Genomic DNA, 56,839 nt, shown 5'->3' on the forward strand with positions numbered 1-56,839 from the left:
ATATTCTGGAATGGGATTTGATCGGGGACGATGCCCAGCTCAATGCCGGCCTGGTCGCAGGCCTCGACGACATGCTCGGGCACGGCGCGCAGCCAGGGACCGAGTCCCAGTCCCAAAGCGAATACCTTCTTGGCCTGCAGCCGGCGCATGTAGGCGCGGGAAGCTTCGGCGCTGGCGGCGAATGGCATGCCGGTGGTCAGCAGCAGCTCGCCGCCATCCAAGTAGGCGGTGGGATCCTCCAGCTCGGAGACATGCACCCCGCTGACCGGCAGGGCCCGGAAGGTTCCGGCAGTAGCGGGGAGGAATTCGGCACCCAATTCCGTGCCGAGCTGCAAAAGGGTAATCATTGGGTAAATTATCCAAGAAAGATGCCAAGTTTGGATGCAATGGCCAATGACGCGTGTCACGCGGATTTCTAGGCTTGAGCCATGACTGAAACCCTTGCCGCCATCGACGCGCCAGCCCTGCCCCAGACCCGCCATCTTGCCACCAGCATTCCCGGCCCCCGCTCAGCTGTGCTCCACGAGCAGCGGGTGCAGCAGGTCAGCAGCGGCTTTGGCATCACCCTGCCGGTCTTCGTCAACCGGGCCGATGGCGGGATCATCGAAGACGTCGATGGCAATCGCCTGATCGACTTCGCTTCGGGAATTGCCGTGACGTCACTGGGTGCTTCCAACCGCCGTGTGGCCGAACGAGTGGCCAAGCAGCTGGAGGACTTCACCCATACCTGCTTCATGGTCACGGAATACGAATCCTTCACCCAGGTGTGCAGCTGGTTGAACCAGCACACCCCCGGCGACTTCGAGAAGCGCACGGCGCTGTTCTCCACCGGGGCCGAGGCCGTGGAGAACGCGGTTAAGATTGCCCGTGCCGCCACCGGGCGGGCCAACGTGCTGGTCTTCGACGAGGCCTACCATGGCCGTTCGCTGCTGACCATGGGCATGACCGCCAAGGTCAATCCGTACAAGCTGAACTTCGGCCCGATGCCCGAGCATATTGTGCGCGCCGCTTCGGCGAACCCGTTGCGTCCCGCCGCCGGCGCGGCCACCGTCGAGGCGGTCTTGGCCTCGGTCGAGCGGACCTTGGTGGAGCACGGCCCGCAGACCTTCGCCGCGATGGTCATCGAGCCGATCCAGGGCGAAGGAGGTTTCGTGGTTCCGATGGCCGGATTCATCCCGGGCCTGCGCAAGCTGGCTGACAAGCACGGCATTGTGCTGGTCATCGACGAGATCCAGGCCGGCATGGGGCGCACCGGAAAGCTCTTTGCCTCGGAGCACGAGGGCGTGGCAGGCGATCTGATCCTCACGGCCAAGGCGCTGGCCAACGGAGTGCCGCTGTCTGCGGTGACCGGCCGCAAGGAGCTGATGAATGCCCCGCACGCCGGAGGCCTGGGCGGCACCTATGCCGGAAACCCGCTGGCCTGCGAAGCGGCGCTGGCAGTCTTCGAGCAGTTCGAGGACGGGGCGCTGCTGGAAAATGCCCAGCTCATTGAGCGGGTGGCACGCGAAATCCTTGAACCGCTGGTGCGGCAGACCTCGGTGGTGGCCGAAGTGCGCGGCCGCGGAGCTATGCTGGCTATCGAGTTCGCCGACGCGGGCAGCTTGGCGCCGCGCCCTGATGTGGCCGCCGCAGTGTCCAAGGCCTGCCATGGCGCCGGGGTGCTGACCTTGACCTGCGGCACGCACGGCAACGTGCTGCGCCTGCTGCCGCCGCTGGTGATCGGCGAAGAACTGCTGCGCGATGGATTGGGGGTGCTTGCCCAGCAGATCCGCAGCGCTGCCAGCTGATCTCCTCACTTCTCCTCCCTGGAATCCCAGCGCAAGCCGCAGTCCTTTCCCGGACCGCGGCTTGCGCCCTTTTATGCCCGCATTCTGCCTGGCCCTGTCGTTGGATCTTGACGTGACCCAGCAGACAAAATAGCATAATGGAAAACTGAAGTTTCATATTAGACAACTTGGGCTGTGGTCCTCGTGCGTCTGGGGAGGAAGTTGCGATGAAGGAAATCCGCATCGAGGAAAATGGCCGGCTGGGACCGATCAATGCCGCGGAGATTCCCCGCTATGCAGGAGGCGGCACCTACGCCCGGCTGCCGCGCCTGGACCAGGTGGAGCAGGCCGACATCAAGATCGTTGGCGTGCCTTTCGATACCGGTGTGTCCTACCGGCCCGGCGCCCGCTTCGGAGCCAACCACGTGCGCGAATCCTCGCGCCTGATCCGCCCCTACAACCCCGCCACCGACACCTCGCCCTTTGCGCAGAGCCAGGTGGCAGACGCCGGGGACATGGCGGTCAACCCGTTCAACATCAACGAGGCCATCGAGACCATCGAGCACAACGCGCTGGAGCTGACCAGCGACGGCTCTACCCTGGTCACCGTGGGCGGCGACCATACCATCGCGCTGCCGCTGCTGCGCGCCGCCTCCCAGCGCGCCGGAGCACCGGTGGCGATGCTGCACTTCGACGCGCACCTGGATACCTGGGACACCTACTTCGGCGCCGAATACACCCACGGCACCCCGTTCCGCCGTGCCGTCGAGGAAGGCATCCTGGATACCGAGGCGATCTGCCACGTGGGCACCCGCGGCCCGCTGTACGGCAAGAAGGACCTGGAAGACGACAAGCGCTTCGGCTTCGGCATCGTGACCAGCTCGGATGTCTACTACCAGGGCGTGCGCGAAATCGTGGACAAGCTGCGGGACCGCATCGGCAACCGCCCGCTGTACATCTCGGTGGACATCGACGTGCTGGACCCGGCGCACGCCCCGGGCACCGGCACCCCGGAAGCCGGCGGCATCACCAGCCGCGAGCTGCTTGAAATCCTGCGCGGGCTGCGCGGGCTGAACATCGTCGGCGCCGACATCGTGGAAGTGGCCCCCGCCTACGACCATGCGGAACTGACCGGCGTGGCCGCCAGCCACGTCACCTACGACCTGATCAGCCTGATCAGCGACTTCCGCGCCAGCAAGGGAATGAATGCCTCATGAGCGAGCAACCGCAACGCAACGGCGGCGACCTGGTCATCGAGACCCTCACCGCACTCGGCGCCAAGACCGTGTTCGGGATCCCCGGGCAGCACGCCCTGGGACTGTTCGACGCGCTCTCGCGCTCCAGCCTGGAATTCATCTCCTCGCGCGTCGAGAACAACTCCGCCTTCGCCGCCGACGGCTACTCCCGGGCCACCGGGGAAGTGGGCGTGCTGTTCCTCTCCACCGGCCCCGGGGCGCTGACTTCCCTGGCCGGGCTGCAGGAAGCCTACGCCACCGGTGTGCCGATGGTCGTGGTCGCCAGCCAGATCCCGCTGGACGGGCTGGGCGCCCGCCGCAAGGGCATGCTGCACCAGCTCGATGACCAGAAGGCCTCGGCCGCCAATGTCACCAAGTTCCAGCAGACCGTGCACCATGCCTCCGGCATCCCCTCAGCCATCCAGGACGCCTGGGCCCGGGCCATCACCGTGCCCATGGGGCCGGTCTGGGTCGAGGTGCCGCAGGACGTGCTGCTCGCGCCGGTGATGGTGCCGCCGGTGCAGGACGCCCTGGCCGAAGCCTACGAGCATCCGCCGCGCGAAGAGCTGATCGGCGAAGCCATGCGCTGGCTGGCCGAGGCGAAGCGCCCGGCCATCATCGCCGGCGGCGGCGTGCGCCGGGCCGGGGCGCAGGCCGAGCTGCTGGCCGTGGCGGAGAAGCTGCAGGCCCCGGTGCTGTGCAGCCCCGGCGGCAACGGCGCCTTCCCCTGGGAGCACGAGCTCTCCTTGCAGTCGTGGGTCGAGGACCGCTACGTCTCGGAGGTCATGGAAGACGCCGACGTGCTGGTGGTCATCGGGTCATCCCTGGGCGAGGTCACGAGCAACTACTTCACCCTGGAACCGCGCGGCAAGATGATCCAGATCGACGCCGAGCCGCGCGTGCTCGAATCCAACACCCCCGCCCTGGGCATCCGCGCCGATGCCCGCGAGGCCCTGAAATTCCTCGATGGGGAAATGCGCAAGACCGGCTTCACCGCCCAGGCCTCGTGGCATGGGAACACCCCGCAGCAGGTGGTGGCCGAGACCCTGGAGAAGGTGCAGGCCCGCCTGGATGCCCAGGACCTGGGCAAGGAGCGGAAGTTCATGGCCGATATCCGGGCCGCCGTCCCGGCAGGGATGCAGACCTTCTGGGACATGACCATTGCCGCCTACTGGGGGTGGAGCTGCTGGGACGCCAAGGACGGCGAATTCCATTCCGCGCAGGGCGCCGGCGGCCTCGGCTTCGGTTTCCCCGCCGCGATCGGCGGAGCCATCGGCTCGAAGCAGCGCGTGCTGGCGGTCAGCGGAGACGGCTCATCGATGTACTCCATCGCCGAGCTGGCCACCGCCAAGCAGCACCATGCACCGGTCACCTGGCTGATCGTCGATGATGGCGGCTACGGCATCCTGCGCGAGTACATGGAGGGAGCCTTCGGCAAGGCCACAGCCACCGAGCTGGCGCGGCCCGACTTCGTGGCGCTGGCCCAGTCCTTCGGCATCCCCGCCCGGGCGGTGGAACCGGAAGGCATCGGTGCCGCGCTCGCCGAGGCGCTGGAGGCGGACGGGCCGAACGTCATTGTGGTCCGCACCCTGCTGAAGATGTTCGCGCCCACGCACCTGTAAAGGCATCCGGACACGTCGACGGCCTCGGATCCGCTGCTCTCACGAGCGGTGGGTCCGGGGCCGTGGTGATTAATAGATGGTGAAACGGTGCAGGTCAGTGGGTGAAGTGGAATACCACGCCGAAAAGCACTGTCGAGATGCCCAGGCAAATGCCGATGAGCAGTGGCTCCCAGTCCAGGGACTGGGCTGCCAACATCACTGCGAAGGTAGCGAAAAGCAGAATTGCTCCGATGCCTCCCAGGATCACCCCTCCGCCACCATGGTGCCGCACGGCGGAGTGTGCGGTCCGGTTAATTAGTGGTGCCATGCCGCCATGGTACGTCCGAAACCGGCCAAAGCCGAGGGGTGGGGCCAATAACTTCGATATTGTCTGCTTTGTTGGCTCAGCGGCCGGTGCGCAGCTGGTGGATTTGCTCGGCAGCGGAGGCCAGTGAGGGATAGTCGGCACCTGGCCCCTGGGCGATGAATCCGGGGCAGTGGTGGTCGGCCAGCCCCGGTTGCCCGTAGGACAGGCCGCGGAACGTGCCCTTGGCCATGCGCACCAGATGCGCGCCGGCGGCCACATCCCACACCTTGGTATCGAAACCGATCACGGCATCGCACCAGCCTGCGGCCACATGGGCCAGAGACAACGCGGCGCAGACCTTGCGCCGCACCGTGGCGAAGTCCTGGATCCACTGGCCCAGAAGCTTCAGCGACAGATCTCCGTCCTTGAGCATGGATTCCGCTCCCGGGTAATCGGTCATCAGGTTGGCGCGGGACTGCTCGGGACGGGCACCGGGCTCAAGGACTTGTCCATTGAGGAATGCGGTATCCGAATTGGCACTGAATTCATCGCCGGAGATCGGATCGAGGATTGCGGCGGCAACCAGTTGGCCATCGATGGCGGCGGCGATCGAGATGCAGAAGAATGCCACGCCGTGGACGAAATTGCTGGTGCCGTCAATCGGATCAACGATCCACTGCACCTTGCCGGGAGCCTGCTGGCCGTGCTCGCCGGAGATCCGCTCTTCGCCGAGCACCCAGGAACCGGGGCAGGCCGAGAGCAGCGCGTCGGTGATGATCCGCTGGCTGCGCCGGTCGATGTCGGTGACCAGATCATGCGTGTTGGTTTTGTGTTCGGCGTGCACGGTGCCGCGGAAGGAAGCGCGCAGCAGTTCGGCGGACTGGCGAGCTGCTTCAAGCGCTGCAAGGCGCAGTTCTTCGGCGTTGTTGGTGCGGGCTTGGACTCGCTGATCATTCACGAAGTCCAGCTTACCGCCGGCACGCAACGCCAAAACGTTGACTAAAGCAACTAATTAAACTTACTGTGGTGGAAACACAATAGATAGGCAGCCGATAGACCGTGGACAAGTCTCCAGACAGCCATTCGGATTCAGAGCTCAAGAGCCTGCTCGACGAGCTGGCGCGCAGTTCCAGGATCCTACGCGTGTTCTCGCATATGGACCAGACGGATCCCGAGGTTTCCAACGCCTCCCATCATGTGCTCAAGACGCTGAAATCCCGTGAACCCACGCATGCTGCCGACCTTGCCCAGGTCCTCGGCATCGGCACTGCGGCAATGAGCCGGCACCTGGCGGAACTGGAGCAGTCGGGCCTGGTTGACAGGCGGCCCAGCCAAATCGATGCCCGCCGCCATGTGCTTTGGGTGACCGAGGCGGGGTGCGAGCGGCTTGAATTCCGCGACCGATTGCGCCTGGAGCGCATGCGCCAGGTCCTTCCCGACTGGGACAGCTCCCGCATGGCCAGTGTTGCCCACGCTTTGGGCGAGTTGAACGATACGATGATCCGCGGTATCCAATCCCAGCGCACCGATCAGTTCGGCACCGAGCAAAGCACCACCGGAAACAACGCAGAAAATACCGACCTTGGATAAGAGCATGCCGGAAAAAGACCGTCCTACCGACCTCACCGAGGTGGCCGCGGACCAGCCGCAGATGGACCAGCGCGAGGTGCTCAAATCCATCGCTGGAGTCTTGGCATCCTTCTTCGCCGCGATGCTCGCGGCGACCATCGTGTCCATTGCCCTGCCGACCATCATGGATGTCCTGGGCGGCTCGCAAACCGACTTCAACTGGGTCTTGAGCACCACGCTCCTGGCCAATGCCGCCACCACCCCCATCTGGGGCAAGATGGCAGATCTCTTCGACAAGAAGAAGCTGCTGCAAGCGGGCATCCTGGTGTTCGTGCTCGGCTCGCTGCTGGCCGGGCTTGCCTGGTCGATCCCAGTGCTGCTGTTCGCCAGGGTCATCCAGGGCATCGGCATGGGCGGGCTGACGGCCATGGGCATGGCGGTCATCGGCACGGTCATTCCGCCACGCGAGCGCGGACGCTATTCGGGATACTTCGGCGCGGTCATGGCTGTCTCCACCGCGGCAGGCCCGCTGCTGGGTGGATTCATCGTGGACTCGCCGCTTGGCTGGCGCTGGTGCTTCTTCTTCGGCATTCCGATCAGTTTGCTCTCGATGATCCTGATCCACCGGACCCTGCACCTGAAGCACGTGAAGCGTCCGGTGCACATCGACTGGGTGGGCGCCATCCTGCTGACCACCTCCGTCTCCATCCTGCTGATCTGGGTGTCCTATGTGGGCAAGGATGATTACTTCGGTTGGAATTCGTGGCAGACCTACACCATGGTCTCGACGGTCATCTTGCTGGCCCTCGCACTGCTGCTCGTGGAATCGCGGGTTCCCGAACCGATCATTCCATTGAAGATCATTTGCACCCGGACCACGTCGCTGGCGATCCTCGCCTCAATCTCTATCGGCGTGGGAATGTTCGGCACCGGCGCCTTCATCGGCCAGTACTTCCAGATCGCCCGCGAAGCCACGCCCACCATGGCCGGGCTGATGACCTTGCCGATGATCGCCGGCAACTACTTCGGATCGGTCTTCTCGGGACAGATGATCACCCGCTTCGGCCGGTGGAAAATCTACCTGCTGATCGGCTCAATCCTCAATATCGCCGGCCTCGGCCTGCTGGGAACGATGCACCACGATACCGAATACTGGATCTTGGCCTGCGGCATGTTCCTGAACGGCGTGGGCATGGGGTTCATGCTGCAGAACCTGGTGCTCTCGGTGCAGAACACGGTGAAAGTCACCGATATCGGTGCGGCGAGCTCTTCGGTGGCGTTCTTCCGTTCAGTTGGCGGCTCGGCAGGCGTCGCAGTGCTCGGCGCACTGCTCTCACGCAATGTGGCTGACTTCGTCAACGACTCCTTGGCGGCCAAGGGGCAGCTTTCCGCGGCGCCGGCCACCGAGGATTCGCTGAATCTTTCTGGGATGCCCGATGCGTTGCGGCTGGTGGTCGAAGCCGCCTATGGCGAGGCGACAGGAATCGTCTTCACCGTTTCGGCAGCCGTGGCAGTTATCGCCTTCGTATGCATCGTGCTCATCAAGGAAGTGCCGCTGCGCAAGACGATCTAGCGGGCGTGGCGTTGTCGCGGAGGCGAATCAGGATAAGCTTCAAACCATGAGTAGCATGCAACCGATCCAGCAGAAGGCGTCCCTGACCGAGCAGGTGTCCACGATGATCCGCGCTGCCATCGTTGCCGGCGAGATGGCTCCGGGGGAGCACTACTCAGCCATCGGCATATCGGAAAAGCTGGGCGTCTCTCGGACTCCGGTGCGCGAGGCCCTGCAGCTGCTGGAAAAAGAGGGCATCGTGACCGTGGCGAAAAACCGCGGGGTGCGGGTCAACCAGATTTCCCTGGACGAGATTGTCGAAGTCTTCCAGCTGCGGCTGGCCATTGAGCCTGCTGCTGCCTCACGTGGCGTGCGGAATGCGACGGAGGATGACATCAAGCAGCTGAAGTCGCTGCACCAGCGCATGCTCGAGATCGGTGAAACCGGTGATGGCCGGGCAACGCTGGAAGCGGACAAGGAATTCCACCTCTACCTGCTGGGGCTCGCCGGAAACGCGAAGCTCGACAACGTGGTGGGGGAATTGCGCAACCTGGTCCTGGCCCACGGGCAGACTACCGTGCCCTTCGCCCGGTCCAGCCAGGACTTGGCCGGTGACCGTGAGGAAATCATGGCAGCGATTCTTGCCAAGGATCCGGATGCCGCCGCAACGGCGGTTCGCGATCACGTCATGCGCACCGCGCAGATGCTGATTAAGTCCGTCTGCTCGCGGACCGAGGGACTGGACGCGCAACCGTTCTTGGAGCGGTTGGACGCTTTGATTTCCTAGCATCAAGCCTGAGCGTTCGGCACCAGCTGGAGCCCAATGGGCCGCTAGAAGGCAATGAATTATCTGAAAACCTTGCCAAGGTGATCTGCGCGACATAGAGTTGCATGCAACATGTAACTTATAATTTTTGTGGATTGAAGGTGTGGAAGCGAATGAGCCAACCGCTCGAAGGGATCAAGGTCATCGACCTCTCGCGCATCCTGGCCGGACCGCTGTGCTCCATGACCCTGGCGGACTTCGGAGCCGACGTCCTCAAGGTGGAAAGCGCTGCCGGGGATGAGACCCGCAGCTGGAAGCCGCCGGTCAACGCCCAGGGCATCAGCACCTACTACTGGTCGGTGAACCGCAATAAGCAGGCAGTAGTCGCCGACTTTGCGGACACGGCACAGCTGCACGCCCTGCGCGAATTGATCCGCGAGGCAGACGTGCTGGTGGAGAATTTCCGTCCCGGTGTCTTGGCAAAATTCGGCTTGGACTACGAGAGCTTGCGCGAACTGAATCCGGCACTGGTCTATTGCTCCATCTCGGGATTCGGCGAAAAGCAGGGTGCGGCACTGCCCGGCTTCGACCTGCTGGTGCAGGCAGTGGGCGGGCTGATGAGCATCACCGGCGAACCGTCGGGGCCGCCGAGCAAGGTGGGCGTGGCCCTGGTGGATGTCCTGGCCGCGCAGAATGCGGTGGCCGGGATCCTGCTGGCCTTGCGCGAACGCGATTCCAGCGGCATCGGCCAGCGGGTGAGCATCAACCTGCTCGGCTCGCTGCTGGCCGGGCTGACCAACCAGTCCAGCAGCACGCTGGCCACCGGAAAATCCCCGGCACGCATGGGCAACGCGCACCCGAGCATCGCCCCCTATGAAACCTTCGCAGCCAGCGATGGCGTCGTGGCGATCGCGGTAGGCAACGACCGCCAGTTCGCCGCCCTGGCCCAGCACCTGGGCCAGCCGGAACTGATCCACGATCCGCGCTTTGGCAGCAACAGCGCACGCGTGGCCCACCGGACCGAACTGAAGGCCATCATCGAAGCGGCCACCGTCTCGGCCACGGCCGCGCACTGGGCGGCAGCGCTGATGGCCGCGGGAGTCCCCGCCGGCAAGGTCAACTCCATCGCCGAGGCCATCGACTTCGCTAAGGAGCTCGGCCTGGATCCGGTCGCGCTGATCACCGATCCGGCCACCGGAGAGGTGACCGAGCAGATCGCCAGCCCCATCGGGCTCTCGCGCACCGGAGCCCAATACCGCAGCACCCCGCCGGCCCACGGGGAGCACCAGGAACTTCTTGGCACCTTCGCCAACAGCTAATCGCAAGAACTTTCAAGGAGATACACCATGACCACCATCGAACGCCTGCTGGACCCAGCGGACCTGATCAACTTCGACTCCCTGCTCTCGTCCGAGGAATTGGCGCTGCGAGATACCGTGCGCGGCTTCGTCAAAGAGAACATCAAGCCGAATATCGCTCAGTGGTACAACGACGCGGTCTTCCCGCTGGAAATCGTTCCGGAGATGGCCAAGCTGGGCCTGCTGGGCATGCACCTTCAAGGCTACGGCTGCGCGGGGCGCTCGGCCGTGGAATACGGCATCGCCGGGGCCGAGCTGGAAGCCGGCGACTCGGGGCTGCGCACCTTCGTTTCGGTCCAGGGCTCGCTGGCCATGAGCGCCATCTACAAGCACGGCTCCGAGGAGCAGAAGCAAGAATGGCTGCCGAAGATGGCCGCCGGCGAAGCGATTGGATGCTTCGGGCTGACCGAACCCACCGCAGGCTCGGACCCATCGAGCATGAAGACCTTCGCCCGCCGCGACGGCGATGACTGGGTGATCAACGGGTCCAAGCGCTGGATCGGCCTGGCCAACGTCGCGCAGGTGGCAGTGATCTGGGCGCAAACCGATGGGGGCATCCGCGGATTCGTCGTTCCCACCAGCACCCCTGGCTTCACCGCCACGCCAATCGAGCAGAAGCTGTCCATGCGCGCCTCGATCCAGTGCGACATCGACATGGTTGATGTGCGCCTGCCAGGAACTGCGGTATTGCCCGAGGTCAAGGGACTGAAGGGGCCTTTCTCCTGCCTGAACGAAGCCCGCTACGGCATCCTGTGGGGATCCATGGGCGCCGCCCGCGACGCTTTCGAGGCCGCCTTGGCCTACTCGCAGGAGCGCCTGCAGTTCGACAAGCCGCTGGCCGGATACCAGATGACCCAGCAGAAGCTGGTGGATATGGCCTTGGAAATCAACAAGGGCTTCCTGCTCGCCCTGCACATCGGCCGGTTGAAGGACGCCGGGAACCTGGATCTGCACATGATCTCGGTCGGCAAGCTGAACAACTGCCGCGAAGCCATCGCGATCTGCCGTGAAGCCCGCACCATCCTGGGCGGCAACGGCATCACCCTGGACTACTCGCCGCTGCGCCACGCCAACAACCTGGAGTCGGTGCGCACCTACGAGGGCACCGACGAGGTGCACACCCTGATCCTGGGCAACAAGCTCACCGGCGTGCCGGCCTTCCGCTAAGCCGCGAAGCCACAGTAGACGGGAAAGAAACCAATGGAACTTTCGACAACAGTTGCCACCCTGGAGCACTACATCAACGGTGCCTGGGTTCCCGGAGACGGCGGGCGCATTGGCTCGACGGCCGCCGCAGACCAATCCAGCATCCTCGCCGAGGGCACCGCAGCCAGCACGGGCCAGGTGGCGGCCGCCTTTGATGCCGCCCGCACGGCGCAGAAGTCCTGGGCCGCCACCCCGATGGCAGCCCGCGGGGCGATCTTGGCCAAGGCCGCCGGCTACCTGACGGAGCATGCCGAGGACTTCGGCGCGGAACTGGCCGCCGAGGAGGGCAAGACCCGGGCCGAAGGCATTGGCGAAGTGCTGCGCGCAGCGCAGATCCTCACCTACTATTCCAGCGAATCTGAACGCGCTGCCGGCACCGTCTTCCAATCCCCGCGCGCCGGGGAGCAGATCCTGGTGACGCATAAGCCGCTGGGGGTGATCGGGGTGATCACGCCCTTCAACTTCCCCATCGGGATTCCTGCGTGGAAGATCGCCCCGGCGCTGGTCTTCGGCAACACCGTGGTGTTCAAGCCGGCCAGCCTGGTGCCGCTGCTGGCCATCCGCCTGGTGCAGGCCCTGGAGCATGGCGGGCTGCCCGCCGGCGTGCTCAATCTGGTCATCGGACCCGGAGCGCTGGGCGATGCCTTCATCGCCAATGAGCAGCTGGACGGGCTGACCTTCACCGGATCCACCGGGGTGGGTCGCAAGCTCTGCGCCGCGGGGGCAGCGCGCGGGATTCCGGTGCAGGCGGAAATGGGCGGCAAGAACGCATCGGTGGTGCTGGCCGATGCCGACCTGGACCTGGCCAGCGAGCAGGTGCTCTTCGGGGCGTTCCGCTCCACCGGGCAGAAGTGCACGGCCACCAGCCGGTTGATCCTTGATGAGTCCATTGCCGATGAGTTCCTGGCCAAGCTCACCGGGCGGCTCGCGCAGTGGGTGACCGGGGATCCGCTGGATCCGTCGGTGCACATGGGTCCGCTGGTGGATGCCAAGGCGGCCACCTCGGCAGCCCAGGGGATCGAACGATCGCTGGAACAGGGCGCGACACTGAATTATCGCGGGCAGGCCCCGGACACTGGCAGCTTCCTGGCCCCGACCATCCTAGAGCTCCCGGACGGGGAAGCGGGGCGGGCCAATTGCGCATGGCAGGAAGAATTCTTCGCACCGATCCTGGCGGTGCGCCGGGTCAACGGGTGGCAGGAAGCCTTCGAAGCCGCTGAAGACTCGGAATTCGGCTTGAGCTTGGCGCTGTTCACCTCGAATCTCGCGCTGGCTCTGGAAGCGCAACAAACTCTCGACGTGGGAATTTTGCATGTAAATTCGGAGTCAGCAGGTGCCGACCCGCATGTGCCTTTCGGCGGTGCGAAGGCTTCTGGCTACGGACCGAAAGAGCAGGGAGCGGCAGCTCGCGAGTTCTACACGCACACCACGACGACCTACCTGCGCGGCTGAAGGGTGCCGGGCGGGACTGCAAAGAGAGTAATGATCAATGACGATTGAACGTATTTTGGTGATTGGCGCCGGCACCATGGGCCGGCAGATTGCGATGAGCTGCGCGTTGGGCGGATACAGCACAGTGCTGCAGGACATCTCTGCCGACGCGCTGGACGCCGCCCGTGCCGAACTGGAATCCTGGGCTGCCGGGCGCGTGGCCAAGGGCAAGCTGGATCAGGCCACAGCCGATGCGGCGCTGGGACGCCTGGGCCAGGACACCGATCTGGTCCAGTGCGCGTCCACTGCGGACCTGGTCATCGAGGCCGCGGTAGAGCGCTTGGATATCAAGGAGCAGATCTTCGCGCAGCTCGGCGAGCATGCACCGGCCCACGCCATCCTTGCAACGAACTCCTCGACGCTGCCGTCCTCGAAGGTGGCCGAGGCCAGCGGCCGTCCGGAGCAGGTGTGCAATATGCATTTCTTCAATCCGGCATTGGTGATGAAGTGCGTCGAGGTGGTTCGCAATGCGCAGACCAGCGACGGCACCATCGAGGCCGTCACCGAGGTGGCCAACCGGCTCGGAAAGAACCCGGTGCTGGTGAACAAGGAGATCCCCGGGTTCATCGCCAACCGCATGATGGGCGCGATCAACGCCGAGGCGCTGAACTTGGCGCACGCTGGAATCGCCAGCATCGAGGACATCGACACCACCGCGAAAACCGCGCTGGGCCACCCCATGGGTCCGTTCGAGCTGATGGACATGGTGGGCCTGGACGTCATCGATTTCATTGCCCAAGCGACCTACGCCGAAACCGGCGATGCGGCCGATCAGCCGCACCCGCTGATCACCGAAAAAGTTGCAGCCGGCAAGCTCGGGCGCAAGAGCGGGGAAGGGTTCTACCCTTACTCCTGAGCACGGCCCAGGCTGGAAACGCCGCTGCCTGCCCGATCAGCATCGGGTGGGCAGCGGCGTTTTCCGTGCGGTTCTCCGGGGGAGCTATTCAGCGACCTCTGGCTGCTCGCCCAGCTGGAAATGCCGTCCGGAGATGGAATCGACATTGACCCGGATCCAGAAATCCTTCTGGGTCGGGATCCATGGAGAGACGCCGCTTTCGCGCGCCTCCTTGATATCCGCTTCATGTTCCAGCACCTCGGCGCTGCCGTGCACGACCACCGACCACGCCTCATCGGAAAGGATGCCGTCGGCTTCGAAGGCGATCTTTTCATTGATCGACATGGCCGCCAGCTTGTTTCCGGGCGCCGTGCGCAGGAACAATTTGCCGTTGTGCACCCCGTAGTTCACCGGGACGATATCGATCAACCCTGCAACCGAGGTCGCCACGCGTCCGTGGGAGGTGTGCGAGAGCAGCTGCCACGATTGGTCCTCATCCAAGACCAGGACCGGACTGTTCATTTCGTGTTCGAATTTCATAGCACCAGTTTTCTACTCTTTGTAGAAAAGCGCAAGGGCCTGAGACACAAGTTCTCGTTTTCCCCTGCGTGGGCGTCGGCATGAAAGACTGGAGCCATGAGTCATATTTCGGCTGATGGCGATGCACGGCATGTAGCGTCGCGAATTGAAGACGGAGTGCATCGGTGGCGCGCGCGGCGCGCCCTGGCCAATGGCCATCAAGCGGTCATCCTGCCCTATGTGGGATATGGCTCCACCGGACCGAACGGCGGCTGGATCCGAGTCTTCGCCCGCGTGGTCCTGGCCAAGCCGGGCGCCTTCGAGGACGGGCAGCACAAGGCCCAGGTGATTGCCGATGGCATTCGCGGCTTCCGCAACTTCATTTCCCCGATCCTCCCCGGCGGCAAGGTCAGCATCGACGTGGGCGACCATCGCTTCGAGGTGCAGGCCGATCGCGGCGGTGTCATCGATGTGAAGCTGATGGTCGACCTGCCTGCCGGCTGGAACGAGATCCGCCTCCAGGCCCATGACGGCGATGACGCGCAGGCAAAGATTCTCGTGATCGACCAGGCGCAGAAGTTTGGCGTGATCAGCGACGTGGATGACACGGTCGTGGTCACCGCGCTGCCGCGACCGCTGCTGGCGGCCTGGAACTCCTTCGTGCTCTCGGAGCATGCCCGCGTGGCGACCCCCGGGATGGCGGTAATGCTCCAGACGGTGTTGCATGAGCATCCGGGATCTCCGACCATCTACCTGTCCACCGGCGCCTGGAATGTCGCGCAGACCCTGCAGCGCTTCATGTCGCGCAACCTGTTCCCCAAGGGGCCGCTGCTGCTGACCGATTGGGGACCGACCGACCGTTCCTGGTTCCGCAGCGGAATGCAGCACAAGGTCGACCAGCTGCGCCGGCTGGCCGAGGAATTCCCGCATATTTCGTGGGTGCTCGTTGGCGATGACGGCCAGCATGATCCGGCCATCTATGCGGAGTTCGCGCGCCGCTACCCGGAACTGGTCCGGGCGATCGTGATCCGCCAACTGACCCCTTCCGAAGCGGTGCTGGCCGGCGGGCGCTCGCATGAACTGCGCCGGACCACTCCCGGGGTGCGCTGGGTCTACGAGCCGGACGGAGCACGCATCCTGCGGGAACTGGCCAAGCTGGGGATCGTGGGCAACGACAGCACGAACCTGTTGAAGGAAGATTAGCCATGGATGGAACCACCCTGCGGGTGCAGGTGCCGATGCGCTGGGGCGACATGGATGCCTACGGCCATGTCAATAACGTCAACCTGATCCGGCTGATGGAAGAAGCGCGCATCGCCGGCTTCGGCGTGCCCGGCGGCACCGGGGCGCCAGGCGCCCAGCCGCAGGCCGACATCTTCTCGGCGGTGCCGGTCGGAACCCAGATCCTCGTTGTCGAGCATCGGGTGCGCTACTCCCGTCCGCTGGAATACCGCAACGTGCCGGTCAACGTCGATCTGTGGGTTGCCAATATCAAGCCTGCGAGCTTCGACATCTGCTACGAATTCCGCGACCCGGTGGAAGACCACCTGTGCGTCAAAGCGGCCACGACCCTGGCCTATTTCGACCCGGCGACCTCGCGCGTGCAGCGCCTGAGCCCCGAGGAACGGGCAGGGCTCAGCGCATATGAAGGGCCCTCGACCTTCCCGAAGTAAGCACTTGGGCTCCTGTCAATTAGGATTGATCTATCTACCCTTATTAAGACAGGAAGTGATGTTGTGTCCCAGCCCGCTGGTGGTCGCCCGCAAACTGGAGGTCGCCCCGCGCGCCCTCAGGTCCTCCTGCAGGTCCTCAAGCGTGAGAGCATCGCACCGCATCTGGTGCGGCTCACCCTTGGTGGCCCAGGCATCTCAAATTTCGTCGACAAGCCGGTCACTGATCGCTACGTGAAATTCCTGTTCGCCAAGCCCGAGCTGGGACTCGAGCTGCCCTACGACATGGAGGCGCTGCGCGAGCAGCTGGCTCCCGAGGACATGCCGGTTCGCCGCACCTACACCGTGCGCCGCAGCGACATGGAGGCGGGCACCATCGAGGTCGACTTCGTGGTCCACGGCGATGAGGGCCTGGCAGGCCCGTGGGCGCGAGATGCGCAGATCGGCTCGTCCATCTGCTTCTCGGGCCCGGGCGGGATGTTCGTCCCCAAGGAAGAATTCGATTTCCACTTCTTCGCCGGAGACGAAACCGCCATCCCCGCCATCGCCGCATCCCTGGAATCCATGTCCCCGCAGATGAAGGGCCTGGTGGTCATCGAGGTCGCCGACGAGGCCGATGAAATGCAGCTGCAGGCTCCGGCCGGCATGGAGATCCGCTGGATCCACCGCAATGGGCAGTTCACCCCTGAAAGCACCATTCTCGAGTCGGTGGTCCGCGAGATCCCGTGGCCCGAGGGCCGCGTGCAGGTCTTCGCCCACGGTGAGCGCGAAGTGATGAAGAAGCTGCGCCACTTCTTCTATGACGAGCATGGAGTGGACCGCCGCGACATGTCGCTATCCGCCTACTGGGCCTACGGCCGCGCCGAAGACGCGTTCCAGGCCGAGAAGCGCACGGACATCGGCAAGATTTTCGCCGATTAGCCTGAGTGCCGTCACCTGATTCACCGAAGTTAGATCGACCTAAGAAACTATTTGAAAAATTACGCAAATAGGTATTGACGTTATTGCCGGTTCTTAGGTTATGCTTATTCCAGAGCTTCTCCCGTGTGTGGTCGGGAGAAGCGTCAAGCTTGACCGATATTTATCGGCTAGCTCACTGCATGCCGGGGCTGCTCACCTCGGAGCAGTGAGGGGCGTAGCCGGCTTGAATTAGGGGAATGGAGAGTCGGAGGGCTTGCTCAGTCAGCCGATTCGTTGAAAAGGGAGCTTATCAAGATTGCACACCTTGATAAGCTCCCTTTCTCGTCCCTAGGGATTTGCTGCATCAAAAGACCACAGCAGTAGGGTCGCCAGATAGCCAGCGCCCCGAGGCGGGGGTGCGACGACCGCACCGCCATCGCGAAGCTCCCCCAGGGCTCGGCGGACGACCAGATCCGAATCGAGGAAAATCTCCGGATCCCGCAATCCGCGCAGCGCCATGTAATTGCGCGTCCATGGGCCCACCCCGCGCAGCGCCTGGAGCTGATCCAGGAATGCCGGTGCGTCGCCAAGCAGGAATTGCCCGCTGAGCTCGAACCATTCGGCCACCGATTGCAGTGTCACCGCCCGCGAAAGCGGGCAGCGTATGATCTGCTGCAATTCTGCAGGCGTGCAGGCGGCCGTTGCGGCAGCCGAGGGGAAGGCCTGAAGGCCTGAGTTGTGCGGCTGGCCCAAGGCATCGACGTAGCGTCCACCCAAGGTCCGTGCCGCCGCCAGGGACACCTGCTGCCCGATGACAGTGGTCGCCAGGGCCTCGAAAGGATCCGGGTAGCTGATCAGCCGCAGGTGGGGGAAAGCCATGGCCAGCGGCTGGTAGCCCGGCAGGGCACCAAGCGCCGCATAGGCCGCACTGGTGTCCTGCTGCAGTCCCAGCCAATGGTTGATGATCCCGGTCAGCCGGGCAACGGATTCCGGCGGGGCGTCATGGGTGAGCGATACGCCGAAGGCATCCAGCCTCAGGGAAATTTCTACCAGGTGTCCCTGCACATGCAGGATGCGCTGGACCTGGGCCGCAGCGGGGTCCAGCCGCTCCTGGGCTGGCAGCGAATGCAATGCCAGCACCGCCAGCGCGTGGCTGGCATCCAGAGTTCCCGTTGCGGGCAGGCGCAGTTCCATTTGTTCAGGCCCAGATGCCGGAGGTGCCGCGGCGGTGCGAGCCGATCAGGTGGGTGTCCACCATGCCGATGGCTTCCATCAGGGCGTACATGGTGGTCGGGCCGACGAACTTGAAGCCCCGCTTCTTCAGCGCCTTGGCCAGCTCCTTGGACTCCGGGCTTTGCGTGGGGATCTCGGTGAAGGTGCGCGGAGCCGGCGTCTGCTCCGGCTTGAATGACCAGATGAAATCGGACAGGCCGCCCTCTTCGCGAAGCATCAGGGTTGCTTCGGCGTTGGCGATTGTTGCGCGGATCTTGAGCCGATTGCGCACGATCCCTGCATCCTCCATCAGTCGATTGAAGTCATCCTCGGTGAACAGGGCGACTTTCTCGGGATCGAAGTATTCGAAGGCCTGGCGGAATGCCTCGCGCTTGGAAAGGATAATGGCCCAGGACAGGCCCGACTGGAAGCATTCAAGGCTGAGCCGCTCGAAAAGGCCGGCTTCCGTAGTGATCGGCATGCCCCATTCGGCATCGTAGTACGCGCGGAGCATGCCATTCGAAGCGGCCCAGCGAGGGCGCGCCAACCCGTCCTCGCCAACGATGAGATCTTCAGTCATATTTTCATCTTCCCATCCATCCGGATTCTCGCAGTGTCATGCAACGTTTCGTTTCGCGGCCACGTGGCCTATCATCGTTATATGGCGATAATAGAGTCAGATATCGATGCAGTGGAAGTCCGCAACGGCAAGCTCCAGTTCGCGGCGCTCTTCCATGCGCTCGCCGACCCGACGAGGCTGCTGATCCTTGACCACCTGCGGACCGGGGAGCACAAGGTCAGGGAACTGACCGAGCATCTGGGCCTGGCCCAAAGCACGGTCAGCGCGCACCTGTCCTGCCTGAAGGACACCGGCCTGGTCCGCGTCAGAAGCCAGGGGCGGGCCAGCATCTACTCGCTGGGCCAGCAAGAAGCCCTTGATGCCCTGGCCGCCGCCGCGTCGGCACTGCTGCCGCAGGACGCGGCCCACCACCAGTGGCACGAAGCCCACGGCACGGACCGGAGGGAGGACTGAGCATGGGACACGACCACTCCCACGGCCACTCGCATGACCATTCAGGAGCCAACCGGACCCGTCTGGCGTGGGCCTTCGCCATCACCGCGACGATCCTCGTCGCCGAAGTGGTTGGCGCGATCCTCACCAATTCCCTGGCCTTGCTGGTTGACGCGGCGCATATGCTCACCGATACCCTGGGGCTCCTGCTCGCGCTGACCGCCGCCAACCTGATCATGCGCAAGCCCACGACGAAGCGCACCTGGGGATTCCGCCGCGCTGAAGTGCTCTCGGCTACCTTCCAATCGGCCTTGCTGCTGGCGGTGGGCATCTATGCCGCGGTCGACGCGGTCCGCCGGCTCTTCGCTCCGGCAGAAGTGCAGCCGGCCGGGCTGCTGGCCTTCGGCATCATCGGCCTGGCCGGCAACGTCATCTCCATGTGGATCATTTCCGCGGGTCGCAACAACAACCTCAACATGCGCGCGGCCTTCCTGGAAGTGGTCAACGACGCATTGGGCTCGGTCGCCGTCATCATTGCCGCACTGGTGATCACCTTCACCGGGTGGATGCGGGCGGACTCCGTGGCGGCCCTGGTGATCAGCGCCCTGATTGTTCCACGGGCCATGAAGCTGCTGGGGGAGACCACCCACATCCTGCTCGAATCCACGCCGAAGGGCTTGGATTTGATCGCGGTCAGGGAGCATTTGGAAGCATTGCCCGGAGTCATCGCGGTGCACGATTTGCACGCCAGCCAGATTGCCTCCAACCTCCCGGTGCTCACCGCCCATGTGGTGGTCGAGGACTCGGTGTTCAGCGCCGGCGCGGCCGGCGGGTTGCTGCGCGAGCTGCAGCAATGCGTGGCCGACCACTTCACCGTGAGCATTGAGCACTCGACCTTCCAGATCGAGCCGGCCTCGCACCAGCTTAGCGAACGCGAGCACGGTTGCTAGGCGGACAGCACCGGGTGGAGGCGAACCGCGGCTTCGCTCATCCCCTGGTATGACTTGGCCCCGCTGAACTGGATCCTGGCGGTTGATGCCGGTATGGCTAGGTGATTTGTAGTCTTTCTAATATGACTTCCGAGACTATGCCGAAAACCGAGAACGCGGTCGCCGCCCGCGGCCTGACCAAGACCTACGGGCACGACAGCACCAGGGTCGAAGCCCTGCGCAACGTCACCGTTTCCTTCGAACGATCCCGCTTCACCGCCATCATGGGCCCTTCGGGCTCCGGCAAATCCACGCTGATGCACTGCCTGGCTGGCCTGGACACCGCCGACTCCGGCGAAATCGTTATTGGCGGGAAAAACCTGCTGGAACTGAGCGATGACCAGCTGACCGAGATGCGCCGCGAGCAGATCGGCTTCGTCTTCCAGTCCTTCAACCTGGTGCCCACCATCAGCGCCAAGGACAACATCCTGCTGCCGCTGTCGCTGGCCGGCAAGAAGCACGACCGCGACTGGTTCAACACCGTCATCCAGTCCCTGGGCCTGCGCGACCGGCTGAACCACAAGCCGCATGAGCTCTCCGGCGGCCAGCAGCAGCGCGTCGCCGTGGCGCGCGCCCTGCTCACCCGCCCCGAGGTCGTCTTCGGCGACGAGCCCACCGGCAACCTGGACTCCCGCACCGGGGCCGAGGTGCTCTCGCTGATGCGCACCTCGACCCGCGAAATGGGCCAGACCATCATCATGGTCACCCACGACCCGGCCGCCGCCTCCTACGCGGACACCGTGCTGCTGATGAAGGACGGCAGCATCGTGGGCCAGCTGGATGACCCGACCGTGGCCACCGTGACCGAGGCCCTGGCCTCGCTGGCGGAGTAGTCGATGCTGCACGTAGCCCTCGCCAATATCAAGACCTATGCACGGCGTTATATCGCCGTGGTCCTGGCGGTCGCCATCGGCACCGCCTTCCTCGCGGCCACCCTGGCCGTTAACACCTCGACCCGCGCGACCTTGAAGAACTCGCTGGGCGACACCTACAAGAACGCCGACCTGGTCGCCTTCCAGGACTGGGAACTGGTGCCGGAGGACGATCCCGACTTCGAGTACACCGAACTGGCCATGGATCAGGTCGAGGACATCCGCAAGCTCCCGGAGATCTCCACCGCCTACGGCACCGCCTACGAAACCGGTGAACTGCACACCGCGGACGACGGCTATGGCGTGCTGCTGCAGCCGGTGTCCGCCGAGCAGAACCTCGGCGGCATGGAGCTGCTCGAAGGCCGTGCCCCGCTGAACGCCGACGAGGTCATCCTCGACGACGAGCACGCCGATCGCATGAAGGTCTCGGTGGGGGACACCGTCGGCCTGACCACCTCCGAGTCCACCAAGGACATGAAGGTGGTGGGCATCCAGCGCACCAGCACCGATCCGCAGCTCTCCGGCTACGCGATGGTCGGCCTGCCGGAATCCGTCTGGACGAAGATCGCCGGCGATTCCGGTTCCTTCCAGAACATCGTGATCGATGCCAAGGACTCCCTCCCGGCCGCCCAGCAGGCGCTGGCCGCGTACTTCGCCGAGCACCAGATGAGGGACGTCTCGGTACTGACCGCCGATGAAAAGGTCATCAAGGACGTCGCCATGCTGACGGACGGCACCGACCAGCTCACCGTGGTGCTGCTGGTGTTCGCCCTGGTAGCTCTGGTGGTCACCGGCCTGGTCGTGGTGAACACCTTCAACGTGGTGATCGCCCAGCGCACCCGCGAACTGGCGCTGCTGCGCACCCTGGGCGCCAAGCGCAAGCAGATCCGCAGCTCCGTGCTCATCGAGGCCCTGGTCATCGGCATCGTCGCCTCGGCGATCGGCGTGGCCCTGGCCGTCGCGCTGATGGCAGGCCTGATCCAGCTGCTGCACGTGATGGTGCCGAGCCTGTCCTACGCCACGCTGGCGCTGGATGCCAAGGGCCTGGTGATCCCGGTGGTCGTGGGCATCGCAATGACCGTCATCGCCGCGAGCCTGCCGGCCCGCCGCGCCATGAAGCTCGCCCCGCTGGCGGCCCTGCGTCCCTTCGACGCGGCGAGCGTGAAAAACCGCGCCGGCAAGCTGCGCATCGTCATCGGGATCTTGCTGGCCCTGGCCGGCGCCGGGCTGCTGGCCTGGGGCGCGATCGACGGTTCGCTGCCCATCGCCTTCCTCGGCGGCCTGCTCTCCTTCCCGGGCATCCTGATGCTCGCATCGCTGTTCGTCCCGGCCAGCGTCTTCGGCATCGGCAAGCTGGTGGCCGGGCGCTCGGTGGCTGGCAAGCTCGCCGCCCTGAACGCAGTGCGCAACCCGGGCCGCACCACCGCCACCGCCACGGCCCTGCTGATCGGAGTCACCCTGGTTTCCATGATCATGGTCGGCGGACAGACGGCCAAGTCCAGCCTTAACACTTCCCTGGCCGGAGAGTTCCCCGTGGATCTGACCCTCTCGCTGTATGAGCGCCAGGTCGACGACGCGAAGACCCAGGAACTGGCCCGCGAGCTGGCCTCCTTGGACGGCATCGAGGAAACCTCGACCTTCGTGGCCGGCACCGCGGAAATCAAGGGCCGGGAGGACGAAGCCCCGGTACAGCTGATGGGCGTCGATCCGCAGGGCTTCTCCAAGACCGTGCTGGACCAGAGCATCGTGCCGGCGGACGGGCAGATCATCCGCTTCAACACCGGCACAGAAGAACAGCCCAAGAAGCTGACCGTCGGCGGCAGGGAACTGGACGTCAAGGTGTCCTCCGCGGCGCTGTACCAGGACCTGGTCACCAAGGACACCTTGGAATCGTTGAAGCTGGCCGACTCGGAGAACGAGTACGGCGGCGTGCTGATCAAGGCGGCCCCCGACCTGTCCAACGCCGACATCACCGCCCTGGTGGAGCAGATCGCCGATGTGGCCAACGTCGAGTCGTACATGATCGACGGCGGCGTGGTGCAGAACGCCATGTTCTCCCAGGTCATTGACGTGCTGCTGGCCATCGTGTCCGCCCTGCTGGCCGTGGCGGTGCTGATCGCGCTGATCGGCGTGGCCAACACGCTCAGCCTCTCGGTGCTCGAACGCACCCGCGAGAACTCGCTGCTGCGGGCCCTGGGACTGAAGAAGAAGCAGCTACGGGCCATGCTGGCCCAGGAAGCCGTGCTGATCGGCGGCGTGGCGGCCCTGCTGGGCCTGGTGCTCGGCGTGGTCTACGGACTGCTCGGCGCGCATGCCACGCTCTCGGCGGTCGGCGAGATGTCCTACGAGATCCCGTGGCTGCAGCTGGCCCTGGTGCTGGTAGTCAGCATCGTAGCCGCCCTGCTGGCCTCGGTGACCCCGGGACGCCGCGCCGCGAAGCTCTCCCCGGTCCAGGGGCTGGCCGCCGAGTAGGCTAGCGCCTCGCGACCGGCAGGCAGACGCCCGGGCCCGATGACTTCACGTCATCGGACCCGGGCGTTGCTCGTATACCGTTGGTTCAATGAACATTGAGCTGATGCGTTTTCGCGTGAAACCAGGCAAAATCGAACGAGTCGACCAATGGCTGCAGTTCCTGAATTCCAATATGCCGGCGGTGCTGGAAACCCTGGAGGGGGAGCGGATGTACGTCGAGACGATTTTCAGCGAGACGCTGGACGGGGCCGAATACCTGTACTGGTACAGCATCCAGGGCCACGGCGGTACCGAGGTCCGCGACTCGGCGCACTGGCTCGATGAGAGGCACCTGGAATACTGGGACGAATGCATCGATCCCGATTTCGCCCCGCAGACGCTGGTCACCCGGGTAAGCATGATCCCGCAGCGGATCCGGGAACAGATGCAGTAGCCACGCCGAAGGCAGGCAAGGGCCCGCAGGACGCTTTGCCGGATGCGTGGCGGAACGTCCTGCGGGCCCCGTGCTGTGCCGCGCAGCTAGCGCAGCGTGATGGTGGTGGCCATGGCCGGGGAGCGGCCGGTGGTGACGAAGCCGGAGATATTGGATCCCGGATGCTTGATGATGTCCGTGATGGATCCCAGGTGGCGGCTCAAATCGATTTTGTCTTCCGGGGCTGCCAGCACCAGGTGGAAACCGAACTCCTGCAGCGCGCGGATGCCCGCCGCGGCATATTCGGAGTTGGCCTGGATGAACGCCTCGTCGATCATCACCGTGCCGAAGGAGGTGAACCCGGCGGTGGCGAAGCCGAGCTGGTAGGCCAGCGCGGCGCCCATGATGAACGAGGTGAAGCGCTGCCCCTCGCCGCCGGAAAGGGTGCCAGGTTCCAGCCCGGTCTCCACCTCGCCGTTCGGCTTGTGCTCGTTGCAGCTGATCACCACATGCTGGCGCACGTCCAGCACCGTCGAACGCCAGGCCGAAAGGCCCGGGTCGCTCAGCGCGGAGACCAGCGCCTCCAGCGCCTGGTAGGAGCTGGCCAGCGTGCCCTCGTCCTTGGTGGTGTAGGCGTCCTGCAGCGCGTTCTTCAGGTCCTTGCGGAAGGTGGCCGCCTCCACCGGGATGGAGCTTTCCACCTCCAGGCGCAGTAGCGAGCCGTGCTCGAAGGCCACCTCGCCGAGGATCTGGTTCAGCGGCTTGATGCGCTCGGAAATCATCCGGCGCTCCTCGTCCAGCAGCTGCAACAGGTCGCTGAAGCGTTCGTAGGAACGGTTCGCGAAGTATTCGCGGAACTGCGCCTCATGGTGAGGCAGGCCATCGGCCACAATCTGGTCGTGCAGCTGCGCGTAGTGCTCTGCGGCTTCAGCGGTGGTGCCGTGGGTTTGCCCGTGGGAGGTGCCGAACTCGCGGGCGAAACGGCGGAAGGTTTCGCTCAAGGCGCCACCGATTTCCTGGCGCCGCGACTGCAGGGAATTGACCTGGCTGCCCAACTGGAGCTTGACCTCGGCAAAGGCTTCGCTGATGTCCTCGCTGGCAGGGCAGTCGCCGGCGGCAACCTGCTGCAGTACCGGGCCCAGCAGCTGATGCTGGCGCAAGGCCGGGGGAATGCTGTCTTCCCATCCGGAATCCAGCTCTTCGCTGGCAGAGAGGATCTGCTGCGCGCGCTGCACCTGCAGCTCAAGATCTGCAATGCGCGAGCGGACCAGCGCGAGGTCGCCGACCAGCGTTTCGGCTTCGGCCTTCGCCGTTTCAATCTGCTGGCGGACCCGGGAGGAGTCCCCGGACAGCGCCAGTGCGTCGCCGAGCTTCTGCTCGCTGCGGCGCAATGCCTCCAGCGCTTCGGAGGCATCGAGCTGGCCGAAAGTCCGCTCGTCGGCAATCAGCGCCTGCAGCAGCTGGGCCTTGGCCACGACCTTGTTCTTCGCCGCGCTGCGCTCGTCGGCAGCCTGCTGGGCCTTGATGATCTTCTCGTCCAGCCGCGCCGCCTTGGACTGCAGCTCGGCGATCTTCGACTCGTTGGTGAAGCCCAGCAGGTACTCGGACGCCGGCAGGGTGCGGGTGTCGCGCTCAAAAGTTCCGGTGCCGGACTTGATCGTGCCGGCCGGGGTGATCGCCTTGGGGTGCACATGCATGGCAGCATCGTTCTCGACGCAGGCCAATGGATAGTCGGCGGTGATCTTGGCTTTCAGCCAGGCCCCGGCGTCGCCCGGCGCGAAGTCCAGCTTGGTGACCAGGTCTGCCGGGCCGGCCTGCGCGGTGCGCGGCTGTTGCGAGATATCGCTCCACCTCACACGGCCCAAGCCGTCGAGCCGGTCGATGGCGTGGGTGACCTGGGCGAGCAGCTCGCCCGGAACCAGCAGGGTGCGGGCCAGCGAATGCAGGGACTTTTCAGCGGCCAGGCGCCAGCTGCCGGCATCGGCCGAGACATCCATGAGCTCGCCAGCGAAGGGAAGCTGTTCTTCCTTGAGCGAGCAGGCCGAGGCAATGGCGCGGCGGGCGGCGATCGACCGGTCGTCGATGTTGCTGGCCCGGCGCTGGTAGGAGCGGATCTGCTCGGCCAAGGTTTCTGCGCGCTTGCGCAGGTTGACCAGGGTGGCCATGGCCTCGTACTCGACGGTCTGGGCATCATGGGTAATCGAGCTGAGCTGCTGCAGGGTGCGCGCGGCATTGGCCCGCAGCTCATCCAAGCCGGTGGCGGAGAATTCAAAGGACAATCCGGCATCCGCCGCCTGCTGCTGCAGGGTGCGGATGAGGCCTTCCTTCTCGCTCAGCGCCTTGCGGGCCACATCGGCTTCGCGCTCCAGCAGCATCAGGGAAGCGGAGCCGGCCGAATCGTGGGCGGCTTCCAGCGACGCCAGCTGGTCATCGAGCTGATCCTTGCGCTGGCGCAGCTCTGCTTCTTCGGCCTTGAGCTTGGACAGTTCGGATTCATGGGAGGCCAGGTCATTGCGCAGCACCAGCTGGCGGACCTGGGCTTCCAGGGTGTTCACGTCGCTTTCGAGCAATTGCCGGGTGCTGGCAATTTGCCCGGCCAGGTCGCGGTAGGCCTGGTCCTGCTCGGGCACCTGCGCCAGCACGTCGCGCTGGGCGCGGGCGGTATCCAGCTGGCGGTAGATGCCGCGCAGGTGGGCGAAGTCCTCCACTGCCGCGGCGGCGGCCTTCAGCGTGGCTGGTTCTTCCAGCACCTCATGGCGGAAGAACTGGTTGACGCCCTTGGCCAGGCCCTTGCCGTTCTGCAAGGTACGCAGCAGAGCGAAAGCCTTGTCGCTTTCCACTCCGAGCCGGCGGCGCAGGCGCTCGATGAACGCCTTGTGCGTATCGAAGGCTTCGCTGGGTGCCAGAGCCTTGGACAGCGAGGACACAGTGAAGCGACGCGGTCCGTGGTTTTCCAGCTCCGCGATATCGACCTTGCCCTCGCACAACAGGTAGTGCTTGGAGACCTGGCCTTCCAGACCGGCGTCGGGCAGGTCGAAGACGGCGCCGGCGGTCACGGTGTTGCCCATGCCGTCGTCGTAGCTGAGCACAATGGCGCTCCACGTCGCGCCCGGACGCTGGTAGACGGTGCCGGCACTGGTCTTGAACTTGCGCCCGCGCATGTAGGAGAACGTGGTGCGGCGGTCCTCGCGGGTGGCCGCATCATTGGCCGATTCGTTCAGCCGGGGAGTGGCGAAGAAGACGTGGCCCATCGCATCGAACAGGGTGGATTTGCCTACGCCCGGATGGCCGGTGACCAGCGTGCCGGCGCGGTCCACCGCCAGATCATGCAAGCCGTGGAAGGTGCCCCAGTTGACGATCTGTACTCGGCTCAGGCGATGCTGGCCTGGGTTGAGCGCCCCGCCCAGCGGGAGAGTCATTTCAATGCTCATCGGTTACTCCTGCACCAACTCGGGGGTCTGCTCTGCGAGGTCTTCAGTGTCATCGGCGGCCAGGCTGAACGCCGGGTCATTGGCGTCGATGGCCGCAATGTAGCGCGGGATGTCCTGGATATTGGTGATCGGCAAGGCCATCGCCAGTGCCGGGGAAATGCGGAACTCGTTCTCCAGCTCGGTGCCGGTGAGCAGGCGCAAGGACTGCAGGCGGGTGATAGCGGCATCGCAGGATTCGGCAAAGCGCTTGTCGTCACGGTCCGATGCCTGGCGGTGCTCGGCCAGGATCTCGTGCATGCCTGTCCGCGAAATCACCGCATCGCTGCCGCTGCCCGAATGCTGCTCCAGCAGCAGCCGCAGGCGCAGGGCCAGCAGGGTTTCATCGCGCTTCAGCGGACGGCGCGGAGCGATCGGGGAGGTGTGGACCTGTTCGATCTGGACCGGGGCCAGCATGGCGATCTTGCGATCCATGTCCAGCCGCAAGGCCAGGAAAATCTCGGAGAAGTAATCGCTGATGCCCTGCTGCTGGTCCAGCAGCAGCTGCCACGCCGAAGGATCGGTGGATCCGTCCAGGTAGGGGCCGCGCAGCAGCCGGACCAGCAGCTGGCGCAGCGGCAGCGTGAACTTTCCGGTATCGCCGTCGAATAGCGGGTCGGTGATCGGTGCGGCGTATGAATCGCTCGTGGTCATAGCGGCTCCTTCGTAAAGCTCAACGCGGGCAGGATAGCGGTTCGCTGAGAACCATCGAGTTGCTGGAATTCAATGCTGAGCAGGTCGCTCTCGTTCAGCGGCTCGCCATTGGTGCGCCCGATCTCCACCAGGGCGCGAATCGTATTCAGGTGCCGCTGCTCGGCATCCAATGATTCAAAGACGTCATCGAGCCGAACCGAACCGGAACCGGACTGGCCCAGCTGCCGGGTGATGGATTCACGCAGCAACTGCATGTCGGCCTGGGGTGTCGACGGGTTGCGCACAATGTCGGCTTCGCTGAATTCCGGCGCCTGGGCCAGCGGCGGCGGAGCTACATGCTCGGAGGGGTCATAGATTCCAAGCCCGGCAAGGGTGACGAACTGCGGGGCGAACAGCTCCATGGGGGCCAGGCCGCTGCGCGGCTTCAGGCTCGTGGACTTGCTGATCGCCAGTTCGGCTTCGCGCACTGCTTGGCGCAGCAGCTCGGCCTGCTTGTAGTCCTCGGACTGGACGAAGGCGTGCAGGGACTCGGAGAGCTTGCCGTAGGAGGCATGGACTTCAGCCGCCTGGCGGCGCAGTTCACGCAACAGGTTGGTGAGGATCTGGCGTTCGGTGGTTTCCAGATCATCGACGAAGTCGCGTTCCAGGACCTCGGCCAGTGCCGCGCGGAACCGCTGCTGCGCTTCGGGGGAGTTCAGGAACTCGGTGAATCCGCTGAAGGTTTCGCCTTCGGCGGTGGAGCGCAATTGGCGATCGGCTTCCAGCACCTGGCCCACGGCGACGCCCTTTGCAGTGGACGCATCCAGAATTCCTTCGCGCAGCGAGTGGAGCATGTCCTGGACGCCATCGCGCATGCGCCGGAAATCCGCAGGCAGGCTGGAGGCCAGATCGAGCACTGAACGGGTGGCCGACAACGCGGTGGTGCGGGAGAGCACCGCCGGATCGTCCCCGCTGCGCAGCTGGTCGATTTGGGCTTGGCGCAGCGCGATCTGGGATTCGAGGGCACGGATACGCGCTTCGGGATCCGGATCCGTCTCGTGGGCCAGCGACTCCAGGGACGAGAGCAAAGTGTTCAGGCGCGAGGAGTTCAAATGCGAATCGTCGGTGGAGAAATCCGCCAAGAAGCGCAAGGTGCGCAAGGTCTGCGCACTGGGTTCATAGACGAAGCGCCCGTCAATCAGCGGACGAGCCAGGATTCCCTGCTTGACCCAGGTCTCGGCGAAATCCTGGGCCGAATAGGACGCAGGGATCTGGTCATCGCTTTTGCGTGCCTGCTTCAGGAAGGAATCCAGCGAGGCATGGAAAAGCTCCAATGCGATACGGGAACGATCTGCGGTGAACTCTGCACGGATGAACGCCACAGCCCACGGCTGGGCGGTCAGAAGCCGATACGCTGCCGAGCTTTTGAACTGCTGGGACTGAAGCCACAAACTATTCGCGCGGTGCGAGGGCTGCATGTACTTCCTTGATCTTTGAAATGCCTAACCAATCAATTCTAAATCATTGGACTCCTTCCAAAATGTGAGCTCCCTAAAAGCTGGATGATAGGCAACGTTCTGTTTCGACATTTCATTGCGAAAGGGTTTTACCCCCAGCACTACCTGTGTAGGGTCGAAAATAGCAGATGACAACTAGTTTTCTTCCGGCCCTGCAGGCGCGGTGGAGGTCATGGAGGTCGCAGCCAATGAAAAACCTACGCATTGTGATTTCACTCGGGCTGGTGCTGGGCCTTGCCGCGTGCAGCACGGCGCAACCGCCCTCAGCACCGTCCACGGATCCCGCTGCCATTGAAAAGGCCGAGCAGGAAAAAGCACGCGTGGACGGCGTCAAGGCCGAGATCAACCGGCTGGCTGACGGATACGACTATGACGCGGCGATCAAGCTCGCCAAGGCGGACAGCGCCGAAGAGCTGAACCAGATGGTTGGCGGCCTGGAAGATGAGAAGAGCCAAGTTTCGGCGTGGGACGAGCCGGACCAGATACCCCACCTGTTTTTCCACTCGCTGATAGTCGATCCGGACCGGGCCTTTGACGGCAGAAACAGCTCACAGGGCTACGCCAACTACATGGTGACCCAGAAGGAATTCGCGGCCATTCTCGAAGAACTGCATGAGCGCGACTATGTGCTGGTCAACCCTGAAGACTTCGCTTCGCCCGATAATCAGGGGCAGATGAAGTACCGGGACATCATGCTGCCCAAGGATAAGAAGCCACTGGTGCTGTCCGTTGACGACCTGAGCTATTACGAATACATGGATGGCGATGGCTTCGCCAGCAAGCTGGTGCTGGACAAGGACGGCAAGGTCCGCAACGAATACGTGGATGCGGAAGGCGAAACACACGTTGGCGCATACGACGTCACCACCATGGTCGATGACTTCATCGCCGAGCATCCCGACTTCAGCTACCGCAATGCCCGCGGCCTCATCGCGATGACCGGATACAACGGAGCCTTCGGCTACCGCACCTCGGCCAGCCAGTACCCGGAAAGCACGACGCTGGAAGCCGACCAGAAGATGGCCACGAAGATCGCCGAGGCGATGAAGGACAGCGGTTGGGTGTTCGCATCGCATTCGTGGGGGCACATTGCCACCGGGACCGACAGCATGGCTCGGCTCAAGCGCGACATGAAGCTGTGGAAGGACGAGGTGGAACCGATCGTGGGAAAGACCGGCCACTTCATCTATCCATTCGGATCGGATATTGCCCGGACCCAACGCTACTCAGGTGCCCGCTACGAGTTCTTCAAGGAGCAGGGCTTCGACTACTTCTACGGCGTTGACGGAACCATCCGCGCATGGATGCAGCAAGGAGATGAATACCAGCGGCAGATGCGCATCAACGTGGACGGGTTGCAGTTCGCCAAGGAAGAACGCGGCGACCGTCCAGTTCTGGACAGCTTCTTCGATGTTCAGGACGTGATCGATCCGGCCCGCAAGTGACCGGACCAATCCGCACCCAAGCTACAAGGCCATGAACGCACCGAGCTGGGAGAGCGTCGACGGGTTGGACGGCAGGTAATCGGTGAGCCGTTCGCTGCGCACGATGACAGCCTTCCATTGGCCGCGGGAAATCGCCACATTGATGCGATTGCGGTTGAGCAGGAACTCGATGCCACGCGATGCATCGGCGGCGCTGGAACACGCCATGGTCACGAGCACTACCGGGGCTTCCTGGCCCTGGAACTTGTCGACCGTTCCCACCCTGACATCCGGCAGCCCCTCGGCTTCCAGGACCTCGCGCACCAGATTCACCTGCGCGTTGTAGGCGGCTACCACCAGGATGTCGTCGGCGGCCAGCGGGCGGGCCGGCTTGCCGGGGCCCGGGCTCCACAGCATGCCCAGATGCTCGCGCACCAAGCGGACAATGGCCTCCGCTTCTTCCACGCTGCTGACGGTATTGCCCCGGTGCTCAACGAACACCGTTTCGACCCCGGCTTCGGTGCCTTCCAGCACCCGCAGCCCGGCGGCATCCGCCGAGAACAGCTGGTGGTCATAGCTCAACGCCGACACCTTGGCGCACAGCTGCGGGTGCATCCGCCATGAGGCCGCCAGGAAGTAGCCCAACTCGGCGGGCAGCACCGGTTCGCCACCGGAGAGCCAGCCCAGCGCGGATTCATCCACCGGCTGCGGATGGGTGCCCTGGGTGACCTGCGGCAGCTGCTGCGGATCGCCGAGCAGCAGCAAATTGCGGGCCGCGCGGGAGACGGCCAGCGTATTGGCCAAGGAGAACTGCCCGGCCTCATCGATCACCAGCAAGTCCAGGCTCCCGGCAGGAACCTTCGAACCGGTCAGCGTCCAGGCGGTGCCTCCAATGAGCGCGCCGCCGGGTGCATCCAGCACCTCGGCCACGGATTCCTTGGACGTGCCGGTCCAAGGCACCGGATCCTTGTGCTTGACTTCCTTGGCCACCACCTCGGGATCCACCCCGGCTTCCACGGCCTTGCGCAGCACATTCTCAACCACCGCATGGGATTGGGCCACCACCCCGATCTTCCATCCGTAGTCGATGAGTTCACGGATCACATGCGAAGCGACGAAGGTCTTGCCGGTGCCCGGGGGACCCTGCACCGCTAGATAGGAATTGTCCAGGTCCTTCAGCGTTTGGACCACGGCAGGATAGACCTGGGCCTGGCCGTCGACCAGTTCCGGTTCAACCGGCGCCGACAGGGTCTTCAGGCGTGGCGGAATCCGCCGCAGGATGTCGATGCCCGGCCGTTGCGGGAGCACCGGCACGGTGGCGCCAACTTGCTGGGCGATCTCGGTGAGCGCCGCATCGATGCTCACGGTCGCCAACGGCTTGTCGGGTGCCAGGGCGCAGGGAAGTGCACCGTAGGCAGGAATCTTGCCGCTGGATTTCTCCGCAATGGTGATCCAGCCTTCTCCGAGCTCGACCACCGTGGCATTGAATGCGCCGCCGCGCACGGAGTCGTCCACTGCCATGCCCTCGGGCAACGGGGCATCGAACATGGCGAACACCGAAGAGCCGGGGGAGAGCAGCGAGCCTTCGGCCAGCGTTCCCTGCAATTTCGTCACCCGCGTGTAGGTGCGCGCCCGCTCTGTGGCCTTATGCCAGTCCTCGAGCACTTCCCCCGAGTTCACGATGAAGACCCCGCGGACATCGCTCCAGTCATCCATCGGCGCGGACAACCGATCGAAGTGCTCCCACCAGAATTGCTTCTTCTCGCGGCGGTTGTACCCGGTCGCGGCGGCGACCATGGCGATCGCCCGGTCATCATCGCTCAGCGCCTGGCCATGGGGCAGCTGCGCCAGGTAGTCCTGCAGCCTCAGCTCCTCGGGGGTGGGCTCGTACTCCTCGCCAGCCGCGGGAGGCTCGGGCGTGTCCTGAAGCGTGCCGGGCGCCTGGTCGATGAGCGTGAGCAGCCAATCCCGCAGGCGCAGCGTTGACAGGCAGTCGTACTCGTTGTAGTCGGCAATGGAGGCCAGGATGGACGCAGCTGCATCCTCGTTCTCCGTGTCCCGTGCCAGCATGTACTGGGCGTAGGCGACCACCGACGCACCGGCATCGGTGACATCGCCGGAGCGCAGGTGCTCGCCCATGTAGAGCGGTTCAAGCTTCTTGATGGAGTAGGAGCGGGTGGACACCACCAGGGCATTGCGCACGGTCTCATAGAGATCGACGAGCAGATTCTCGCGCAGCCACTGGTCGACTTCGTCCTCGCCGGCGATGTGCACCTGGGAGAGCTTGCGCAGCGCAGTCTTCTCGTAGGGCGCGTAGTGGTAGACCTTCATCTGCGGGTAGCGCTGGCGGCGCTCCTCGACATAGGCGATGAAGTCCAGGAACGCTTGGCGTTCCTCGGCGCGGCTATGCGCCCAGAATGGCTTGAATACCGGCGCGCCGGTGTCGTATTCGACAACGCCGAAGAGGTATTCCAACCCCCAGGAACCATCGGACGAGTCCTGGTAGAGCGGGTCGCCCTCGAAATCGAAGAAGATATCGCCCTGGTCGGGGCGCGGCAGGGAAGAGATCGGGCCGGCGTTCTTCACCCGGTAGGACACGCCGTGGGCGCTGCCATCCGCGGTGGCCAGGCCCAGCTGCATCTTGGCCTGGTCGGTGACGCGCTGCAGCGCGGTGCGCGGCTCGGCGTCGAGCCCGGCGAGCTGGTCAATGGTCGTAATGCCGCGGGCGCGCAGCTTTTCACGCTGCACCATGGACATCCCGGCAACCAGCAGCAGGTCGCGCGATGCCTGGGCCTGCTCTTCGCAGTAGTCGCACCGGCCGCACAGGCGCAGTTCGTCGGAATTCCACTCGACCGGCTGGTTCTTCGCACGGTGCTTGTGCACCATGGCCAGGAAGCGTTCGCGTTGGGCCCGGAAAACCGGCAGCACCTCGTCAACGCGGTGCACCGAGTGGGTCCCGTCGCCGAGGACCAGAGTTGCCGAGGTGGATACAGGGATGTCCTCTGCCAGCATCTGGTCGGCGTAGGCCGCGATCTGCAGCAGCGCGCTGACCCTGGCATGGCGGGCGAGCTTGGTATCCCAGACGGCCCAGGTGCCATCCGGCTGGCGGACCAGGAAGTCGGCAAAACCAAGGAAAGCCCCGTCGAAGAAGGTGGCCTGGAAAATGACATCGGCACCGTTGCGAAGCACATCCATGGTCGCTTCGTGGGCTGCCCGCAGGCCGGCCGGGGTCATCTGCGGACGGTCGGCGAACTGCTTGACGCCGGTCCCCGTCTGAGGGTCGTAGTCGCCGTAGGTCGCGATCAGCTCCTTGAGGACGTTCTGCTCATGGGCGTCGCCAAGCACCGCCGTGCGTTCGAGCATCTCATCCCGTGCCATATCCGGCTTGGGACGCAGGCCGAGCTTCACATCCAGCAGGTACAGGGACTGGTAATTGCAGTCAACAGAGACCGACAGGTCGCTCGCTGAGAAGATGAACTGATCATCCAGGAAGAACACGGGGCCTGGCCCTTTCGCTGACTCGATTCTTACCTAGTCAACGTAGCACCAGACCCCGACAGATTCACTGTTCCCGTTTAGGAGAGCTCCTCTGCCTTCTTCTTGGAACCGCCGAGCACCAGCGAGAGCAGGGCCACGCCGGCAGTCACCGTGTTCACTGCTGGCCACGCGCCGATTTTCTTGGCCAGCGGATGGGACGCACCGAAGCCGCCGAGGTACGCGCTGGCCAGGGCCACCGCCTTGCCGCTTCCGGCGTCCTTCTTCCACAGCAGGAACGCGCCAACGCCGGCGGCACCGAGCACTACCGCGGCCAGCGGACGCTTCTTCGTGGCGCGGCCGGTAGCGTAGCCGCCCAGCAAACCGGTGGTGGCCAAGGCAGTTGAAGCGATGCGGGACATGAGACTCCTCCAAGGGATATAGCAAAGTGTTTCGCTATGCAGACTATGCCTGCCACCTGTGATGTTTCCCAGAATGCCGGGAAATGCGCTCGCCGGACAGCCGGTAGCAGGCCGGGCTTGCAAGAATGAGTCATGTTGGATGCCACGAAGGAGCAGGAATGAATCTAGATATTGCCCAGGCTTGGGACCGGCTCGCGCAGCCGGTGGACGTGGCCTTGAACCAGTGGCAGTGGCTGATCCTGGCGTTCCTGATCCTGGTCTTGGTAGTACCGCGTCCGGTATGGAGTATCACCGGGCTGTACTCCACGCTGATCCATGAGCTCGGCCATATCGTAGCGGCCTTGTTCACCGGCAGGTACGTGGCTGGCTTGCGGTTGGGTTGGGACCATTCCGGGGAAGTGCGCAGCATCGGCCGGGGCAAGTTCTCCGTCATCATTGCCGGGATCTTCGGGTACCCCGCACCCATTTGGGTTTCAGCGTTGATGCTGTGGGGGATATCTGCGGGCTATGCCGGGCGGGCCCTGGGAATCTATGCGTTGCTGTTCCTGCTGGCGCTGGTCTTCGTCCGCAATTGGCCGGCCTTTGTCGTGTGCACGATCAGCGCAGCAGTGGCATTGGGAGTGGTCTTCTTTGCGCCGGTCGATGCCTACCTGTATCTGGCATTGCTGATTGCCGGGTTCCTGCTGCTGGCGGGCTTGAAGGACTTCGTGAAGCTTCTTGCGGTGCACCTGTGGAGGCGCAAGGATATTGCCCAGTCCGATGCGTACTTGATCGCTGCGGCGACGCAAACCTTTCCTTCCTTGTGGTTATTGGCGATCGCGATTCTGGGATCCGGAGGCCTCTGGTGGGCGCTGTTGAGCCTATCGGGACTGTTATGAGTCCCGGCGCAAATCGCGTTTGGCTTTCATTCGGCCAGCGGTCCAGGCGGCCGCGGCAACCAGCCCCATGGGCAGCAGCTTCATCTTGCGTTTCGGACTGGTTGAGGGATCCGCTTCCATATCCTCCAGCGGGTCGCCACCGTGCTTGATCCGGATCTCCTGGGCCTGGACCAGGTCCTTGTACGAGGCCAGTTCCTGCTTCGCTATCAAAGTGTCATCGCGCAGCGGAAGCAGCACATCATCAACGGCCGGCATGCCGGTACGCAGCTGGCGGAGGCGGATGAATTCGATATCCACCAAGGCCCCGAGGAGCAAAGCGATATTGCTGATCCAGCAAGCAAGGACCAGGATGATCACGCCGCCAATGGTTCCATAGGTGGCGGAGTAGCTGGCGAACTGCGAAACGTAGATGCCGAAGCCGAAGACCGAGAGCCCCAGGATTACCAGAGCGGTCAGGGTACCGGGCGAGAACCAGCGGAATTTCGTCGGCTTGACGTTGGGGGTGAAGTAGTAGAGCAAGGCCAGAACCAGCAGCAGCATGATGAGCATCAATGGCGGCTTTGCGATATTCAGCATGAGCACGAAGCTGTCGCCCATGCCGATGATGTTGCCGATTGCGCGGGCGACGGAGCCCGAAGTCAGCAGGAGCACCAAGGTTACGACGGCAACGAGCATGATCAGCACGGTGATCAGGAACATTTGCGGGCGGCGCTTCCACTGCGGGCGGCCTTCCGGTGCACCGTAAAGCCGGTTCAATGCGCGGCTGAATGCCGTGACATAGCCAGAGGTACTCCACAAGGCGCCGAGTGAACCGACGAGGATTGCCCAGAATGTTCCGCTGGCCTGGGATGCCAAGCCTGCGAGCAGCTGTTCGGCGGTGTCGAGCAGCTGCTGCGAGTCGCCGCTTGCCGATTCACCGTTCGGGGCGAGACTCTGCTCGAGCAGCTCCATGATCCATTTGGTGCCGCTTTCGCTGGCACCGGCCAAGGACAGCAGCGAAATCAAGGCCAAGAGGCCGGGGAACATGGCAAGGACCATGAAGTAGGACAGAGACGCCGCTATATCCAGCCCGTCATTGCGGAAGAATTCCCGCAGGGCACGGGGATAGCAGCTCAAGGACTCCTTGAACCGTTCTTTCGTCATGCTGTTTCCCAGTGGCATCGAGTTCCCCTGTCTGACTGATGAAATCAAACCTACAGTTCCGGCTTCTTGAATCACATTACCTAAGGGCAATTTAGTTGACACGTTGCTGGAACTGCGTGGTGTGTTTATTGCACGCTGAGATCTTGAGGGCGTTGAGAGCCGAGGGGATCTGCCGGGGAGAAATTGCCTCGTTCCGAATGCCGTGCATGCTGCGTAGCGGATCCAGATTGTGCAGCTTCGTCGATGCGGAAAAGCAGCCTTGAAGGGTGCTGGAAACCGCCCGTGAGTGGATTGCAAGCTATATCACAGTGTCCTGATAAATATCCACTTCATCCGAGTAACATTTTCGTCGCTTGATCAGGGGTTCGGAGCGATTTCGCGGCCAGATTTTAAATTTTTTTCTGACCAATTGACCTGTATTTACGGGGTTTCTGACCGTTTCCTGAGTTGCGAGGGTGGTGGGTTGGTGCGTTATGGTCTTTCATAACGTTTCGATAACACTCGCAGTGTTATGGGGAAACAGGTACTGCCGGGACTTCCAAACCGCTCGCCAGGGCAGTATTTAATCAAAGTCGAAATGCGACGCTGAGCGGTGCACGAGGATGGTCTAGGAAGACCTGAGCGCGGGAAGAGCAACTGGAGAATCATGATCCAGCAGAAGACTAAGAACTTGATCCGTCGCGGTGGAGCCTCGCTGGCCGCCGTAGCAGTTGCCGGCACCGCAATCGTTGCCGCAACCGCACCAGCAAACGCCGCAAGCACCTGGGACAAGCTGGCCCAGTGCGAGTCCGGTGGCAACTGGTCGATCAACACCGGCAACGGCTACTACGGTGGCCTGCAGTTCTCGCTGTCCACCTGGAAGGCGTTCGGCGGCTCGGGCATGCCGCACCAGGCTTCGAAGGCCGAGCAGATCCGCATTGCAACCAAGGTCCAGGCATCGCAGGGCTGGGGCGCATGGCCAGCATGTACTGCAAAGCTGGGCATCAGCGGTTCCCCTTCGGGTTCCTCGACTCCGCAGAAGCAGGCTCCGAAGCAGCAGGCAGCCCCTAAGCAGCAGGCCGCACCAAAGCAGCAGGCAGCTCCGAAGCAGCAGTCGGCACCGACCCAGAAGCAGGCTCCTAAGCAGCAGGCAGCTCCAAAGCACGCTGCTCCAGCTCCGAAGGCACCAGTGTTCAACATTGATGTGACCGACTCGGGCAAGGACTACACCGTCAAGTCGGGCGACACCCTGGCCAAGATTGCCGACAAGCTTGGCGTCAAGGACTGGCGTGGCCTGTTCGTCTTGAATGACGACCAGCTGTCCAACCCCGACTACATCATGGTTGGACAGACCCTGAACGTTCCAGCGAACTAATTTCGCTGAGCTTCCGAAAACCCGCATCGCGTACTTCTGCGCGCTGCGGGTTTTCTGTATTGAAGCGGCCGGCAGCGGAACGGTGGTCTTGCAGGTATAGGCTGAGCAGCATGCTGCATTCCGAAGAAGAGCGCGCGTCCATGGAGCACGTCCTGGGCTCTGAGTTCCATGAGCATCAGTTGCTTGAGACAGCAGGCAACTGGCCCGTTTCCGGGCCCATAGCCTGGTGGGGTGGTCCTCTGGATGTGGAGCAGCTCGCGGCACGATCCGTCGGGTTGGTCTGCTCTGCACTCAATGCGCTTGCTACTCCGCCACTGCGGGCGGCATCAGCGACGGCGGACATCGCAGCTGCTTTTGCGTCCTCTGCCCACCTGCGGATCGCGGGGGAGAGTACGCAGGGTTTTGCCCCGCACTCGGGCTTCTACCGAACAGCCGATGGCTGGATCAGGACGCACGCGAATTACCCTCATCATGAGAGTGCGCTCAAATCTGTATTAGGGATGTCCTCGGGTAGCGGCATAGCCGATGCGCTGGCAGGCCTGCCGGCACATGATGCCCAGGAGCGCATCGTGGCGGCCGGCGGCGTTGCCGCGCGGGTGCGATCCCGGCAGCAGTGGCTCAGCTCCGCCGAGGGCAAGGTGGCAGGCAACGGGCACTGGGCACAGTTCAGCATGCGTCCGCTCGCTTCGGCACTGTTCTGGAAATATGATCCGCGTGCGGGATTGCCCCTTCAAGGGTTGAAAGTCCTGGATCTCACACGGGTGATCGCCGGACCCACCGCCACCAGAACCCTCGCGGCCTTCGGTGCCCAGGTCTTGCGCGTGGACGGTCCGCGGCTTCCGGAACTGCCTTGGCAACATGTCGATACCGGGTTCGGCAAGCGCAGCACGGTGCTCGATGCGAAGAGCGCAGCGGGGCGGGCAAAGATCCATGAACTGCTGCAGGATGCCGATGCCGTCATCCTGGGCTATCGCCCCGGAGCCTTGGCCGCGGCGGGGCTTGGCCGGGATGAATTAGCCCAGCGCTATCCGCGGCTGATGATCGCTGAACTGGGTGCGTGGGGCTATTCCGGGCCCTGGGCCCAGCGGCGCGGGTTCGACAGCGTCGTGCAAGCCGCCACCGGCATTGCGCAAGCCTATAGCGGCGACGGCAGGACTCCCGGCGCTTTGCCGGTGCAAGCCTTGGATCATGCCACCGGCTACGGGCTGGCTGCTGCAATCATTGCCCTGGCTGGCGCCCGCAGCGCCCAAGGGCGAACCGGGGCGGTGCGATTCTCCTTGGCTCGGACGGCTCATGCCCTGTTTGCCTTAGATGAAGAGCGCGAATGCCCTGCTGATTTCGGCAGTGGCGTGCAGCTGCGGCAGATGGACAGTTCTTACGGGATGCTTGAATATGTTCCACCGCCCTTCAGCTTTGCAGGCCATGCAATGGATTATCCCCATCCGCCGGCGCCGTACGGAGAAAGCAAACCAGCCTGGAGCTAGGAAGCCAGCAGCGAGCGGGCGAAGTGCAGGGCCGGTTCCTTGAAAGCCGAGGACAGTGTCAAGAAGCGTTCCCGGCTGTCATCGCCAGGCCAGTGCGCGGGCAGCATGGATCCGGGCAAACCGGGGTCGAGGTAGGGGAGCGTGCGCCATGAATCGACCATCGCCACATATCCCCGATAGGCGCTGGATGGAGTGCTGTCGCTGGCATCGAGGGAATTGGTGTTCTCCAGGAATGCCTGATGCAGCGCGGCCAGGCGCTCAAGATCCCACCATGCACTGGCGGCCTGCTGCGGCGTGCCGGGGAAGTGCGGCTGCTGCGCAGTGAACAGCGTTGCGTGCTCTCTGGCGCCCAAAGCCATGAGCACTGCCGTGGCTTCCTCGCGCAGGTACTCGGGGAAAATCCATAACCCGGATCCCAGCATGCCTCCGCCAAGCTGCAGGAAATGCTTGCGTACCTGATGGCGCACGGAGCGCAGGCTCTCCGGCAGCGAGTAGGCGACCAGGCACCAGAGATCAGCGTCCGACATCTGCCGTGGCGTGAAGATTCTCCGGGTGCCGCGCTCGAACATCTGCTGCGCCGCGCTCGGCACGCCCAAGGTGGATGGCTGCCCGGCTTCCAGCACTCCGCGGTCGATCAGCCGGGAGATGGCGGTCTGCGCCGCAGGAGCCGAAATCCCGGCGGCCTGTGCCAGCTCCACGATGCGGGTTCGCGCCACTGGTATTTTCTCGTGCCTGATATACAGGCCGGTGATCGTACGGATAATCGATGTCGCGCTTCCGCTTCGCGCCTCGAAATCATCGAGGCTCAGCGCGGTAAGCGAGGTGCTACTTGCCAATTTCGGTACGCACCGCGAACAGTTCCGGGAAGAAGGTCAGATCCAGGGCGCGCTTGAGGAAATCGACTCCCGAAGAACCGCCGGTGCCGCGCTTGAAGCCGATGGTGCGCTGGACGACGCGCATGTGCCGGAAGCGCCATGCCTGGAAGTTGTCCTCGACATCCACGAGGTCCTCGCAGGCCTGGTAGAAGCCCCAGCGGGTGTCCTCGGATTCGTAGATGTCCTTGAAGACCGGAACCAGCGCCTCCTGGAACGCCCATGGCTTGGTGACGTCGCGGGACAGCACTTCGTCGGGAATGCTGTAGCCATGGCGGGCCAAGGCGGCCAGGAAGACGTCGTAGAGGCTTGGTTCGTGCAGCAGCTTGGACAGCAGCTCGTGCGCCTTGGGATCTGCCTCGTGGACCTTGAGCATGCCTTCATGCTTATTGCCCAGGATGAATTCGACGGCACGGTACTGGAAGGACTGGAAGCCGGAAGACGAGCCGAGGAAATCGCGGAACTGCGCGTACTCGCGCGGCGTCAGGGTTGCCAGCACCGACCACTGCTCGGTCAGGGTCTTCTGGATGTGCTTGACCCGGGCCAGGCATTTCAGCGCCTTGCCGAAGTCGTCGACGCCCAGCAGGCGACGAGCCTCGATGAGCTCGTGGAGCATGAGCTTGAGCCACAGTTCGCTGGTCTGGTGCTGGATGATGAAGAGCATTTCATCGTGGTGCTCGGGAACGCTGACCGGATGCTGCGCGGACAGGATGCGGTCAAGGTCGAGGTAGCTGCCGTAGGACATCGTGTTCTTGAAATCGGTGCGGACGCCTTCTTCGATTTCGCGCTGGTTCTCGGTCTGGGGCTGCGGGGTGCTCATACGCTGATGTTATCAATAACATTGCGATCGTCACAATACTGAAAAAAGCGGCTCCCGCTACGAGCCAAAATGTTTTTCGGCAAATGGGAATACCTCGGGCGCCCCCGCCGTTGATACATGCATACGCATATAAATCGTGAAAGGCAGGAACCGTGAGCAAGTCAGTAGTCGTCATCAGCGGTGGACTGGGAACCCCATCAAGCTCCTCGCTGCTCGGTGGGCAAATCGGACAGAATATTGCCACCCAGCTGGCTGCCGCTGGTGTGCAGGCCGACGTGGCCAATATCGAACTGCGTGAGCATGCTGGTGAGATCACGAACAACATGCTCACCGGTTTCGCCGCCCCGGGCCTGCAGAAGGTCATCGATGCGGTAGTGGGTGCCGACGTGCTCGTGGCAGTGACCCCGGTCTTCACCGCCTCGGTCTCCGGCCTGTTCAAGTCCTTCCTCGATATCCTGGACCCCAAATCGCTGAGCGGGAAGCCGGTCGTGCTCGCCGCCACCGCGGGAACCCAGCGCCACCAGCTCGCCATTGACTACGCCATGCGCCCGATCTTCTCCTACCTGCGGGCGCAGATCATGCCGACCACAGTCTTCGCGGCCTCCGAGGATTTCGGCGGGCAGGGACTGTCCGGCACGCTGGCCGATCGCGCTCGCCGGGTTGCGCGGGAAGTCGTCCTGGCACTGTCGCTGAGCGAAGGCGAACTATCCGCGGACGCGGATTTGGGCGACACCCGTTCCATCGCCCCATCGGTCAGCGAATTCGCCGATCCCGATGACGATCTCACCTCATTGCCGTTCGAAGCGCTGCTGGCGAACCTCAAATCCGGTTCCTGAGCCGGCCTGTTTCCATCATTCTGGCCCCGTCGTCCTGCATCCATTCGGAGTGCTTGGGAGCGGGGCCAATTTTCTTCACCCATGCTTTCTTCCGCAGTGGCATCGAATTGCCGTGAAAGCGAAGCAATATGTTAGTACGATGTGCCATCAATACCGAACCTCGGTACGATCAAGAACCGTGAGCTAAGTCATTTCTCCGAGATGACGGCAGCTGAACGAGGTTTGCAGAGTAGTGAAAGGTGTAGCCGTCGATGCTATCCGAGGAAACAATCACGGCCATTGCCGATGAGCTGGTCCAGGCCGGCGAGACGCGGACTCCGGTGCCGCGCCTGACCGCGCGTTACCCAGAAATGACGGTAGAGGATTCCTACCGCGTCCAGAACCTGTGGCGCCAGCGGTCCGAAGCGGCCGGCCGTGTGCTGGTAGGCCGCAAGATCGGCCTGACCTCCCGCGCCATGCAGATGGCTACCGGAATTACCGAGCCTGACTACGGGATCATTTTCGACGACATGGTCTACGATTCCGGCGCCAAGCTGAAGTGGGAAGACTTCACCGGCGCCCGCGTGGAAATGGAACTGGCCTTCAAGCTCAAGAAGGATATCGAAGGCCCGCGGGCCAATATCTTCGATGTGCTCGACGCTACCGAATACGTCATCCCGGCCCTGGAAATCCTCGATGCCCGCGTGGAGATGGAAGGCCGCACGATCGTGGACACCATCAGCGACAACGCGGCCATGGGCGCCATGGTGATCGGCGGCAACCCGGTCAAGCCCGAGAGCATCGATCTGCGCTGGGTCTCCGGCATCTTGTTCAAGAACCAGACCGTCGAGGAAACCGGCGTCGCAGCCGGTGTGCTGAACCACCCCGCCGCTGGCGTGTACTGGCTGGCCAACAAGATCGCCCCGCACGGCGACAAGCTCAAGGCCGGGGAAATCATCCTTGCCGGTTCCTTCACCCGCCCCATGTGGGTCAACGCCGGGGACACCGTCTTTGCCGACTACGGACCGTTGGGAACTGTGACATGCCATTTCGAGTAGAGCCGGATCCGTCGCTGAAGGACGCGCTCAAGGACGCCGACCACTCGCTGGCCGGCATCTGGGTCTGCTCGGCCTCCCCGCTGGTCGCCGAGATCTGCGCAGGCGCAGGCTTCGATTGGCTGTTCATCGACGGCGAGCATTCGCCCAACGACCTGCAGAACATCCTGGCCCAGCTGCAAGCGGTGCGAAGCTACCCGGTAGTGCCGGTGGTCCGCCCTGCGGTCAACGACCCGGTGACCATCAAGCAGTTCCTGGACCTGGGCGTGCAGTCGCTGATCATCCCGATGGTCAACGACGCCGAGCAGGCCGCGGCTGCCGTTGCCGCCTGCCAGTACCCGCCCAAGGGCGTGCGCGGCGTCGGTTCCGCGCTGGCCCGCTCGGCCCGCTGGAACCGCATCCCCGACTACCTGGCCCGTGCCGACGAGACCATCACCATCATGGTGCAGATCGAAGCGGATGAAGCGGTGCGCAACGTCGAGGACATCGTCGCCACCGAAGGTGTCGACGGCATCTTCATCGGCCCATCGGACCTGGCCGCCTCCATGGGAGTGATCGGCCAGCAGAGCCACCCGGACGTGGTCGCCGCGGTGCTCAAGTCCATCAAGGCGGCCAAGGCCGCGGGCAAGTATGCCGGGGTGAACGCCTTCGACCAGAAGAGCGCCCGCGAATTCATGGCTGCCGGCGCGGACTTTGTCGGCGTGGGCGCCGATGTGGCGTTGCTGGCCCGCGCCACCGAAGCGCTGGCCGCAAGCTTCTCCTCCGAAGCGCAGGGCGCCACCCCGGACAGCTACTAGCCCGGGCGTTCTAGGCAACCCTTCAGCTCATCATTGCGCGTCGATCGAGGCCGGTCGGCGCCAATGGTGGCACCATTGAAGATGATGAGCCGCGAAAAGAAACCCATGAAGGCAGTGATGTTGCGCCTGCGCAACGGCTGGCCAATGCCCCTGGCGTTGCAGGGGGTCTTCGAGATACTGCAATCCGTGGTCTTTTGCCTTGCCCTGATCACGCTGCCGCTGGTCGCCGTCTATTTCAGCGGGGGCTTTCTGGAAGACTCCTTCGAGGCGATCCTGCAGTTCGGCGGCCTCATCTGGCTGCTCGTCCACGGCGTGCCGGTGGAGATCCTGAATCTCGGTCCCGAAGCGGACCCCAGCTCGGTGACCGGATGGCTCACGCTGATCCCCCTGGGGCTGTCGCTGGTGCCCTTCCTGTTCTGCCTGCGTGCCGGGCGGCGCATCGCCCGCGCATCCTACACCGACCAGCTCTGGCAGGGGCTGGCCGGAGCCTTCCTGGCCTACGGGGCCATCGGCACCGGCATCGGTTTCCTTGCCAATAATTCCTATGCGCGGGTCAATATCCTTGCCGCCGCCTTCATCCCGCTGATCATCGCCCTGCTGGGCCTGATTATCGGCGCGCGCCGAGAAGCCGGCTCCTGGGCCCGCCTGTTCGGTGTTGACACGGCCGCCTATATCCAGCGGATCTCGCCGCATCGCCGCTGGGCCGGATCCTATGTCTGGCATGTGATCGTCGCCGGATTCCTCGGCTATGTGGCCGCCGTGGGAATCTCCGGGTTGCTGCTGACCATCAACCTCGGTGTGCACTGGACCGATGTCGCCAACGTGTCCCAGGAGCTGCGCCCGGGACCGATCGGCTCGGCAGCGCTGACCCTGGTGCAGCTGTCCTTCATCCCGAATGCGGTGTTCTGGGTCTTGTCGTGGATCAGCGGCGGCGGGTTCAGCATCGGCACCGGCAGCACCCTGTCCACCCTGGAAACCACGGTGGGCCCGCTGCCGTCGATTCCAATGCTCGCGTCCCTGCCCTCCGGGGACATGGCCCACCAATGGCTGTTCCTGCTGATCCCGGTGGCCGCAGGCATCGTGGCCGGCTGGTACTTCCTGCGCGTGGGCGAGAACCACCTCGAAGACTGGTTTGCCCGCAGGATTCCCTTCAATGCCTTGTCGCTGGGGGCCTCGACCGCATGCTTGGCGGTCTTCACCGGGGTCGTGACCGGGCTGCTGAGCCTTGCCGGTTCCTGGCTCTCCTCCGGTTCCCTGGCCATCGGCCGGCTGGTCGAGATCGGCCCGAACATGTGGGCCACCGCCGGCGCCCTGGCACTGCAAATCGGCTTGGGCACCGCCATCGGCTACCTGATTGCCCCGCTCTTCGAAACCGACCCGGTGCTCGAAGGCTAGGTCAGGCTGGCCAGCACCAGCGGGTCGCCCTCGGGGCGGTTGATGGTGATCTGTCCCAGCGTCGCGGCGGTTGATTCTTCCATCACCAGCAGCACGGAGTCGTTTTCGGTGACTACCTGGATATCCTCGGCGGCAAGCTCAGGGTGCGAGGCGCGCATTTCGGAGACGGCGTTCTGAACCGTCTCGCCGCTGATGCCGGCAGGCATCAGGTAGGTGACGATTTCCAGGCTGTTCTCGCCGCCGTTGACCTTGAGCGGAACCCCGTTCTCCACCACGTAATCCATCGTCGGGCAGGTGGTTCCGGCGATCTCGTAGTCGCCGTCCTCTTCCACCGGCTCGGGAATGGCCACCATGCACAGTTGGCCTTCGTTGCCGACCGCGACATAATGCCGGCCGAGGTCCGAGGTGGCCAGCAGGTGGCGGGTTTGCGGGTCGTAGGATTCGGTGTCCTCGAAGCCCTCGGGAAGCTTGTCGTCATCGTCCTGCGTTTGCGCCAGCAGCGGCAGGTATTCCTCGGCCGAAGGGACCGGAACATCGCTTGGTTCGCTCTGGGGAGTCCCGGCCGAACATGCCGTCAGGGTGAGCAGCCCGGTGATTGCCAGTGCAGAAACTTTTCCGAAATATGCCTTTGGCATGGACGCCTGGCTCCTTACGTAGACCTGTTTTCGCGCATACGCCAAGAAGTCTAGCCAAAGGCCACAACCCATTCCATTGACCTGCTGGGTCCGTGTCGGGCACAGTTAGCTGATTTCCACACCCAGATCCCACAGGTGATGCACGAGATCATGCCAGGCATACTGGTTCAGCGTTTCCACGGTAAACGCGGCGCCGTTCGAGCGCAGGCCGCGGCGGGAATACTGCGCCGGATCCAGGCTCTCCAGTATCGCGGCGTAGCCCGCGGCATTTTTCCGCAGCAGCTCGGCGACCTGACCGGCTCCCAGCGCGTTGTAGTTTCCCGCCTCGGCCGCCTGGTCCTGGTCCCAGTTGGGGAACTCCGGTTCATCGCGTTCCAGCATCAGGGTGAAGCGCCCGGTCATCACCTCAAGCATTTCGGCGACGTGCGCCACGTACTCCTGCGCGCTCCAGCGTGCAGGGTTGGTGCGGATGGCAGCATCGGGACGTGAGAGTACCGAGATGTAGCGCTCCACGTGTCCAGGCAGCTGCTCAATGGCATCGCCCGGCGAGAAGCCGCGCACGTCATAGCCGCACTGCTCGCACACCGTATCCAAAACAATTGTCCAGTCCTTGCCGTCGGGAACTATCTGGCTCATCAAGACCTCCACATCGAACTGCGCTGTTAAGGCCAGTCTATGGCCGGTACAGCACGCGGGCATCGAATATTGCGGCAGCAGAGGAAACGCAGTGCAACATTGCGTCCGGGTTCAAGGGAGGCAAGAAGCGAACCGTAGAATTGAACCCATGCGCATTGTGGTTTTGGTTTCAGGTACCGGTTCTAATCTCCAGGCAGTCATCGATGCCGTCGCCAGCGGCGAATTGGAGAACGTCGAGATCGCTGCCGTCGGCGCAGACAAGCACGACACCTACGGGGTGGAACGCTCGGCTGCCGCCGGCATCGAGACCTTCGTGGTGAACTTCAAGGACTATGCGGACCGCGGTGACTGGAACCATGCGCTGACCGAAAAGTGCCTGTCCTACGCCCCGGACTATGTGGTGTCCTCCGGATTCATGCGCATCGTCGGCGAAGAGTTCATCAATGCCTTCGACGGCACCTACATCAACACCCACCCGGCCCTGCTGCCGTCCTTCCCGGGCGCCCACGGCGTGCGCGACGCCCTGGCCTACGGCGTGAAGGTCACCGGCTGCACCGTGCACATTGCGGATGCCGGGGTGGACACCGGTCCGATCCTGCGCCAGGAAGCCGTGGCCATCGAGGATACCGACACCGAAGAATCCCTGCACGAGCGTATCAAGGTAGTCGAGCGCCGCCTGCTCATCGCCACCCTGGCGGATCTGGCCCAAGGAAACTAGCCGGCGGCCCACCACGTAAAATTGGTGGGGAGATGAATGAATTGACACCGTTGCCCGGGCAGGCAACCGAAACCGAACTGTTCACCGACGAGGAACTGGCGACCGCGCTGAAGGTGCTCTCCGTGGTGCACACGCTGGACTCCGCGGATGAACGGCATATCGCCGTGCGCCGCGCGACCAGCAACATGTTCAAGGCTGCCAAGCGCTACCGCAAGTCGCAGAAGCGCGCCGAGATCAGCGCCGCTGACCGCGCGCTGATCGAGCGGACCGCCACAGGCTCGCCGCAGCGGCTGGACGACGAGACCCTGGGCCTGGATCTGAGCACCCCGACCCAAGGGCAGAGTGCCGGGGAATTCCGCAAGCCGCGCGGCTGCTACATCTGCAAGCAGCGCTACACCACGGTGGATGCCTTCCACCACTATCTCTGCCCTGACTGCGCCGCTGCCGGGCGCGAACGCCGCGATGCCCGCGCGGACCTGTCCGGCAAGCGCGCGCTGCTCACCGGCGGCCGGGCGAAGATCGGCATGCATATCGCCCTGCGCCTGCTGCGCGATGGTGCCCACACCACCATCACCACGCGCTTCCCCAAGGACGCTGCCCGGCGCTTCGCCGCATTGGAGGACAGCGCGGACTGGATGCACCGGCTGCGCATCGTGGGCATCGACCTGCGCGACCCCGCCCAGGTGATCTCGCTGGCTGACCGCATTGCGGCCGAGGGCCCGCTGGACATCCTGATCAACAACGCCGCGCAGACCGTGCGCCGCACCGCGAACTCCTACCAGCACCTGATCGAATCAGAGCTGCAGCCGCTGGCCGGTGAACTGGCCTTCGGGCAGGGCGGACCTCAGCTGTGGGGCGAGGCGAACCCGCCGGCCGAGCACCCGCGGGCGCTGGCCAGCGCCTTCCGGCTGGAGGATTCCGCGCTGCTGGCCCCGAGCACGCTGGGCGGGTACGACGCGCAGCAGCTCGCGGACCTGGCGATGACCGCCGGTTCAGCCTCCCTGGAGCGCATTGCCGCGGGCACCGCCATCGATGCCGGGGGACTGGTGCCGGATGTGGTCACGGAGAATTCCTGGACCCAGATCCTCGGGGATGTGGATGCCCTGGAAATGCTGGAAGTGCAGCTGTGCAATGTCACTGCGCCCTTCCTGCTGGCCTCCCGGCTGCGCCCCGCGCTGGCCGCCTCCGAGGCGCGGCGCAAGTACATCGTGAACGTCTCGGCCATGGAAGGCCAGTTCTCCCGCCGCTACAAGGGCGCCGGGCACCCGCACACCAACATGGCCAAGGCCTCGCTGAACATGCTCACCCGCACCAGCGCCGAGGAAATGCTCGCCACCGACCGGATCCTGATGACCGCGGTGGACACCGGGTGGATCACCGACGAGCGCCCGCACGATTCCAAGGTGCGCATGGTCGCCGAAGGCTGGCACGCCCCGCTGGATCTTATCGACGGCGCCGCCCGCGTCTACCAGCCCATCGTCGATGGCGAACGCGGCATCGACCTGTACGGCTGCTTCCTCAAGGACTACCAGCCCTCGCCGTGGTAGGAAGCCGCGCGTGATGCGCCGGGGCTAGGACGTGCCCTGCTTGTCCAGCGGCACCTCGGCGAGCACCGCCGAGCCGGCATCGCGCAGCTGGATCACCGAAATGTCGTTCAGCATCACCGGCACGGCGCCGGTCATCTGCGTCGTGCCGGTTGTTGTGGCCAGCCAGGCTCCGGCCTGCTCGGCGCTTCCCGCCGCATCCAGCACCCACAGCGAAAGCTGTCCATCGGTGGGCAGGTCGCGGCCGTCGAAATGGACTTCGGTGCCCCAGGCCTTGGCCTTCAGTCCCAGATCCACCTGTGCGCCGGTGCCGCCGCGCACCTCGTAGCTGGCATCCATTGCCGGCGCCTGCGCGGGGAACAGCACCGTAGAGAGCCCGAGCCCCAGCGCCACCGATGCTGCCACGGCCGCTGCCAAGCCGGCGCCCTTCACGATCCTCCGGCGCCGCCGCCGCGCCCGCAGGCCATCCAGTGTTCGCTCCGGTGGTGCCTGCCCGTGCTCGGCGGTTTGCTCCGCAGTCTGCTGCGCGGGCCGCTCCATGAGCAGGGCATGGGCGGTGGCCTCGTCCAGGGCGCGCAGCCGCGGACCGATGGCGCCGAACTGCTTGGCCTCCTGCTGGCATTGCTGGCACCCGGCCAGGTGCGCTTCGAATGCCGCATGTTCTGCCGGTGCCAACCCGCCGAGCAAGTAGGCCCCGAGGTCGATATGCTCGTTCACTTCTCCACTCCCATTTCGGCCAGGATCCCGCGCAACGAGCGCAGGGCATAGTAGGCGCGGGACTTCACGGTACCCTCCGGGATCTGCAGCTCCAGAGCCGTTTGGGCCACAGTGGAACCGAAGTAATGCAGATGGACTACCACCTGCCGATGCTCAAGGCTCAAGCGCATCAGTGCTTCCTCCATCAAGATCCGGTCCAGCGCCTCGGCGATGCCGGCGGTCGAATCCCTGGACTCGGGGTCGACTTCTCCCAGCGGGATTGCCGAGATCCTCGCGGCGGCTCGGCGATGCCTGTCGATGATGACATTGCGCGCCGTGGCAAAGAGGTAGCTGCGCAGCGAACCGGTCACCTCCGGCGAGGCTCTCCAGACCCGCAGCACCGTTTCCTGCACCACGTCGTCGGCTTCCTCCTGGCTGCGGGCTACCCGCAGCGCGAAACGCCGCAGGGCATCGCCATGCTCCCGGTAGATATCGGAGACTATCTGCGCATCCAAGGGCACCTTCTTCGGGTTCGGCTTCCTATGATCCAAGGCTTCACTTCCCTAGACGCAGCGCAGCGGCAAATAGTTCACCCATGCCCCAAGTATGCATAAGAACTTCCCTGGCCGGTGAACCAGATCACGATTCACTGCGTCTTAGTGGGTGAAGGCGTGGCAAGCACGCTGCCCGAGAATGCGGCTGAGCCTGCATGACGAGAGGAATGACCATGGGCAAGAAGAACAGCAAGCCGTTTGCGGTTGCAATGGCAGTCCTGTGCTCCGCGGTGTTGCTGCTGGCGGGATGCAGCGGCGGCACCGGTTCCGGCAATGGCGGCGGGGACGGTTATGGTGGCGGTTATGGCGGCGGGGTAGACAGCGCCAGCGAAGCGCCAAGCGAAAGCGGGTCCGGCGCTGACTTGGGTGCTGCCTCCACCGGTTTGGGAGATGTTGTGGTGGATTCGCAGGGCATGACCCTGTACTACTTCACCAAGGATGAGAAGGGAACGTCGAGCAGCGCGTGCACCGGCGATTGCCTGGCCAAGTGGCCGATCGCCACGACCACGAGCGATGAGCCGGTCCTGGAGGGTGTCACCGGCGAAGTCGGCACCATAGAAAGCCCCGATGGCGAAAAGCATCTGACGCTCAACGGCATGCCCCTGTACACCTTTGCCCAGGATGCCAAGCCCGGGGATACTGCCGGGCAAGGCGTCGGCGGGGTCTGGTTCGCGGTGGCTCCCGACGGGACGATGATTCAATGAGCAATGATCCAATAATCCCTGGCAATCATCGTCGGGAAACCAGCCGGGCCGGCACGCGAAGCAGCATGCCGGCCCGGCCTGTGGCTCCTGCGGCTACTTGGCGACAGTGAAGCGCAGGGTGCGTACTTCGAACGCGCCCAGCTTCAGTGGCACTGCGCCATCGGCCAGTTCGATGCACTGCCTGTCCAGTTCGTCTTCCAGCAGGCTCACGGTGGATGCCTGCGAGATCTGCGCATTGACCCGCAAGCTGCCGCTGGCACGGCGTCCCAGGGATTCGTAGACGCGCACCACCAGATCGCCGGAGCGGTCAGCCGCCAGCTTCACGCTGGAGACCACCAATCCCTCGCCGGATATCGTAACCAGCGGGTCCACGCCTTGCGCGCCGTCGATGACGCGCTCGTCGCTGTTCAGCAACGCGCCGGCCGCAGTTGCGGTGGCCACGTCTGCGCCGATCACCAAGCCGTAGCGGTGGGTCTGCACGCCCTGGTCGGTTTCCGGGTCGGGGAAGCGCGGGGCACGCAGCAGCGAAAGCCGCATGGTCGTGGTGACCTCCGCGTCCTTGGCATCACGGGTGACATCGAAACCGTAGATGGAATCATTGACCAGCGCCGCGCCGAAGCCGGGCTCCTCGGCCAGCACGAAGCGGTGCATGGAAGTTTCGAACTTCGCCGCTTCCCAGCTGGTATTCATGTGGGTCACGCGCTTGTGGTAGCCGAACTGCGTTTCGGCAATTGCGTGCTCCGCACGGATATCCAGCGGGAAGGAGACCTTCAGGAACTTCTCGGCCTCATGCCAATCGGTGCTCTGCGAGATCTGCAGGGTCCGCGAGCCGGGAGCCAGCGACAGTTCCTGCACCAGCGTGGACTGCGAGAAGCTGCGGGCAATCGTGACGACCTGGCTGCCGTCCTCGCGCGAAGACAGCTCAAGGCTGTCGAGCTCGCGCAAGTCGGTGACCTGGTTGCGGTAGTACTTGTCCACGTCCCAGGCATCCCACATGTTCGGGAAGTCCTGGTGCAATTGCAGCAGGTTCGCTTCCTGGCCTGCGGCGATCGTTTCGCGGCCGGTGGCCAGATCCACGGCGGAGGTCAGCAGGCCCTGGGCATTGATCGCCACACGAACCAGCGAGTTCTCCAGGACATATCCGCCGTCCAGGGAGGTTGCCCTGACCGGGGACGCGGCAGCAGGCTGCACCGGCTTGGCCTGTCCGAAGGCCAAGGAATTGCGGGTGAACGCGGCGCCGTTGAACGCAATCGGGGTGGATCCTTCGCCGGCCAGCTGCTGCTGGGCGGTGCGGATCAGTGCTTCGGCCTGCTCGATCACCTGCGCATAGCGGGCCACGACCTCGCGGTGCACCCACGCAATCGAGGTGCCGGGCAGGATGTCGTGGAACTGGTGCAGCAGCACCGTCTCCCACAGTTCGTCAAGCAGTTCATAGGGATAGTCGGATCCGGTGCAGAGCGCAGCGGTGGCGGCCCACAGCTCGGCTTCGACCAGCAGCTGCTCGGTGCGCCGGTTGCCCTGCTTGGTCTGGTGCTGGCTGGTCAGCGTGGCGCGGTGCAATTCCAGGTAGAGCTCGCCCACCCAGACCGGAGGGTTGGGCAGTTCGGCCTTGGCCCGGTCGAAGAAGTCGTTGGGGTGTTCCCAGGCCACCTTCGCGCTGCCTTCCAGGTTGGCCAGGCGCTTGGCCTTGCCGGTCATTTCGCGGGTGGTGCCGCCGCCGCCATCGCCCCAGCCCACCGGCGCGATGGAATTGTTCGTGACCCGCGCTTCGCGGAACTGGCGCGATGCCTTGGCGACCTCCTCGCCGGAAAGCTGCGAATTGTAGGTGTCCATCGACGGGAAGTGGCTGAACATGCGCGAGCCGTCGATGCCTTCCCAGTCGAAGGTGTGGTGCGGGAACTTGTTCTGCTGGTTCCAGGAGATCTTCTGGGTGAAGAACCATTCGAAGCCGGCACGGCGCATCAGCTGCGGCAGGGCGGGGGAGTAGCCGAAGGAGTCCGGCAGCCAGACGCCTTTCGAGGTGATGCCGAATTCCTTGCGGAAGAAATTCTGGCCGTAGAGGAACTGGCGGACCAGCGATTCGCCCGAGGGCATCACGGTGTCGGATTCGACCCACATGCCGCCCAGCGGCAGGAAACGCCCGTCGGCTACCGCCTGCTTGACCCGCTCCCAGACTTCCGGGCGGTGGGTCTTGAGCCACTTGTACTGCTGGGCGCTGGACATGCCGTAGAGGAATTCTTCCTCGTCGCCCAGCAGCTCCACCATCGAGGAGCAGGTGCGCGAGACCTTGCGGATGGTTTCGCGCAGCGGCCACAGCCAGGCCGAGTCGATGTGCGAGTGGCCGATGGCCGAAATCTGGTGGGCGCTGTGTTCCGCCGGGGCGGCCAGGACCTCGGCCAGCTCATCGCGGGCGGCCTGCGCGGTCTGCGCGATGCGCTGCAGATCCAGCACGTCCAGGGCGTTGTCCATGGCCTGCAGGATCTGCATCTTGCGCGGCGTTTGCCCAAGCTGCTCCTGCAAATCCAGCAGCACTTCCAGATCCAGGGAGAGTTCATGCACCACGGGCTCGAAGACCGCCAGGTCCATCCGGCGGGTGGTGTACAGGCGGCGCGAGGAGGAGGTGAGAATATCGCCCTGCTCGGTGGGCAGGAACGGGTGGTAGTCGAGCAGCACCGGATTGGAGGCGGCTTCCAGATACAGGTCGATGACCTCATCGCCTTCGGCGCAGGCGGTGATTGGCACCCACTGGTTGCGCGGGTTGACCGCCTTGATGGTGATGCCATCCGGGCGGTACACCAGTCCCTCGCATTGGAAGCCGGTCATGTTGACGTCAAAGCCCAGATCAATCACCGCTTCGACGCGGCGTCCCGCCCACTGCGACGGCACCCGGCCCTGCAGGTGGAACCACGTGGTGCCCCACGCCGCGCCCCAGGGCGTCCCGACGGAGGTCGGCTGGTAGTCCAGTGCCAGGCCCTCGGCCGGGGTGACCGGCTCGCCGGGCAGCTCATGCCATGACAGATCCAGCGGCAGGGTTTCCGAATATATCGCTGGAAGGATACGCTCGGTCAGAACGCGGCGGACGCGTCCGATGGTCAGGGAAATGTCGTCGTGCATCAGGGCCTTCCGTTTGTGCGCTCCGCAGAAAATGAGCTCCCTAGCCAGACTACCGAAATATCAGGTGCTGAGCTGGTCCAACTCGCGTTCGCCAGAAGAAGGCAGGGCTCAGGCCGCGTCGTCCTCGCCACCGGTGACATCCTGGTCGAGGGCATCGCGGACGAAATCGCCGCCCAGCGGTTCGGTATCCCAGCGAGCCAGCGACCACTGCCCGCCGATACCCAGCTCCAGCAGGGAGCCGCCGGTGTTCTCGATGACCAGCTGCGATGCCGCATCGGGGGACATCTTGGTGGCCCAGGCGCTGAAGACGCGGATGGCCGCACCATGGCTGAAAACCGCTGCGGTTCCAGAGTAGTCCTGCGCTTGCGCGATGGATTCCAAGGCTTTGGAATAGCGCTCGATGAAGTCGTAGCCGTTCGGCCCGCCGGGCATGTTCTGCTCCCAATCGCCGTGCATCCAGGAACGCAGGCACATGACATAGGCGGATCGCGATGCCTCATCTGCCAGCATTTCCAGCTCGCCCGCCGAGATCTCTTCAAGGCCGTCAATGACACGCACCGGTTCTGCAATTGACTCGCTCAGCGGCTGGGCTGTGAGCTGCGTGCGGTTCAGCGTTGAGGCGTAGATCGACTGCAGCTGCCCGTTGCCGAGTACCTGCGGCAAGGCGCGAGCCTGGCGATGGCCCAGCGGGGTGAGGCTGGCACCGGGAAAAGCGGTATCGAGCTTCCCGGCAACATTCGACGGGGTTTGCCCATGCCTGATGAGTTGAAAACGCATATCCTCTGCTTCCTTGGCCTAGCGGTCCTGGATCCTAGGGATAGCACGGTTTCGCGCAAACGCGGAATGGCTTCTCGCACGGAAGAAGCATTTCGATCTGGAATGATGATTTCCGCTTCGTCTCAGCACTGCCCGTCCGCTATCGTGAATTCGACAGGTGGCAAGCCGCGACCTGGAAGTTCCCCAGATCGGAATCCGCTCATGCGTTCAGATGCTCTTCGGCGACGTGAGAACATCCTTCGAGTTGCTCGTGAATTATTTGCCGAACACGGCGCCCAGATCGCAATGGAAACCATTGCAGAGGCAAGCGGTGTCGGCATCGGCACACTCTACCGGAACTTCGCTGATCGGCTGGCATTGGTTGAAGAAGTCACCCTCGTCATGCTGGAGGATATCCGCAGCGCCTCGCAGCAGGCGATCGAGCGGCTTGACGCAAATGACGCAGAGGGCTGGGATGTCCTGCTGGGCACGCTGATCGAGCAGAATCTCGGGGCGCTGAGCGAAGCATTGGGGCTGCAGCTGCCCAAGAAGGTCAGCCCGCGCATCCTCGAAGCCCAGAACGAGGCCGCCAAGACCCTGAACTCCGCCTTGGAACTGGCCAAGAACGCCCAGCTGGTCCGCGCCGACATCTCCGGGCTGGAATTGATTGCCGCCGTCGGGTCCATGACCCGTCCGCTGCCGCGGGCGTTCAGCAACAGCCAGCCCGGCCTGGAAGAGCGCATCGTGCAGATCATGCGTGACGGCTTGCGCCCGCAACCTGCGCAGAACTAGAAAATGCCGGCACCAATGGTGCCGGCATTCGCTATTGGGGGAGAGATTCAGTCCAGCTGCAGTCCGCGGGTTTCCGGTGCGAAGCGTGCCATGAACAGGATGGCCAGCAGCACCAGCGCGGTCGCGCCGGCAAACAGCCAGCCCAGCCCCACCACGGGCCACAGTGCCGCGAAAATCAGCGGGCCGAAACCGGCGGCAAAGCGCGACATGGTCGAGGCCCAGCCGAAACCGCTGGCCCGCAGCTCGGTGGGGTACAGCTCCGAAACGTAGGCATACAGCACCGGAATGGCCACCTGGACAATGACGCCGAAGACCAGCACCCAGCCAATCGCGGCCGCTGGGATGTCGAGGTTCTGCGCGACGATGACCAGCACGAGGCCGGAGAGCGGGGCGGAGATCGCCAGCAGCCACTTGCGGCCCACCCGCTCCACCAGCCAGGCGGCCAGCACGACGCCTGCCAGGCCCATCAGCGCCATCACCGCGGTGGCGAAGAAGGAGGCTGACTGGGCCATTCCGGCTTCGGTGAGGATCGACGGCAACCAGGTCAATGCCAGGTAGTAGACCAGCAGAATGGTCATGAACAGCAGCCAGCTGGTGGCGGTGATCTTCCATGAATACCGCCACAGTGAGGCCACCTGCTCCCACCAGCGCGGAGCCTTCCCCAGTTCCACCGGCTCGATCGCGTAGTCGCGCTTGGTTGCCCCGGTGCGTTCCACCAGCTGGTCGATGACCGCACGGGCTTCCGCATCCCGGCCCTTGGCGGCCAGGAACAGCGGGGACTCGGGCATGGAGCGGCGCACCAGGTACACCATGAACGCCGGCAGGATCATGACTGCCAGGATCAGCCGCCAATTATCCGCGGTGGCCATCACCCAGCCGGAGACGAAGAAGGACAGCGCCGCGCCCACCGGCCACCAGCCGTCCATGGCGGTGAGCACGCGTCCGCGCAGCTTGGCGGGCGTGAATTCGCCGACCAGCGCATAATCCACCGGGATGCAGCCGCCCAGGCCGACACCGGCCAGGAAGCGGAAGGCGACGAAGAAGCCGAAGCTCGGCGACAATGCGCCGAGGACGGTGAACAGCGAGAACATCAGCAGCGTCAGGCTGAACGCGTTCTTGCGACCGTACCTGTCGGCGATCCCGCCCCAGAGGAACGCGCCTACGGCCATGCCCACCAGGTTGGAGGTGCCCAGCAGGGCCGCGGTGGGACGATCAAGTCCCCACTCTTGGGCGACCAGGGGAATCAGCGCGCCGTTGAGCGTGACGTCCCAGGCGTCGAACATGAAGCCGAGGCCGCCGATAATGAAAATGGTGCCCTGCACCTTCCATTTGAATGGCAGCTCTTGCACGATGGTCGTGCCAGAGGGCAGGGGTGCGGAAGACACAGTGGTGCACC

At 64.1% G+C, this 56,839-nt stretch carries 51 protein-coding genes (1 of these 51 only partly in view); 30 read left to right on the forward strand and 21 right to left on the reverse strand.

Translation table 11 applies throughout. The annotated features are described in order from the left end of the window. On the reverse strand, nt 1–347 hold the start of the coding sequence (locus BKX98_RS05805; protein WP_073706504.1) for a PucR family transcriptional regulator. Its footprint begins 1,189 nt before the window's first position; the window shows 347 of its 1,536 coding nt (coding positions 1–347); the start codon lies at nt 345–347; the stop codon falls past the left edge of the window. 81 nt (nt 348–428) lie between these two features. Here BKX98_RS05805 and BKX98_RS05810 point away from each other — a divergent pair, with 81 nt between their 5' ends. The 3 genes from BKX98_RS05810 to BKX98_RS05820 all read left to right on the forward strand — a co-directional run bounded on the left by BKX98_RS05810 (nt 429) and on the right by BKX98_RS05820 (nt 4,623). Beyond that, on the forward strand, nt 429–1,787 hold the full coding sequence (locus BKX98_RS05810) for an aminotransferase class III-fold pyridoxal phosphate-dependent enzyme (protein ID WP_073706505.1): 1,359 nt from the start codon (nt 429–431) through the stop codon (nt 1,785–1,787). A 206-nt stretch (nt 1,788–1,993) separates the two neighbouring features. Continuing rightward, nucleotides 1,994–2,983 (forward strand): agmatinase, encoded by a 990-nt coding sequence (gene speB, locus BKX98_RS05815; protein ID WP_038990019.1) that lies wholly within the window; start codon nt 1,994–1,996, stop codon nt 2,981–2,983. After that, nucleotides 2,980–4,623, forward strand: coding sequence for a thiamine pyrophosphate-binding protein (locus tag BKX98_RS05820; protein WP_038990018.1), 1,644 nt, complete (start codon nt 2,980–2,982; stop codon nt 4,621–4,623). Before speB ends, BKX98_RS05820 begins: the two co-directional genes overlap by 4 nt. 94 nt (nt 4,624–4,717) lie before the next feature. Here the strand turns inward: BKX98_RS05820 and BKX98_RS16770 are convergent, their stop codons facing one another. Both BKX98_RS16770 and BKX98_RS05825 read right to left on the reverse strand, forming a co-directional pair. Beyond that, the gene (locus BKX98_RS16770) at nt 4,718–4,930 is read right to left on the reverse strand and encodes a hypothetical protein (RefSeq protein ID WP_143181038.1); all 213 of its coding nucleotides are present in this window, start codon (nt 4,928–4,930) and stop codon (nt 4,718–4,720) included. A gap of 76 nt (nt 4,931–5,006) precedes the next feature. After that, nucleotides 5,007–5,867 (reverse strand): inositol monophosphatase family protein, encoded by an 861-nt coding sequence (locus tag BKX98_RS05825; RefSeq protein ID WP_073706822.1) that lies wholly within the window; start codon nt 5,865–5,867, stop codon nt 5,007–5,009. 101 nt (nt 5,868–5,968) lie between these two features. On the opposite strand from BKX98_RS05825, the gene BKX98_RS05830 reads away from it, so the two are divergent. The 7 genes from BKX98_RS05830 (at nt 5,969) to BKX98_RS05860 (ending at nt 13,707) form a co-directional block, all read left to right on the forward strand. Next, the gene (locus BKX98_RS05830; RefSeq protein WP_073706506.1) at nt 5,969–6,499 is read left to right on the forward strand and encodes a MarR family winged helix-turn-helix transcriptional regulator; all 531 of its coding nucleotides are present in this window, start codon (nt 5,969–5,971) and stop codon (nt 6,497–6,499) included. 4 nt (nt 6,500–6,503) lie between these two features. Then, on the forward strand, nt 6,504–8,051 hold the full coding sequence (locus BKX98_RS05835; protein ID WP_073706507.1) for an MFS transporter: 1,548 nt from the start codon (nt 6,504–6,506) through the stop codon (nt 8,049–8,051). 46 nt (nt 8,052–8,097) lie between these two features. Then, nucleotides 8,098–8,817 (forward strand): GntR family transcriptional regulator, encoded by a 720-nt coding sequence (locus BKX98_RS05840; RefSeq protein WP_158024664.1) that lies wholly within the window; start codon nt 8,098–8,100, stop codon nt 8,815–8,817. A 152-nt stretch (nt 8,818–8,969) separates the two neighbouring features. Then, on the forward strand, nt 8,970–10,115 hold the full coding sequence (locus BKX98_RS05845) for a CaiB/BaiF CoA-transferase family protein (RefSeq protein WP_073706509.1): 1,146 nt from the start codon (nt 8,970–8,972) through the stop codon (nt 10,113–10,115). A gap of 27 nt (nt 10,116–10,142) precedes the next feature. Beyond that, entirely contained in the window at nt 10,143–11,321 is a 1,179-nt protein-coding gene (locus tag BKX98_RS05850; RefSeq protein WP_073706510.1) for an acyl-CoA dehydrogenase family protein, read from the forward strand. Between the two features lie 33 nt (nt 11,322–11,354). After that, nucleotides 11,355–12,812 (forward strand): aldehyde dehydrogenase family protein, encoded by a 1,458-nt coding sequence (locus BKX98_RS05855; RefSeq protein ID WP_073706511.1) that lies wholly within the window; start codon nt 11,355–11,357, stop codon nt 12,810–12,812. Between the two features lie 37 nt (nt 12,813–12,849). Further along, nucleotides 12,850–13,707: a 3-hydroxyacyl-CoA dehydrogenase family protein gene (locus BKX98_RS05860; protein WP_073706512.1), complete on the forward strand. Its 858-nt coding sequence runs from the start codon at nt 12,850–12,852 to the stop codon at nt 13,705–13,707. 84 nt (nt 13,708–13,791) lie between these two features. Here BKX98_RS05860 and BKX98_RS05865 read toward each other — a convergent pair whose 3' ends face one another. Next, nucleotides 13,792–14,226, reverse strand: coding sequence for a pyridoxamine 5'-phosphate oxidase family protein (locus BKX98_RS05865; protein WP_038990011.1), 435 nt, complete (start codon nt 14,224–14,226; stop codon nt 13,792–13,794). 96 nt (nt 14,227–14,322) lie between these two features. Between BKX98_RS05865 and BKX98_RS05870 the strand changes: the two genes are divergently transcribed. The 3 genes from BKX98_RS05870 (at nt 14,323) to BKX98_RS05880 (ending at nt 16,796) form a co-directional block, all read left to right on the forward strand. Beyond that, nucleotides 14,323–15,408 carry an App1 family protein gene (locus BKX98_RS05870; protein ID WP_073706513.1) on the forward strand — a complete coding sequence of 362 codons (1,086 nt, stop codon included), beginning with the start codon at nt 14,323–14,325 and terminating at the stop codon, nt 15,406–15,408. 2 nt (nt 15,409–15,410) lie between these two features. Then, a complete protein-coding gene (locus BKX98_RS05875; protein WP_038990009.1) occupies nt 15,411–15,878 on the forward strand; it encodes a thioesterase family protein in 468 nt (155 codons plus the stop codon). Nucleotides 15,879–15,941: 63 nt separating this feature from the next. Next, the gene (locus tag BKX98_RS05880; RefSeq protein WP_073706514.1) at nt 15,942–16,796 is read left to right on the forward strand and encodes a siderophore-interacting protein; all 855 of its coding nucleotides are present in this window, start codon (nt 15,942–15,944) and stop codon (nt 16,794–16,796) included. 327 nt (nt 16,797–17,123) lie between these two features. Here the strand turns inward: BKX98_RS05880 and BKX98_RS05885 are convergent, their stop codons facing one another. Together BKX98_RS05885 and BKX98_RS05890 are read right to left on the reverse strand one after the other, a co-directional pair. Further along, entirely contained in the window at nt 17,124–17,969 is an 846-nt protein-coding gene (locus tag BKX98_RS05885) for a DNA-3-methyladenine glycosylase (RefSeq protein ID WP_073706515.1), read from the reverse strand. Nucleotides 17,970–17,973: 4 nt separating this feature from the next. Further along, complete coding sequence (locus BKX98_RS05890) at nt 17,974–18,567, reverse strand: DNA-3-methyladenine glycosylase I (RefSeq protein WP_038990008.1); 594 nt, start codon at nt 18,565–18,567, stop codon at nt 17,974–17,976. A gap of 81 nt (nt 18,568–18,648) precedes the next feature. Between BKX98_RS05890 and BKX98_RS05895 the strand changes: the two genes are divergently transcribed. The 5 genes from BKX98_RS05895 (at nt 18,649) to BKX98_RS05915 (ending at nt 23,765) form a co-directional block, all read left to right on the forward strand. Continuing rightward, nucleotides 18,649–19,020: a metalloregulator ArsR/SmtB family transcription factor gene (locus tag BKX98_RS05895; protein ID WP_038990007.1), complete on the forward strand. Its 372-nt coding sequence runs from the start codon at nt 18,649–18,651 to the stop codon at nt 19,018–19,020. Between the two features lie 2 nt (nt 19,021–19,022). Continuing rightward, the gene (locus BKX98_RS05900; protein WP_141358236.1) at nt 19,023–19,949 is read left to right on the forward strand and encodes a cation diffusion facilitator family transporter; all 927 of its coding nucleotides are present in this window, start codon (nt 19,023–19,025) and stop codon (nt 19,947–19,949) included. A 122-nt stretch (nt 19,950–20,071) separates the two neighbouring features. After that, a complete protein-coding gene (locus tag BKX98_RS05905; RefSeq protein WP_066140143.1) occupies nt 20,072–20,821 on the forward strand; it encodes an ABC transporter ATP-binding protein in 750 nt (249 codons plus the stop codon). Between the two features lie 3 nt (nt 20,822–20,824). Next, nucleotides 20,825–23,332 carry an ABC transporter permease gene (locus BKX98_RS05910; protein WP_073706516.1) on the forward strand — a complete coding sequence of 836 codons (2,508 nt, stop codon included), beginning with the start codon at nt 20,825–20,827 and terminating at the stop codon, nt 23,330–23,332. Between the two features lie 88 nt (nt 23,333–23,420). After that, on the forward strand, nt 23,421–23,765 hold the full coding sequence (locus BKX98_RS05915) for a DUF6176 family protein (RefSeq protein WP_073706517.1): 345 nt from the start codon (nt 23,421–23,423) through the stop codon (nt 23,763–23,765). A gap of 86 nt (nt 23,766–23,851) precedes the next feature. On the opposite strand, the gene BKX98_RS05920 is transcribed toward BKX98_RS05915, so the two are convergent. From BKX98_RS05920 to BKX98_RS05930, 3 genes are read right to left on the reverse strand one after another with little or no spacing between them, the layout of a single operon-like run. Then, nucleotides 23,852–27,175, reverse strand: coding sequence for an ATP-binding protein (locus BKX98_RS05920; RefSeq protein WP_073706518.1), 3,324 nt, complete (start codon nt 27,173–27,175; stop codon nt 23,852–23,854). Between the two features lie 3 nt (nt 27,176–27,178). Beyond that, nucleotides 27,179–27,865, reverse strand: a complete 687-nt coding sequence (locus BKX98_RS05925) for a DUF4194 domain-containing protein (protein WP_073706519.1) — start codon at nt 27,863–27,865, stop codon at nt 27,179–27,181. Then, nucleotides 27,862–29,322, reverse strand: coding sequence for a DUF3375 domain-containing protein (locus tag BKX98_RS05930; protein ID WP_073706520.1), 1,461 nt, complete (start codon nt 29,320–29,322; stop codon nt 27,862–27,864). Before BKX98_RS05930 ends, BKX98_RS05925 begins: the two co-directional genes overlap by 4 nt. A gap of 227 nt (nt 29,323–29,549) precedes the next feature. Between BKX98_RS05930 and BKX98_RS05935 the strand changes: the two genes are divergently transcribed. Then, on the forward strand, nt 29,550–30,806 hold the full coding sequence (locus tag BKX98_RS05935) for a polysaccharide deacetylase family protein (RefSeq protein WP_073706521.1): 1,257 nt from the start codon (nt 29,550–29,552) through the stop codon (nt 30,804–30,806). Between the two features lie 21 nt (nt 30,807–30,827). On the opposite strand, the gene BKX98_RS05940 is transcribed toward BKX98_RS05935, so the two are convergent. Both BKX98_RS05940 and BKX98_RS05945 read right to left on the reverse strand, forming a co-directional pair. Beyond that, a complete protein-coding gene (locus BKX98_RS05940) occupies nt 30,828–34,283 on the reverse strand; it encodes a bifunctional RecB family nuclease/DEAD/DEAH box helicase (RefSeq protein WP_073706522.1) in 3,456 nt (1,151 codons plus the stop codon). Nucleotides 34,284–34,360: 77 nt separating this feature from the next. Then, entirely contained in the window at nt 34,361–34,681 is a 321-nt protein-coding gene (locus BKX98_RS05945; protein ID WP_073706523.1) for a hypothetical protein, read from the reverse strand. 158 nt (nt 34,682–34,839) lie between these two features. Here BKX98_RS05945 and BKX98_RS05950 point away from each other — a divergent pair, with 158 nt between their 5' ends. Then, the gene (locus BKX98_RS05950; RefSeq protein WP_073706524.1) at nt 34,840–35,559 is read left to right on the forward strand and encodes a M50 family metallopeptidase; all 720 of its coding nucleotides are present in this window, start codon (nt 34,840–34,842) and stop codon (nt 35,557–35,559) included. Here BKX98_RS05950 and BKX98_RS05955 read toward each other — a convergent pair. Beyond that, entirely contained in the window at nt 35,554–36,702 is a 1,149-nt protein-coding gene (locus tag BKX98_RS05955) for a YihY/virulence factor BrkB family protein (RefSeq protein ID WP_073706824.1), read from the reverse strand. The genes BKX98_RS05950 and BKX98_RS05955 overlap by 6 nt on opposite strands. 646 nt (nt 36,703–37,348) lie before the next feature. Between BKX98_RS05955 and BKX98_RS05960 the strand changes: the two genes are divergently transcribed. Both BKX98_RS05960 and BKX98_RS05965 read left to right on the forward strand, forming a co-directional pair. After that, nucleotides 37,349–38,056, forward strand: coding sequence for a transglycosylase family protein (locus tag BKX98_RS05960; protein WP_073706525.1), 708 nt, complete (start codon nt 37,349–37,351; stop codon nt 38,054–38,056). Nucleotides 38,057–38,556: 500 nt separating this feature from the next. Next, nucleotides 38,557–39,540 (forward strand): CoA transferase, encoded by a 984-nt coding sequence (locus BKX98_RS05965; protein ID WP_233125294.1) that lies wholly within the window; start codon nt 38,557–38,559, stop codon nt 39,538–39,540. Here the strand turns inward: BKX98_RS05965 and BKX98_RS05970 are convergent. Then, complete coding sequence (locus BKX98_RS05970) at nt 39,537–40,376, reverse strand: PaaX family transcriptional regulator C-terminal domain-containing protein (RefSeq protein WP_073706527.1); 840 nt, start codon at nt 40,374–40,376, stop codon at nt 39,537–39,539. The two genes, BKX98_RS05965 and BKX98_RS05970, sit on opposite strands and share 4 nt — an antisense overlap. Next, nucleotides 40,366–41,232: a tryptophan 2,3-dioxygenase gene (gene kynA, locus BKX98_RS05975; protein ID WP_066140102.1), complete on the reverse strand. Its 867-nt coding sequence runs from the start codon at nt 41,230–41,232 to the stop codon at nt 40,366–40,368. The genes BKX98_RS05970 and kynA overlap by 11 nt, the downstream gene beginning before the upstream one ends. A gap of 152 nt (nt 41,233–41,384) precedes the next feature. On the opposite strand from kynA, the gene BKX98_RS05980 reads away from it, so the two are divergent. From BKX98_RS05980 to BKX98_RS05995, 4 genes are all read left to right on the forward strand, one after another. Beyond that, nucleotides 41,385–42,068: a CE1759 family FMN reductase gene (locus tag BKX98_RS05980; RefSeq protein WP_073706528.1), complete on the forward strand. Its 684-nt coding sequence runs from the start codon at nt 41,385–41,387 to the stop codon at nt 42,066–42,068. Between the two features lie 251 nt (nt 42,069–42,319). Beyond that, nucleotides 42,320–43,105, forward strand: a complete 786-nt coding sequence (hpaH, locus tag BKX98_RS05985; RefSeq protein ID WP_038989991.1) for a 2-oxo-hept-4-ene-1,7-dioate hydratase — start codon at nt 42,320–42,322, stop codon at nt 43,103–43,105. Continuing rightward, a complete protein-coding gene (locus tag BKX98_RS05990; RefSeq protein ID WP_198934348.1) occupies nt 43,090–43,899 on the forward strand; it encodes an aldolase/citrate lyase family protein in 810 nt (269 codons plus the stop codon). Before hpaH ends, BKX98_RS05990 begins: the two co-directional genes overlap by 16 nt. Before the next feature lie 105 nt (nt 43,900–44,004). After that, nucleotides 44,005–45,294 (forward strand): DUF6350 family protein, encoded by a 1,290-nt coding sequence (locus BKX98_RS05995; RefSeq protein ID WP_038989990.1) that lies wholly within the window; start codon nt 44,005–44,007, stop codon nt 45,292–45,294. On the opposite strand, the gene BKX98_RS06000 is transcribed toward BKX98_RS05995, so the two are convergent. Both BKX98_RS06000 and BKX98_RS06005 read right to left on the reverse strand, forming a co-directional pair. Continuing rightward, nucleotides 45,291–45,929, reverse strand: coding sequence for a hypothetical protein (locus BKX98_RS06000; protein WP_073706529.1), 639 nt, complete (start codon nt 45,927–45,929; stop codon nt 45,291–45,293). The genes BKX98_RS05995 and BKX98_RS06000 overlap by 4 nt on opposite strands. Before the next feature lie 105 nt (nt 45,930–46,034). Further along, nucleotides 46,035–46,565, reverse strand: a complete 531-nt coding sequence (locus BKX98_RS06005) for a DinB family protein (RefSeq protein WP_073706530.1) — start codon at nt 46,563–46,565, stop codon at nt 46,035–46,037. A gap of 148 nt (nt 46,566–46,713) precedes the next feature. On the opposite strand from BKX98_RS06005, the gene purN reads away from it, so the two are divergent. Continuing rightward, entirely contained in the window at nt 46,714–47,283 is a 570-nt protein-coding gene (gene purN, locus BKX98_RS06010) for a phosphoribosylglycinamide formyltransferase (RefSeq protein ID WP_073706531.1), read from the forward strand. A 32-nt stretch (nt 47,284–47,315) separates the two neighbouring features. Then, on the forward strand, nt 47,316–48,830 hold the full coding sequence (locus BKX98_RS06015) for an SDR family oxidoreductase (protein WP_073706532.1): 1,515 nt from the start codon (nt 47,316–47,318) through the stop codon (nt 48,828–48,830). A 24-nt stretch (nt 48,831–48,854) separates the two neighbouring features. Here BKX98_RS06015 and BKX98_RS06020 read toward each other — a convergent pair whose 3' ends face one another. Together BKX98_RS06020 and BKX98_RS06025 are read right to left on the reverse strand one after the other, a co-directional pair. Further along, nucleotides 48,855–49,544 carry an anti-sigma factor gene (locus BKX98_RS06020; protein WP_073706533.1) on the reverse strand — a complete coding sequence of 230 codons (690 nt, stop codon included), beginning with the start codon at nt 49,542–49,544 and terminating at the stop codon, nt 48,855–48,857. Next, nucleotides 49,541–50,044 (reverse strand): sigma-70 family RNA polymerase sigma factor, encoded by a 504-nt coding sequence (locus BKX98_RS06025; protein WP_038990211.1) that lies wholly within the window; start codon nt 50,042–50,044, stop codon nt 49,541–49,543. Before BKX98_RS06025 ends, BKX98_RS06020 begins: the two co-directional genes overlap by 4 nt. Before the next feature lie 206 nt (nt 50,045–50,250). Here BKX98_RS06025 and BKX98_RS06030 point away from each other — a divergent pair, with 206 nt between their 5' ends. Continuing rightward, on the forward strand, nt 50,251–50,781 hold the full coding sequence (locus BKX98_RS06030) for a hypothetical protein (protein WP_233125295.1): 531 nt from the start codon (nt 50,251–50,253) through the stop codon (nt 50,779–50,781). 93 nt (nt 50,782–50,874) lie between these two features. Here BKX98_RS06030 and BKX98_RS06035 read toward each other — a convergent pair whose 3' ends face one another. Then, nucleotides 50,875–53,895 (reverse strand): glycoside hydrolase family 38 C-terminal domain-containing protein, encoded by a 3,021-nt coding sequence (locus tag BKX98_RS06035; protein WP_073706534.1) that lies wholly within the window; start codon nt 53,893–53,895, stop codon nt 50,875–50,877. A gap of 108 nt (nt 53,896–54,003) precedes the next feature. After that, nucleotides 54,004–54,672, reverse strand: coding sequence for a histidine phosphatase family protein (locus tag BKX98_RS06040; protein ID WP_073706535.1), 669 nt, complete (start codon nt 54,670–54,672; stop codon nt 54,004–54,006). 201 nt (nt 54,673–54,873) lie between these two features. Between BKX98_RS06040 and BKX98_RS06045 the strand changes: the two genes are divergently transcribed. Beyond that, nucleotides 54,874–55,443 (forward strand): TetR/AcrR family transcriptional regulator, encoded by a 570-nt coding sequence (locus BKX98_RS06045; protein WP_073706536.1) that lies wholly within the window; start codon nt 54,874–54,876, stop codon nt 55,441–55,443. 47 nt (nt 55,444–55,490) lie between these two features. Here the strand turns inward: BKX98_RS06045 and BKX98_RS06050 are convergent, their stop codons facing one another. Then, nucleotides 55,491–56,828 (reverse strand): MFS transporter, encoded by a 1,338-nt coding sequence (locus BKX98_RS06050; RefSeq protein WP_073706537.1) that lies wholly within the window; start codon nt 56,826–56,828, stop codon nt 55,491–55,493. Between the last annotated feature and the right edge of the window lie 11 nt (nt 56,829–56,839).

Origin of the sequence: Glutamicibacter sp. 0426, assembly GCF_001906485.1 — a bacterium.
In the GTDB taxonomy this organism is placed as follows: Bacteria; Actinomycetota; Actinomycetes; order Actinomycetales; family Micrococcaceae; genus Glutamicibacter; species Glutamicibacter nicotianae.

Coding starts and splice junctions, on each gene's coding strand:
- BKX98_RS05810 (WP_073706505.1), top strand. CDS start 429: ATGACTGAAACCCTTGCCGCCATCGACGCGCCAGCCCTGCCCCAGACC.
- speB (WP_038990019.1), top strand. CDS start 1,994: ATGAAGGAAATCCGCATCGAGGAAAATGGCCGGCTGGGACCGATCAAT.
- BKX98_RS05820 (WP_038990018.1), top strand. CDS start 2,980: ATGAGCGAGCAACCGCAACGCAACGGCGGCGACCTGGTCATCGAGACC.
- BKX98_RS16770 (WP_143181038.1), bottom strand. CDS start 4,930: ATGGCACCACTAATTAACCGGACCGCACACTCCGCCGTGCGGCACCAT.
- BKX98_RS05835 (WP_073706507.1), top strand. CDS start 6,504: ATGCCGGAAAAAGACCGTCCTACCGACCTCACCGAGGTGGCCGCGGAC.
- BKX98_RS05840 (WP_158024664.1), top strand. CDS start 8,098: ATGAGTAGCATGCAACCGATCCAGCAGAAGGCGTCCCTGACCGAGCAG.
- BKX98_RS05845 (WP_073706509.1), top strand. CDS start 8,970: ATGAGCCAACCGCTCGAAGGGATCAAGGTCATCGACCTCTCGCGCATC.
- BKX98_RS05850 (WP_073706510.1), top strand. CDS start 10,143: ATGACCACCATCGAACGCCTGCTGGACCCAGCGGACCTGATCAACTTC.
- BKX98_RS05855 (WP_073706511.1), top strand. CDS start 11,355: ATGGAACTTTCGACAACAGTTGCCACCCTGGAGCACTACATCAACGGT.
- BKX98_RS05860 (WP_073706512.1), top strand. CDS start 12,850: ATGACGATTGAACGTATTTTGGTGATTGGCGCCGGCACCATGGGCCGG.
- BKX98_RS05865 (WP_038990011.1), bottom strand. CDS start 14,226: ATGAAATTCGAACACGAAATGAACAGTCCGGTCCTGGTCTTGGATGAG.
- BKX98_RS05870 (WP_073706513.1), top strand. CDS start 14,323: ATGAGTCATATTTCGGCTGATGGCGATGCACGGCATGTAGCGTCGCGA.
- BKX98_RS05875 (WP_038990009.1), top strand. CDS start 15,411: ATGGATGGAACCACCCTGCGGGTGCAGGTGCCGATGCGCTGGGGCGAC.
- BKX98_RS05885 (WP_073706515.1), bottom strand. CDS start 17,969: ATGGAACTGCGCCTGCCCGCAACGGGAACTCTGGATGCCAGCCACGCG.
- BKX98_RS05890 (WP_038990008.1), bottom strand. CDS start 18,567: ATGACTGAAGATCTCATCGTTGGCGAGGACGGGTTGGCGCGCCCTCGC.
- BKX98_RS05895 (WP_038990007.1), top strand. CDS start 18,649: ATGGCGATAATAGAGTCAGATATCGATGCAGTGGAAGTCCGCAACGGC.
- BKX98_RS05900 (WP_141358236.1), top strand. CDS start 19,023: ATGGGACACGACCACTCCCACGGCCACTCGCATGACCATTCAGGAGCC.
- BKX98_RS05905 (WP_066140143.1), top strand. CDS start 20,072: ATGACTTCCGAGACTATGCCGAAAACCGAGAACGCGGTCGCCGCCCGC.
- BKX98_RS05910 (WP_073706516.1), top strand. CDS start 20,825: ATGCTGCACGTAGCCCTCGCCAATATCAAGACCTATGCACGGCGTTAT.
- BKX98_RS05915 (WP_073706517.1), top strand. CDS start 23,421: ATGAACATTGAGCTGATGCGTTTTCGCGTGAAACCAGGCAAAATCGAA.
- BKX98_RS05920 (WP_073706518.1), bottom strand. CDS start 27,175: ATGAGCATTGAAATGACTCTCCCGCTGGGCGGGGCGCTCAACCCAGGC.
- BKX98_RS05925 (WP_073706519.1), bottom strand. CDS start 27,865: ATGACCACGAGCGATTCATACGCCGCACCGATCACCGACCCGCTATTC.
- BKX98_RS05930 (WP_073706520.1), bottom strand. CDS start 29,322: ATGCAGCCCTCGCACCGCGCGAATAGTTTGTGGCTTCAGTCCCAGCAG.
- BKX98_RS05935 (WP_073706521.1), top strand. CDS start 29,550: ATGAAAAACCTACGCATTGTGATTTCACTCGGGCTGGTGCTGGGCCTT.
- BKX98_RS05945 (WP_073706523.1), bottom strand. CDS start 34,681: ATGTCCCGCATCGCTTCAACTGCCTTGGCCACCACCGGTTTGCTGGGC.
- BKX98_RS05950 (WP_073706524.1), top strand. CDS start 34,840: ATGAATCTAGATATTGCCCAGGCTTGGGACCGGCTCGCGCAGCCGGTG.
- BKX98_RS05955 (WP_073706824.1), bottom strand. CDS start 36,702: ATGACGAAAGAACGGTTCAAGGAGTCCTTGAGCTGCTATCCCCGTGCC.
- BKX98_RS05960 (WP_073706525.1), top strand. CDS start 37,349: ATGATCCAGCAGAAGACTAAGAACTTGATCCGTCGCGGTGGAGCCTCG.
- BKX98_RS05965 (WP_233125294.1), top strand. CDS start 38,557: ATGTCCTCGGGTAGCGGCATAGCCGATGCGCTGGCAGGCCTGCCGGCA.
- kynA (WP_066140102.1), bottom strand. CDS start 41,232: ATGAGCACCCCGCAGCCCCAGACCGAGAACCAGCGCGAAATCGAAGAA.
- hpaH (WP_038989991.1), top strand. CDS start 42,320: ATGCTATCCGAGGAAACAATCACGGCCATTGCCGATGAGCTGGTCCAG.
- BKX98_RS05990 (WP_198934348.1), top strand. CDS start 43,090: ATGCCATTTCGAGTAGAGCCGGATCCGTCGCTGAAGGACGCGCTCAAG.
- BKX98_RS05995 (WP_038989990.1), top strand. CDS start 44,005: ATGAAGGCAGTGATGTTGCGCCTGCGCAACGGCTGGCCAATGCCCCTG.
- BKX98_RS06000 (WP_073706529.1), bottom strand. CDS start 45,929: ATGCCAAAGGCATATTTCGGAAAAGTTTCTGCACTGGCAATCACCGGG.
- BKX98_RS06005 (WP_073706530.1), bottom strand. CDS start 46,565: ATGAGCCAGATAGTTCCCGACGGCAAGGACTGGACAATTGTTTTGGAT.
- purN (WP_073706531.1), top strand. CDS start 46,714: ATGCGCATTGTGGTTTTGGTTTCAGGTACCGGTTCTAATCTCCAGGCA.
- BKX98_RS06015 (WP_073706532.1), top strand. CDS start 47,316: ATGAATGAATTGACACCGTTGCCCGGGCAGGCAACCGAAACCGAACTG.
- BKX98_RS06030 (WP_233125295.1), top strand. CDS start 50,251: ATGGGCAAGAAGAACAGCAAGCCGTTTGCGGTTGCAATGGCAGTCCTG.
- BKX98_RS06035 (WP_073706534.1), bottom strand. CDS start 53,895: ATGCACGACGACATTTCCCTGACCATCGGACGCGTCCGCCGCGTTCTG.
- BKX98_RS06040 (WP_073706535.1), bottom strand. CDS start 54,672: ATGCGTTTTCAACTCATCAGGCATGGGCAAACCCCGTCGAATGTTGCC.
- BKX98_RS06045 (WP_073706536.1), top strand. CDS start 54,874: ATGCGTTCAGATGCTCTTCGGCGACGTGAGAACATCCTTCGAGTTGCT.